Origin of the sequence: Enterobacter sp. ODB01, assembly GCF_001623605.1 — a bacterium.
Classification (GTDB): Bacteria; Pseudomonadota; Gammaproteobacteria; order Enterobacterales; family Enterobacteriaceae; genus Enterobacter; species Enterobacter kobei.
Genome location: NZ_CP015227.1, coordinates 4,479,219 through 4,534,036 on the forward strand (window position 1 = coordinate 4,479,219; position 54,818 = coordinate 4,534,036).

The following is a 54,818-nucleotide window of genomic DNA, read 5'->3' on the forward strand; positions in this document are numbered from 1 at the left end:
CTGGTGAACAGGCAGCGTACCGGAACGCATGCCGCGCTCGTGACCGCCGCCGTGCATCTGTGCTTCGATGCGGATACGTGGCTTACGACGAACGTACAGCGCGCCGATCCCTTTCGGGCCATAGATTTTGTGGCCGGAGAAGGACATCAGGTCCACTTTCAGCTGGCTCAGGTCGATAGGCAGTTTACCCACGCTCTGGGTCGCATCTACGTGGTAGATAATACCGCGCGCACGGCACATTTCGCCGATGGTGGCGATGTCCTGAACGACGCCGATTTCGTTGTTGACGTGCATGATGGAGACCAGAATGGTGTCATCACGCATCGCTGCTTCGAGCTCTTTCAGGTCGATGATCCCGTTGCTCTGCGGCGCCAGGTACGTCACTTCGTACCCTTCACGCTCCAGCTGACGGCAGGTGTCCAGCACGGCTTTGTGTTCGGTTTTGCTGGTGATAATGTGCTTGCCTTTTTTCTGATAAAAGTTGGCTGCACCTTTGATCGCCAGGTTGTCGGATTCGGTCGCACCGGAGGTGAAAACAATCTCACGCGGGTCGGCACCCACCAGGTCAGCAATCTGATTACGGGCGATATCAACCGCCTCTTCAGCATGCCAGCCAAAACGGTGTGAACGGGAAGCTGGGTTACCAAAGTTTCCGTCCAGGGTCAGACACTGCATCATTTTCTCGGCAACACGCGGGTCCACCGGCGTGGTTGCGGAGTAATCGAGATAAATCGGTAATTTCATTGCTCTATAAACTCCGTACATCGCTTCAATGCAAGGAATCAGGCAACCGGCTGGATGTACGACCGAGTACGCGGGGCGCGGTGCCCCGGCCTGATTCTGAAATACTTATCGTTTTATTACGCGCGCAGTTTGACGTCGATGGCGTCCTGCGCGCGGGTGCTGCGTTGGGAATCATGGCTGTGCTGACGGCCTGATACATCCAGAACTTCCTGGTTATTCACCAGCTCACCGAGGGTGATGTTGTTCAGGAAGCCGGTCAGACGGTCGCTCAGATCGCGCCACAGCGCGTGGGTCAGGCACTTATCGCCGCCCTGGCAGCCGCCTTTACCCTGGCAACGGGTCGCGTCGACGGATTCGTCAACTGCGCTAATCACTTCACCCACTGCAATACTGCCCGCGTCTTTACCCAGCAGATAACCGCCGCCCGGGCCACGAACGCTGGAAACCAGTCCATTTTTACGCAGTCTGGAGAACAGCTGTTCCAGATAGGAGAGGGAGATCCCTTGTCGTTCAGAAATATCAGCCAACGGAACCGGGCCCGCTTCGGAGTTGAGCGCAACGTCCAGCATCGCGGTCACGGCATAACGCCCTTTAGATGTCAGTCTCATGTCTTACTTAACCTCAAACTCGCCCCTGCCCGGGGTTTTTTATTGTAAAATGGGGGTATTGCATAGCAGGGCCAAGTCTGACATTCCTGACTAAAATGGTCAACTATTTACTTGACTGTTTTAGTCAGGTATTTAACCTTCTGTGCCGTTTTTTGTCGGGTGGCGCTGCGCTTACCCGACCTACAAAACCGTGTCGTATCACAAGGGTGCTGCCTGATGCCCTCACCCCAGCCCTCTCCCACGGGGAGAGGGAGAATGCGTGGTAGGTCGGGTAAGCAAAGCGCCACCCGGCAAACAGACGACACTACTCTTTATTCTTCTGCTCAATCGACGCCAGAATGCCGCGCAGGATGTTCAGCTCCTGGCTTTCCGGGCGCGCGCGGGTGAACAGACGACGCAGCTTGTTCATCACCTGGCCTGGATGGCCTTCACGAATAAAGCCGGTCGAAAGCAGCGTCTGCTCCAGGTGACCATAGAAACGCTCCAGGTCATCCACCAGCGGGTAGGCCGTCTCTTCTTTAGGCTCTACCTCTTTCTCCTGCGTCGCCAGCCACGCCATACGCACTTCGTAGGCGATCACCTGCACTGCCATCGCCAGGTTCAGCGAGCTGTATTCCGGGTTGGCGGCAATCGCCACATGGTAGTGGCATTTCTGCAGTTCGTCGTTGGTCAGGCCAACACGCTCACGGCCAAACACCAGCGCAACCGGCGCCTGTTCTGCCTCAGAGACACTCTTCAGACCGCATTCGCGCGGGTCCAGCATCGGCCACGGCAATGTGCGGGAGCGAGCACTGGTGCCGACTACCAGGCTGCAGCCTGCCAGCGCTTCGTCGAGGGTATCGACGATCTGCGCGTTGCCAATCACGTCGCTGGCTCCGGCGGCCAGGGCGATGGCCTGTGAGTCTGGCTTCACCAGCGGGTTAACCAGCCACAGGTTCGTTAAGCCCATGGTTTTCATAGCGCGGGCAACGGAGCCCATGTTGCCGGTGTGCGATGTTTCGACCAGCACGATTCGAATGTTTTGCAGCATAATTTTTAGTGTCTGAATTCAGCGTCTGAAGAATATTCGGGCATATTATCATAAACGAGAGACATAATCCGATCCCGCTGCTATACTCTGCGCCGATTTTCCTGTTCTTTAACATCCAGTGAGAGAGACCGATGCATCCGATGCTGACCATCGCCGTGCGCGCAGCGCGCAAGGCGGGTAATGTAATTGCCAAACACTACGAAACGCCAGACTCCGTAGAAACCAGCCAGAAAGGCAGCAATGATTTCGTGACGAATGTCGATAAAGCCGCAGAAGCGATTATTATCGAAACGATCCGCAAATCTTACCCGCAGCACACCATCATCACCGAAGAAAGCGGTGAACATGAAGGTACCGATCAGGATGTTCAATGGGTTATCGATCCACTGGATGGCACCACCAACTTCGTCAAACGCCTGCCACACTTCTCTGTGTCTATCGCCGTACGCATCAAAGGCCGTACTGAAGTCGCTGTTGTCTACGATCCAATGCGTAACGAACTGTTCACCGCTACCCGCGGTCAGGGCGCACAGCTGAACGGCTACCGTCTGCGCTGCAGCAACGCTCGCGATCTGGACGGCACCATCCTGGCGACCGGTTTCCCGTTCAAGGCGAAACAGCACGCAACCACCTACATGAATATCCTGGGCAAACTGTTCACCGAATGCGCGGACTTCCGTCGCACCGGTTCTGCTGCGCTGGATCTGGCTTACGTGGCGACCGGCCGCGTTGACGGATACTTCGAGCTGTCTCTGAAGCCATGGGATTTTGCCGCGGGCGAGCTGATCGCACGTGAAGCAGGTGCCATCGTGTGTGATTTCACCGGCGGCCATAACTATATGTCTACCGGCAACATCGTTGCCGGTAACCCACGCGTCGTTAAAGCCATGCTGGCAAACATGCGTGATGAACTGAGCGACGCGCTGAAGCGTTAATCCCGGTCATTCCCTCTCCCTGTGGGAGAGGGAATCCCAACTAAAACGGCCGCAATCCCCTTCCCACCGGTACCACACTGTTCCACATCGTCACCGCCGCCACCAGCAGAATCACCCCGCCCGCCAGCGCGAGCGTTGTCCATCCGACCTGTCGCCACAGCACCGGCGTTTTATTGCCGCTGAGTTTAACCGCCAGCTGACGGAAGCTGTGCACCAGCAACGCCAGCGAAGAAATCGTCAGTGACGTTCCAGCCGCCATCGCCAGCGCAGAAAGCATTCCCCAGCCAAACACGCCAATCACCTTGCTGAACAACAACACCATGATTGCCCCCGAGCACGGGCGCATCCCCATCGAGAGCACAATCATCAGCCGCGCACGCCAGTCATCACCGTTCTGTAGCTGTTCCTGCGTCGGCAGATGCTGATGTCCGCAGCCACAGTTTTCATCGTGAACGTGATGCGGCGTAAAAGTCCTGAATTGCGGTTTTTGCAACAGCGCGCGCAGTTTTTTCAGTGCTCGCCAGCAGAGGATCAGCCCCAGCACGCCCACCAGCGCATAGCTCCCCTTTTCCAGCCAGAAGCTACTCATGTGCAGCTGCCGGGCTGGAAGCTGAAGAAGTGAAAGCACCACGACAACCAGCCCAATCGCCACGCCCCCCTGAAGCAGCGAGGAGGCCAGCGTAAGACCCATGCTCGATTTCAGCTTCGACGGATGGGTCGCAAGCCAGGTGGTGATAACGATTTTGCCATGCCCAGGCCCCAGCGCATGCAGCACCCCGTAGATAAAGCTGAACGCCAGCAGGGAACCGCCCGCTTTCGTTGGGTTCTCCGCCACCGCTTTCAGTAAACCACTCATCTGCTGGTTCACCTCGCGTTGCCAGATGATGCTTTTCATCATCACCTGCGGCCAGGCCTGCCACAGCCAGAGCGAACCGCCAATAGCTAACAGTATAAAAAGCGCCAGCGGCCAAAGATGAAGCCAGCGGCGAGATTTGCGGGACGGAGAAGCGATCACTGACATTGTAACGTCACCTCCTGCGCGAACTGTTTACCCAACTCCATGTCCTCCGGTGGCGCATCTTCTTTATCAAGAGAGACGGCAAAGTTCAGCGTCTCTTCGCTGGGCTTCGGGGTGTGAACCGCCATTTTGCAGGTTTTCTGCAACGAGGCCGGCAGCTGTACATCGCTCTCGTCGGCGTAGTGCATGTCGACGTAGTAGGTGGGGTCAAAAGTGGAAAAAGTATATTTTTGCCCTGCCAGCGGCTGCGGGTGCGCCAGCGGAAGGACGAACGTCAGCACCGCCTGATGCCCGTCGCGTGACATACCATACTCCGTGGGTCGGTTAAGAAACTTCACCTTCTGGCCGTTATGCCAGAACTCGGTGAAGTAGTGCTGACCCAGCACGTTAGCCATCACTTCCGCCGCCAGCTTTTTCCAGATTTCATCGCCGGGCTTCGCATTTCCCGCATCATAAAGCAGGTCAGCCGAGGTGATTTCATCCATCGTCCAGCGCATCTTCAGGCCACTTAACTGCGTGCCGTCGGTGACCAGTTCGGTTTTCAGGCTGATAAAACTGTGAGGATGTGCGCAGGTGGTGAAGGAGATAACCGCCAAAAATAACGCCATCGCACTGTGTTTAACTGTCTGCATCAATTCCTCACGTCAAAAATTCTGTGATGTTCTCCAGCAATCCTGAGTGAAAGGCCTGCCGGTGCGCTTTTCAGCCCCCATCCTTTAGCTATTCTTATCAAACATTCACACTGGATACCCGACAGATGATGACGACGCTTGAAATTCCATCTGTGCTTTCCAGTTCGCAGCGCCGTTGCCAGGTGCTTTTAATGCTTTACCTGCCCGATGCTGCCGTCACCGCACAGAGCATAATCGCAGCCAACGGCGTGGACGACGTCCTGGCACGGCAAGATATAGCCGAGACGCGCGATGAAATCCAGCGCTATCACCGGCTGGATATCGTCACGCACCACGACGGCAGCTACCGGATTGAAGGCACTGCCCTGAACCAGCGTTTATGCCTGCTGCACTGGCTGCGCAGGGCGCTCCGCCTTTGCCCGCAGTTTGTCTCGCACCAGTTTACGCCAGCGTTAAAAACCGCGCTTAAACAACACGGCATCGCGCGGCCACTTTACGACGATGCTAACCTGCGGGCGTTAATCAACTTCTGCTCGCGCAAGCTGCAGCGGCAGTTTGAGTGTCGCGACATCCAGTTCTTACAGCTCTACTTACAGTACTGCCTTATCCAGCACCACCTGGGGAATACGCCACAATTTTCCCATGCCCAGCGCAGCTGGACGCAGTCGCGGGGAGAGTATTTTACGGCGCAGGAGATCGTCCGTCACTGGAAGCGGCGCGTTCCTCAGGGCGCGCATGTGGATGAGCAGTTGTTTCTGGCGCTGCTGTTTATGATGCTCCGCACGCCCGATCCGGTGCTGGATAAGCACCAGCAGGATGAGCGTTTGCGTCGCGCCATCGTGCGCATGGTGGCCCGTTTTCGCTCGCAGACCGGGATGAACTTCAGCGACGAGCAAGGGCTGACCGATCAGCTGTATATCCATCTGTCTCAGGCGCTGGACCGTTCCCTGTTTGAAATTGGCATCGACAACAGCCTGCCAGAGGAGATCCATCGTCTCTATCCCCGGCTGTTACGCACCACGAAAGAGGCGTTGTTTGAGCTGGAAGCGGAGTTTGGCCTGCGTTTTTCCGATGAAGAGATGAGCCTGGTCGCGGTGATTTTCGGCGCCTGGCTGATGCAGGAGTCCGATCTCCATGAAAAGCAGGTGGTGCTGTTGACCGGGGAAGATAAATCCTGTGAGGAGCTGATTGAACAGCAGCTGCGCGAGTTGACGCTGCTGCCGCTCAATATTCGCTATCTGACGTTGCAGGCTTTTCAGAAAGAGGGCGCGCCGCGCGAAGCCGCGCTGGTGGTCACCCCCTATCCTGTTGCCCTGCCGCTGTTCTCGCCGCCGTTGATCCACGCGGTTGAATCACTGAATGCGCAGCAGCAAGAGCATATTCGCGCGATGCTGGAGTCGTAGTTACGCGCGTGCGGCCACTTTTGGTCGAACAAACATCGCCGGTAGCGCCACCAGCGCCATTACCCAGAAGACGCCGTGCCCGAGGTGTTGATACAGGAAACCGGCAAAGACCGTCATCACCGCAATACTGCCGCCCATTGCTACCGCGGAATAGACCGACTGCAGACGAATCACATCCCCGCCCTCACGCGCAGCGATATAGCGCATCGCCGCCAGGTGACATACGGTGAAGGTGCCGCAGTGCAGAATTTGCGCCAAGATCAGCCATGGCAGATCCGTCGTCCAGCCCATAATACCCCAGCGTGCCACGCCGCAAATCGCCGAAAGCAGCAGCAGATCGCGCGCGCCAAAACGGCGGAACAGCTTTTTGCTCAGGGCGAAAATAATGACTTCGGCCACCACGCCCAGCGACCAGAGGTAACCGACCGCAGAGGCAGAGTAGCCCGCCCCCTGCCAGTAGATAGCGCTGAAGCCATAGTACGCCGCATGCGCCCCCTGAAGCAGACAGACGCACGCCAGAAAGCGCCAGCTCTGTGCGACCAGGCTCCGCCAGGCTGGCCAACCCGCGCTCTCCTGATGGCGACTTTCTCCCTGCGGCATCACGGATGGACGTAACAGCATTCCCAGCAGCATCGACGCTATCCCGATGCTCAGCAGAGCCAGAATCGCACGGTAGTCGTAGAGGCTGACCAGTTTCCCAACCAGCGCGGAACCGATAACAAAAGCAATAGAGCCCCACAGGCGCACGCGGCCATAGTCCATGGTGATCTGCTTTTGCCAGGTGTTCGCCAGCGCATCCGTCAGAGGAACCAGCGGAGAGAAGAACAGGTTAAAGCCGACCATCACCACCATCAGCCAGGCAAACTGATGGCTTACCCAGAAGCAGGCGACAAAGACCAGGGTGAGCAGCGCGAGAATGCGTACAGCCTTGATCAGCAGAGAGGGATCGCTGACGCGCGGGGCAATCAGCAGGCTGCCAAGAAAACGCGCCACCAGTCCGGCCCCCAGCAGAACGCCGATGGTCTCTGGAGTCAGGCCGATTCCCTTGAGCCAGACGCTCCAGAATGGCAGAAAAATACCGTAGCTAAAGAAATAGGTGAAATAGCTGAGCGCCAGCCAGCGCGTGGAATGCAAGACCATGAATCCCTCCCGAAATGGAGGCCATAGTCTGGCGAGAATAGAAAAATTAAGCAAGTAGATAGCCTGCTATAAATTAACGAAAAATTAACATATCGTGCAGTCGTCAGGCTTATGGCAGGGAATGAAAATGTGTATTACGTTTAAATTACTCCACTTGCAGAGGTTTTCTGCCATGAACTCACTACGTTATCTCGATTTTGGTCAGTCACGCCATCTGTTGTTGTTGATTGCCCGTATCGCGCTTGTCGTCCTGTTTATTATCTTTGGTTATCCGAAACTGACGGGGTTTAGCGGCACCGTACAATATATGACCTCGCTGGGGACACCGATGCCCATGCTGGCGGCCATTATTGCGGTGGTGATGGAAGTACCAGCCGCCATCCTGATCGTACTGGGCTTTTTCACCCGCCCTCTTGCCGTGCTGTTTGTGTTCTACACGCTGGGCACGGCGGTGATTGGTCACCATTACTGGAATATGACCGGTGACGCGGTCGTACCGAATATGATTAATTTCTACAAGAATGTCAGTATTGCGGGCGCATTTATATTGCTGGCGATTGTAGGTCCAGGCGCAATATCCCTTGACCGCCGTTAAGCCATAAAAAAAGGCCGCACGCGCGGCCTTTTAACGTTCTGCTGAGCAGAGGAATTATGCGTATACCGGGAAGCGTGCGCAGATATCCAGAACTTTACCTTTGACGCGCTCGATAACCGCTTCGTCATTGATGTTGTCCAGAACGTCACACATCCAGCCAGCCAGCTCTTTCACTTCCGCTTCTTTAAAGCCGCGACGCGTCACAGCCGGAGAACCGATACGGATACCGGACGTCACGAACGGGCTCTTCGGATCGTTTGGCACGCTGTTTTTGTTCACGGTGATGTTAGCGCGGCCCAGTGCAGCGTCAGCTTCTTTACCGGTCAGGTTCTTATCAACCAGATCCAGCAGGAACAGGTGGTTTTCAGTACCGCCAGAAACCACTTTGTAGCCACGGTTCAGGAACACTTCCACCATCGCTTTGGCGTTCTTAGCAACCTGCTGCTGATAAACCTTGAACTCTGGCTCCATCGCTTCTTTCAGCGCTACCGCTTTTGCCGCGATAACGTGCATCAGCGGGCCGCCCTGCGCGCTTGGGAACACGGCAGAGTTCAGTTTTTTGTACAGCTCTTCGTCACCGCCTTTCGCCAGGATCAGGCCACCGCGTGGACCCGCCAGGGTTTTATGGGTAGTGGTGGTCACAACGTGAGCGTGCGGAACCGGGTTCGGGTAAACGCCAGCGGCAATCAGACCCGCTACGTGCGCCATGTCGACGAACAGGTAAGCACCGATGCTGTCTGCGATTTCACGCATTTTTGCCCAGTCAACGATACCGGAGTAAGCAGAGAAGCCACCGATGATCATCTTCGGTTTATGCTCTTTAGCCTGCTTCGCCATGTCTTCGTAGTCAATTTTACCGGACTCATCGATACCGTAAGGGATGATGTTGTACAGTTTGCCGGAGAAGTTCACCGGGGAGCCGTGAGTCAGGTGGCCACCCTGCGCCAGGTTCATACCCAGCACCGTATCGCCCGGCTGCAGCAGCGCGGTGTAAACGGCGAAGTTAGCCTGAGAGCCGGAGTGCGGCTGCACGTTCGCGTAGTCAGCGCCAAAGAGTTCTTTCGCACGGTCGATTGCCAGCTGCTCAACGATATCAACGTACTCGCAACCGCCGTAGTAGCGCTTGCCTGGATAACCTTCAGCGTATTTGTTGGTCAGCTGAGAACCCTGTGCCTGCATGACGCGCGGGCTGGTGTAGTTTTCGGAGGCGATCAGTTCGATGTGCTCTTCCTGACGTACTTTTTCCTGCTCCATAGCCTGCCACAGTTCGGCATCATAATCGGCAATGTTCATTTCACGCTTTAACATCCGCATCTCCTGACTCAGCTAACAAGTAAATTTTGGCCTGAAAAGGCAGTCCTGTTGGACGACGGGCAACAGTATAACTGAATAGTTCTGTGATAACAGGTCTTGACAAACGATTTTACGCAAACGTTTTCCTTCACGCCACGCAAGGGTTTGAGGAATAAAGCGCTCCCCTGTTTCAACGGATTTCTTTTCAGGTTTGTGATGCATATTTTTCATCTTGCAAAGAACCATTTACAACGCAGGGGTATTTTTTATAAGATGCATTTAAAATACATCATTAAAGTCACATCAAAAGGACGCGCTCATGCTCGACGCTCAAACCATCGCTACCGTTAAAGCCACCATCCCCCTGCTGGTGGAAACCGGTCCTAAACTCACCGCTCATTTTTACGATCGCATGTTCACGCATAACCCAGAGTTGAAAGAGATTTTCAACATGAGTAACCAGCGTAATGGCGATCAGCGTGAAGCCCTGTTCAACGCCATCGCGGCCTACGCCAGCAACATTGAAAACCTGGCGGCATTACTGCCTGCGGTGGAAAAAATCGCGCAGAAGCACACCAGCTTCCAGATCAAACCCGAGCAGTACAATATTGTCGGCGGCCACCTGCTGGCAACGCTGGACGAAATGTTCAGCCCGGGCCAGGAGGTACTGGACGCCTGGGGTAAAGCCTACGGCGTGCTGGCAAACGTCTTCATCAACCGTGAAGCGCAGATCTACAGTGAAAACGCCAGCAAGAACGGCGGCTGGGAAGGCACTCGCGCCTTCCGCATCGTTGAGAAAACACCGCGCAGCGCATTGATCACCAGTTTTGAATTTGAACCGGTGGATGGTCAGCCGGTAGCGGATTATCAGCCAGGCCAATATCTCGGCGTGTGGCTGAAGCCTGAAGGTTTTCCGCATCAGGAGATCCGCCAGTATTCCCTGACCCGCAAACCCGACGGCAAAGGCTATCGCATTGCGGTGAAACGCGAGGACGGCGGCCAGGTTTCCAGCTGGCTGCATAACGAAGCCAGCGTGGGTGACGTCGTTCACCTGGCCGCACCGGCGGGTGACTTCTTCATGGCGGTAGACGCTACTACCCCGGTAACGCTGATCTCGGCTGGTGTCGGCCAAACGCCAATGCTGGCGATGCTGGATACGCTGGCGAAAGCAAACCACAGCGCACAGGTCAACTGGTTCCATGCCGCAGAGAACGGCGAGGTGCATGCCTTTGCGGACGAAGTGAAAACGCTGGGCGCGACGCTGCCCCGCTTCACCGCGCATACCTGGTATCGCTTGCCAACGGAAGCAGACCGCGCAGCCGCACGTTTTGACAGCGAAGGGTTGATGAATTTAAGCCAGCATGAAGGGGCGTTCAGCGCGCCGGATATGCAGTTCTACGTCTGCGGACCGGTGGCGTTTATGCAATATGCCGCGAAGCAGCTGGTGGCGCTGGGTGTGAATAAAGACAACATTCATTACGAATGTTTCGGCCCGCATAAAGTGCTGTAATGCAAAAAGCCCCTCGAACTAGGGGCTTTTTTTTCGCCGGGTGGCGGCTACGCCTTACCCGGCCTTCAAAACCGTTGGCATCGTTAAATCGCGGCGTCGTCTTCTTCGCCGGTACGGATACGGATTACGCGCGCCACGTCAAAGACGAAGATTTTACCGTCGCCAATTTTGCCCGTCTGCGCCGTGCGGATGATGGTATCCACGCAGGTATCGACGATGTCATCGCTGACCACGATTTCAATTTTCACTTTCGGCAGAAAGTCGACCATGTACTCTGCGCCACGGTAAAGCTCGGTGTGGCCTTTCTGACGACCAAAACCTTTCACTTCCGTCACGGTCATCCCGGTGATGCCGACTTCCGCCAGCGCTTCACGCACATCATCCAGTTTGAAAGGTTTAATAATCGCATCAATCTTTTTCATGGTGGGTCCTTAAACGCTTGCCTGTAAGCTGCCTCGTAATCGATTGCTCACAGTACCATACGGCATTACTCTTTAAAATCGTTTGCTTCCAGCTCGTGGCGTGAGAGCAGCTTGTAAAACTCGGTGCGGTTGCGTCCGGCCATTCGCGCTGCGTGGGTCACGTTGCCTTTGGTGATCTGCAGCAGCTTGCGCAGATAGTTCAGCTCGAACTGGTTACGCGCTTCGGCGAAAGTCGGCAAGGCCGTGTTTTCCCCTTCCAGCGCCTGCTCCACCAGCGCATCGCTGATAACGGGCGATGACGTCAACGCCACACACTGCTCAATCACGTTTACCAGCTGGCGAACGTTACCCGGCCAGCTGGCCGCCATCAGCCGTTTCATCGCATCGGTGGAAAACGCGCGGACAAATGGTTTATGGCGATCGGCCGCCTGACGCAACAGGTGATTCGCCAGCAGCGGAATATCTTCAGCACGCTCTGCCAGTGCCGGGATTTTGAGATTCACCACGTTCAGACGGTAGTAGAGGTCTTCACGAAACTCGTTGCGCGCCATCACTTTTGGTAAGTCGCGGTGGGTGGCGGAAATAATTCGTACGTTAATATCAATATCGCGGTTGCTGCCCAGCGGGCGCACTTTACGCTCCTGAAGCACGCGCAGCAGTTTGACCTGTAGCGGCGCAGGCATGTCACCAATCTCGTCGAGGAACAGCGTGCCGCCTTCCGCGGCCTGGAACAGCCCTTCCCGGCTGCTTACCGCGCCGGTGAAGGCGCCACGGGCATGACCAAACAGTTCGGACTCAAGCAATTGTTCCGGAAGCGCGCCGCAGTTAATGGCAATAAAGGCATTTTTGCTGCGCGGGCTGGCGTTGTGGATCGCCTGCGCCAGGATCTCTTTCCCGGTTCCGCTCTGGCCGTTAATCAGCACGCTGACGTCGGACTGGGCGACCATCCGCGCCTGCTCAAGCAGACGAAGCATGATCGGGCTGCGGGTCACAATGGATTCACGCCATGCGTCGTCGCCAGAGGGTGCCGCGTGCTCCAGCGCGCTGTCGATGGCTTTGTAGAGTGCGTCTTTATCTACCGGCTTGGTGAGGAAGCTGAATACGCCCTGCTGGGTTGCGGCGACGGCATCCGGAATTGACCCGTGTGCCGTCAGGATAATCACCGGCATGCCCGGCTGCTGCTTCTGGATCTCCGCGAACAGCTGCAGACCGTCCATTTCGTCCATCCGCAGATCGCTGATGACCAGATCAATTTTCTCGCGGCTAAGGACTTTCAGCCCTTCCTGTCCGCTTTCCGCAGTCACTACGCTGTAGCCTTCACTCACCAGACGCATCCCCAGCAGCTTTAACAGCCCGGGATCGTCATCCACCAGTAAGAGATGGGCAGGTTTACGGCTCGTCATGCTTCACATCCTCTTGTTTCTGCGTGTCGCTGTCCGGTGCTGCGGATGCGCTACCAGGCTGATATTTGCGCGACGAGAGCTGTCTTTCGATATCGGTCAGGTTTTCCAGCTTGCGCGTCGTGGTATCCAGCTGAGTGCGTAAATGCTGTTGCTGTTGACGCAGCGTATCAAGTTCGCTGTCGGTGGACTGCTGGAGCTTGCTGTAGCGAGAGCGCTCTTCAGACAGCTGAAGCTGTAAGGTCTGACCATCCCGCCAGAGCTGGTATACCGGTCGTACCTGTACCGGGAGCGCGATCGTAAAGGTATCCAGCCGGGTCACATTAGCCCGACGTTCGACGGGGGTGATTTTCGCATCGGCCAGTAGAATTCCACGCTTGAAAGCGTCCTGCCAGGTGTCGTCATCCAGCATCGCCGCTTTCGAACGGGCATCCACCGGCGCAAGACGCTGGGCACAATCTATTCCGCGCAGCCAGAACAGCGGATTATTTTCGACATCATGCCCTGACAAATTCCAGATATCGTCACAGCGGGTAGAGAGGAAATCCGCCAGCTGGTTATCCGGCCATTTATCTTCTTGTTTACCGCTTATCGCACTTTGTGGCGCATGGGAAACGCACCCTGCCAGAAATAAACAAGGTAAACCCAGGCGAAATGTGTTGCTGGAAAACACCGCGCGTACGGCGCGGAAAAAGACGTGTGACATACTCACCAGACTTAGATTCATTTTATTGGTTTTTCCGGCTCAGGGGCAGTTCAATACGGAAGCAAACATCCGCACGTTCGTCCGTGGCAATGTTTAGCTCACCCTGCATGCGTCGTATGCAGTCCCGGGCGATGCTTAAGCCCAGACCACTTCCTTTTACCGCACCCTTCCGCTGATGACTCCCCTGGAAAAAGGGTTCGAAGATCATGGTTTTTTCGTCATCAGGGATCGGGGTGCCGGTGTTAGCGACGTCAATAAACACCCGGGAACCCATCGTATAACTTCGGATATAAATGTTACCGGATTCAGTACCATAGTGCACCGCATTGGAGTAAAGATTATCCAGAACGCTCATTAAAAGCATCGGTTCAGCGAGACAGGCAGGCGCACTCAACTCCACCCCGGTATGCATCATTTTAGCTCTTGCTGGCAAGCTATGGGCGGAGATCACCATATCCACCAGCGGCGCAATCTCGACCTCTTCAAGAACGACCGCCCCGTCAGCCAGCTTGCGGTTGTAATCCAGCAGTTGTTCAATCAGCTTTTGCAGGTTGCGGCTGCTGGCATCCAGAATCTCAACAATTTCTTTCTGTTCTGGCGTTAGCGGCCCTGCCACCTCATCTGCCAGCAGCTCCGTTCCTTCACGCATGCTGGCGAGCGGCGTTTTCAATTCATGGGAAATATGGCGCAGGAACTGATGACGCTGGGATTCCAGCCATGCCAGACGCTCAGACAGCCAGATAATACGCTGACCCACGGAGCGCAGCTCGCGCGGGCCTTTAAAGGAAACCGAATCCCCGAGCGATTTCCCCTCTCCAAGACGGTTGATCATACGCTGAATGCCCTTCACCGGGCCGATGATCATACGGGTAAAGAGCAGAACCAGCCCGAGACTCACCAGGAAAAGCACCAGTGCCTGCCAGCCGAAGAACTGCCCGCGTTCGGCTATCTCCTGCTGCAGCTGCTGACCGCGAGAGAAAATGACCGTGCGGGTTGACTGCACCATCTCGGTGTTGGCGGCAGCAAACGCTTCAAGACGCGCGGCGGCGGCGGCATCCGGCCCGCTATTGTGGCATTGCAGCTGCGCAAGATCGTTCAGATCCTGACGCAATGCCTGATACAGCTTGTCGTCGGGCAACACGCCCGCATGCGCGTCCAGCATCTCGCTGTAGCGCTTGCGCTGACTCTGGTAAACCTTTTCCAGCGTCCGATCGTCAAGCACGCAGTACTGGCGATAGCTACGCTCCATCTCCAGCGCCGCGTTGGTCATCGCTTCACTGCGTCTGGCGTCGATAAGCGTGGTGCGGTTAGTCAGTGCGGCCTGAGCGCTCAGCGCGTTAAGGCTTTGCCACGCCTGCCAGGCGAGGATCAGCAATGGCAGCAGGATTAGCAGGAAGGCCATCATCACGAGCTGTCGCAGGGAGCGGGGAAAAACGGGCCAGCGTTTCAACGCATTACTCTCTTCATGGGGGTTTACGCAGAGCGTAACTGAGTCTGCCCTTCAGATACAACAAAGCCGGGTAAAAACCCGGCTTTGTTATGGAATAAGGCGGTGCCTAACTCGACGTTTCGCCCTGGCCTGATAAAGCATCGCTATGATCAGTAGTTGGACGGCAGGCACCTTTTTGTGCGTCATTCGAAGTTTATGTAGCACGTCCCGAAGGGGCTGACATAAGAAGGTGAATGAGCCACTGGTTAATATTATGCAACACCCGTGCCAGAATGCAAAACAAAACATTAACACATTGATATATAAACATTTTACCAACTTCACCTGTTCATTATCGTTTGAATGATTTCCAGGCTAAGTGTCGCTATTAAGCAACACCTTAACAGGAACCTGTTCTGCCATATATAAATCAATGAGTTAAATGTCTCCTTTTGGAGACAGTCGCAAACCGTCTTTGTCGCAATTTTGCGACACGCATAAAAAAGCCCGGTGCGCTACGCTTACCGGGCCTGGAAGGTACCTGCTTTATATCTTAACCCAACTGTTTACGCGCATTGCGGAAGATACGCATCCACGGGCTGTCCTCGCCCCAGTTTTCCGGGTGCCAGGAGTTGCTCACGGTACGGAACACGCGCTCCGGGTGCGGCATCATAATGGTTGCACGACCACTTTCGCTGGTGACTGCCGTAATACCGTTGACCGAGCCGTTCGGGTTAGCCGGATAGGTTTCGGTGACCTTGCCGAAGTTATCGACAAAGCGCAGCGCCACCAGACCTTTGCTTTCAAGCTGAGCCAGATGTGCTGCATCACGCACTTCTACCTGACCTTCACCGTGGGACACGGCGATTGGCATCTGTGATCCGACCATGCCCTGCAGCAGCAGAGATGGGCTTTGTGTCACTTCCACTAGGCTGAAGCGCGCTTCAAAGCGGTCAGACTGGTTACGCACAAAGCGCGGCCAGGCTTCGCTGCCCGGGATAAGCTCGCGCAGGTTGGACATCATCTGGCAACCGTTACACACGCCCAGCGCCAGCGTTTGCGGACGGTGGAAGAAGGTTTCGAACTCGTCGCGCACGCGGCTGTTAAACAGAATGGACTTCGCCCAGCCTTCACCGGCGCCCAGTACGTCACCGTAAGAGAAACCACCGCAGGCCACCAGCGCCTGGAAATCTTCCAGACCGGTACGCCCGGCCAGCAGATCGCTCATGTGAACGTCGATGGCGTCAAAGCCCGCACGGTGGAAGGCAGCCGCCATTTCGACGTGGGAGTTAACGCCCTGCTCGCGCAGCACGGCCACCTTCGGACGTGCACCCGTCGCAATGTACGGCGCGGCGATGTCTTCGTTGATGTCGAAGGAGAGCTTCACGTTCAGGCCTGGATCGCTGTCGTTAGCCTTCGCGTTATGCTCCTGATCGGCACATTCCGGGTTATCACGCAGGCGCTGCATCTGCCAGGTCGTTTCCGCCCACCACATACGCAGCGTGGTGCGGCTTTCGCTGAAGACGGCATGACCGTCAGCTTCAATGACAAAGCGGTCGCCCTGTACGGCTTTGCCCAGATAATGTACGCAGTCTGCCAGACCGTGCTGCGCAAGAATGGCTTCAACCGCATCGCGGTCTGCCGCACGCACCTGAATCACCGCGCCCAGCTCTTCGTTGAAAAGCGCTGCCAGGCGGTCTTCACCCAGAGAGGCAATATTCGCCTCCACACCACAGTGGCCGGTGAAGGCCATCTCTGCCAGCGTGACCAGCAGGCCGCCGTCGGAGCGGTCGTGGTAGGCCAGCAGCTTACGCTGCGCCACCAGCGCCTGAATTGCATCGTAGAAGCCTTTTAACTGGGCCACGTCACGCACATCGGCCGGTGTATCACCCAGTTGACGATAAACCTGCGCCAGCGCCGTGGCACCCAGCGCGTTGTGACCTTTACCCAGGTCAATCAGCAACAGGGCGTTGTCTTCGGTCGCAAGCTGCGGCGTCACGGTGTGACGTACGTCTTCCACGCGCGCAAAGGCGGAGATGATCAGCGACAGCGGAGAAGTGATCTCGCGCTGCTCGTTGCCTTCCTGCCAGCGGGTTTTCATCGACATGGAGTCTTTGCCCACCGGAATGGTCAGCCCAAGCGCAGGACACAGCTCTTCGCCCACCGCTTTCACGGCTTCATACAGGCCCGCATCCTCGCCAGGGTGACCGGCAGCGGCCATCCAGTTAGCGGAGAGCTTGATACGTTTGATATCGCCAATCTGCGTCGCGGCAATGTTGGTCAGCGCTTCACCCACAGCCAGGCGGGCGGACGCGCCGAAGTCCAGCAGCGCCACAGGCGTGCGTTCGCCCAGGGCCATCGCTTCACCGTAGTAGCTGTCGAGACTCGCGGTGGTTACGGCACAGTTCGCGACCGGGATCTGCCACGGGCCGACCATCTGATCGCGCGAGACCATACCGGTTACGGTACGGTCGCCAATGGTGACCAGGAAGGTTTTCTCTGCCACCGCCGGCAGGTGCAGCACGCGGTTGACCGCTTCTGCAACGGTGATGCCCTGGCGATCCAGCGCTTTGCCCGCTGCTTTACGCGTTTGCACGTCGCGGGTCATCTTCGGCGTTTTACCGAGCAGAACGTCCAGCGGCAGATCGATCGGCTGGTTGTCGAAATGGGTGTCGCTCAGGGTCAGGTGCTTCTCTTCGGTCGCTTCGCCGATGACGGCATACGGCGCGCGCTCGCGGCGGCACAGCTCGTCAAACAGCGGCAGTTGATCCGCTGCAACCGCCAGAACATAACGTTCCTGGGATTCGTTACACCAGATCTCCAGCGGGCTCATGCCTGGCTCATCGCTCAGGATATCGCGCAGGTTGAAGCGGCCACCGCGACCGCCATCGCTCACCAGCTCCGGCATGGCGTTAGACAGACCGCCCGCGCCCACGTCATGGATAAAGAGAATCGGGTTCGCGTCGCCCAGCTGCCAGCAGCGGTCGATGACTTCCTGGCAGCGACGCTCCATTTCCGGGTTGTCGCGCTGAACGGAAGCAAAGTCGAGATCCGCATCTGACTGACCGGAGGTCATGGAGGATGCCGCGCCGCCGCCCAGGCCGATGTTCATCGCCGGGCCGCCCAGCACGATCAGCTTCGCGCCAACCACGATCTCGCCTTTCTGGACGTGATCGGCACGGATATTGCCGATCCCACCCGCCAGCATGATCGGTTTGTGATAGCCACGCAGCTCTTCGCCGTTGTGACTGTCCACTTTCTCTTCATAGGTACGGAAGTAGCCGTTCAGTGCCGGACGGCCAAATTCGTTGTTGAATGCCGCACCGCCCAGTGGACCGTCGGTCATGATATCCAGCGCGGTCACAATGCGCTCTGGCTTGCCGAAATCCTCTTCCCATGGCTGCTCAAAGCCCGGGATGCGCAGGTTGGAGACGGAGAAACCAACCAGGCCCGCTTTTGGTTTCGCACCACGTCCCGTTGCACCTTCATCACGGATTTCACCGCCTGAACCGGTGGCCGCACCCGGCCACGGGGAAATTGCCGTCGGGTGGTTGTGGGTTTCCACTTTCATCAGGATATGCGCAGGCTCCTGATGGAAGTCGTAACGACCGGTAGCGTGGTCGGCAAAATAGCGCCCAACCTCGGATCCTTCCATCACCGCGGCATTGTCTTTATAGGCAGACAGCACGTGGTCGGGGGTTTGCTCCATGGTGTTTTTGATCATTTTGAACAGCGATTTAGGCTGCTGTTCGCCGTCAATAATCCAGTCGGCGTTGAAAATTTTATGGCGGCAGTGCTCGGAGTTGGCCTGCGCGAACATGTAGAGCTCGATGTCGTTCGGGTTGCGGTTCAGCTTAACAAACGCATCCTGCAGGTAGTCGATTTCGTCTTCTGCCAGCGCCAGGCCGAGACGCAGGTTAGCGTCAATCAGCGCCTGACGGCCCTGCCCCAGCAGGTCTACGCTTTGTACCGGCGCAGGCTGATGGTGGGAGAAGAGCTTCTGTGCGTCATCAAGAGAAGCAAACACGCTTTCCATCATGCGGTCATGCAGCTCGGCGGCAACCGCCTGCCACTGCGCGTCGCTCAGGGTCGAGGCGTCAACGTAGTAGGCCACGCCGCGCTCCAGACGGTTAATCTGGCTCAGGCCGCAGTTGTGGGCAATGTCGGTGGCTTTAGAAGACCAGGGGGAGATGGTGCCCGGACGCGGCGTCGCAAGGATCAGTTTGCCGGTTGGCGTATGGCTACTCAGATTTGGGCCATACTTGAGCAGGCGTTCCAGCTGTACGCGCTCCTCTGCATTCAGGGGGGCATTCAGGTCAGCAAAATGGACATACTCAGCGTAAATATTGCTTACCGGAAGGTCGGCCGCCTGAAAACGTGCCAGCAGTTTGTTAATACGGAAGGCAGACAGTGCAGGCGAACCACGCAGAATTTCCATCATAAGTCTCTCGTCTTCGAAGCGCCGGGGCGCTTTCAGTGTGCGCAAGGGGGGAAAACGGGCGTCATTATAGAGAATCCTGAGCGCCGACGAAACCGTTTGCGTGGAAATAAAATTGGCGGAGACATTTAGCAATAGATGTGACCTGTCTCTCTAATTGGTTGCCAAGTGGCGCAAGTTTACGCAAAATGCCGCTCATTCAATGGCAAACCTGATTATCAAACATGGCTACAGCATACTGAGGCAACCGGCGTCGCAGAGAATTAACTAATTGAAAAAATTAAAGATTAATTATCTGCTCATCGGCATTGTTACGTTGCTGCTGGCAGTGGCCCTCTGGCCTTCCATCCCCTGGTTCGGCAAAGCCGAAAACCGTATCGCCGCCATTCAGGAGCGGGGGAGCTGCGCGTCAGTACGCTCAACTCTCCGCTGATTTACAGCGACATTAACGGCAAAATTATTGGCCTTGATTATGAACTGGCGCAGCAGTTCGCCGATTATCTTGGCGTGAAGCTTAAAATTACCGTTCGCCAGAATATCAACCAGCTGTTCGACGACCTTGATAACAACGATGCCGACATACTGGCAGCCGGTCTGGTCTATAACAGTGAGCGTAGCAAAAACTATCAACCGGGCCCGACCTATTACTCCGTTTCGCAACAGCTGGTCTATCGCGTCGGGAGTCTGCGGCCACGCACGCTGGCCTCCATTAACGATCAACAGCTGACCATTGCGCCCGGCCATGTGGTGATTGAGGATCTGCGTGAGCTGAAAGAGAAGAAATACCCCGACCTGAGCTGGAAGGTTGATCCGAAACTGGGCACAACGGAGCTGTTGGAGCAGGTGAAAGATCAGAAACTGCCCTACACCATTGCCGATTCGGTTGCGATCAGTCTGTTCCAGCGCGTGCATCCTGAAATTGCCGTAGCGCTCGACGTTACCGACGAGCAGCCGGTGACCTGGTTTAGCCAGCTCGATGACGATCAGACTCTTTCTGCGGCCATGCTCGATTTCTATAACACCATCAATGAAGACGGCACGCTGGCACGCCTGGAGGAAAAATATCTCGGCCACGGTGATGATTTTGACTATGTTGACACCCGCAGCTTCCTGCGCGCGGTAGATAGCGTCCTGCCAGACCTGCAGCCATTATTCGAAAAATACGCCCAGGAGATTGACTGGAAACTGCTGGCGGCTATTTCGTATCAGGAGTCCCACTGGGACACCCAGGCCACCTCCCCGACCGGCGTGCGTGGCTTAATGATGTTAACCAAAAATACCGCGCTGAGCCTGGGCGTGAATGACCGTACCGATGCGGAACAGAGCATCAGCGGCGGGGCTCGCTATCTGCAGGATATGATGGCCAAAGTGCCGGAAACGGTGCCGGAAGAGGAACGGATCTGGTTTGCGCTGGCAGCCTACAATATGGGCTACGCGCATATGCTTGACGCGCGGGCGCTGACCGCGAAAACGAAAGGTAACCCGGACAGCTGGTCAGACGTAAAGCAACGTCTGCCGCTGCTAAGCCAGAAGCCGTGGTATAACAAGCTGACTTACGGCTACGCGCGCGGACATGAAGCCTACGCCTACGTGGAAAATATCCGTAAGTATCAGATTAGCCTGGTCGGCTATCTGCTCGAGAAAGAAAAAGAGGCGACAGAGGCAAGACAGCTGGCTGAGAGTTATCCGGTTGTGGCGCCGGACGAGCTTAATCGTCCGACAACTTCAATTCTGCCTTTTGTTGCTTTTTCTGCTGACGGCGCATTCGAAAGAAATCGCTTAATAGCGCCGAACACGCTGGTGCAAGTACCCCACCGATAGTTTTCACCTGGTGATTCATCCCTGGATGACCCAGCACGTCCAGCAGAGAACCGGCCGCACCGGTTTTTTCATCCCGCGCGCCAAAGACCAGCGTACCAATCCGGCTGTGCACCATCGCGCCGGAACACATCACGCACGGCTCAAGCGTCACATACAGCGTGGTATCAAGCAGACGATAGTTTTGCAGCACCATTCCGCCCTGACGAAGGGCCATGATTTCAGCGTGCGCAGTCGGATCGTGACGGCCAATCGGGCGGTTCCACCCTTCCCCTATCACCTGGTTATTGTGGACAAGCACGGCACCCACGGGCACTTCTCCCTCGTCCCAGGCGCGCTGGGCAAGCGTAAGCGCATGGCGCATCCAGTATTCATGATCGCATTCAGGGTTGCACAACGGTTGATACTCCAGTCTAAAAGCGGGCGGCATTATACACACCCGCTATAGATAAGACTATTCGAGTTGCTGAAGTTCGCCTGCGGGCGTGACGCGCCAGCGATGCTGGCAAAAATAGAGCAGCGGGTTGTCCTGTTTGCTGTCGCTGTAGCCGCTGTAGAGACGCAGCGGCGTGCCGATGCGTTTCTCCAGCTGCACCACTTTTTCATGCCCCAGGCAGCGCATACTCAGTACCCAGCCGCCGTAACCACGGGCAATTTGTGTGGCGATAAGATTCACACGCGGCAGCCAGGGCGTATCAAAATAAACCTGTTCAACCAGCGTCTGCGGGGAGCCCGTGATCAACCAGATGTCGGCATCGTTGGCGTCGAGGTAACTGGTGAGGCGCGCCTGTACAACCGGGAACGCGGCGACATGACCGCGAAACCAGTGCGCAAACTCCTTTTCTAGCTGTTTTAGCCGCGCTTCGCTGTGGCCAAACGTACATCCCCAGAGCAGCAGGCTCATCGGCCAGCGCGCCGCCCGGCCTTTCACCAGCAGCGCGATGCCGATCGCCGGTAACAGCGGTAAGACGAGCAGCGCATTCAGAGGCTGGCGCCGCAGCAGGTAGCGCATAAACGTACCAAACATATCCTGCTGATGCAGCGTTCCATCCAGATCGAAAAAGACAACGCGACGCTCGTGATTTGCCAAACCTTACTCCTCTGGGTCGTTGAATCCTAACAGCCAGGTAAACAGGAACCCGGCGATCACCGCTACAGAATAGCCTAACAGATAGAGCATCACTTTTCCGGTCACGATAGTTAACGCCAGCGGCAAACCGGAGAGACCAAACGTAATGACGGTAGCAACTTTCCAGTAGCTGATGAGCGCCCCGCCGACCGCGCCGCCCAGACAGGCAGCCAGGAACGGTTTACCCAGCGGCAACGTGACGCCAAAAATCAGCGGTTCGCCAATGCCGAGCAATCCAACCGGAAGCGCGCCTTTAATCACTTTTTTCAGGCGTGCGTTGCGGGTTTTCAGCAGTACGGCAATCGCCGCACCGACCTGCCCCACCCCCGCCATTGAGAGTATAGGCAACAGCGCGTTGTAACCGTGCGCCTGCACCAGTTCGACGTGGATCGGCACCAGTCCCTGATGCAGACCGGTCAGCACCAGCGGCAGGAAGGTGCCTGACAGCACTGCCCCCACTAATAAACCGCCGCGGTCAATGGCCAGAGACGCACCATGAGCGATGGCATCAGAGATCCATCCCCCTAATGGCTGAAGAACCACAATCGCCACACTACCGGTAATTAACGTGGTCAGCAGGGGGTTGAGGATGAGTTCAATCGAGCCGGGCAATACCGCGCGAAGTCTTTTCTCAATCCAGCACATCAGGATGACCACCAGCAGCACGGCAATCACCCCGCCGCGACCAGGCTGGAGCGCCTCGCCAAACAGCGTAATTTGCGCCAGCTGCGGGCTGGAGAGAATGCCCGCCATCACGCCCCCCATCGCCAGCGAACCGCCAAACACTTTGGCGGTATTCACCCCGACCAGAATGTTCATAATGGCAAACACCGCGCTGCCGAAGATCCCCAGAATACCCAACAGGTTCGGATACTGGGTGGCAAAGTCCCCGACGATATCCGGACGCTTGAGAATATTGATAATCCCGGTGATCAAGCCGGAAGCAATAAACGCCGGGATCAGCGGGATAAAGACATTTGCCAGCTGTCGTAGCGCGTCGCTCATGGGGGCTTTGTATTTCGCCTTCGCCTGCGCTTTGGTGCGCGCAGCATCGTCGAGCGTCACACTCGCGCCGCCGCCCATCAGCGCGCGCATGGCATCAACCACCTGCGCCGCTTTCCCCGGCCCGACGATCAGCTGGTGTTGCTGCCCCTGCTTCACGTAACCGCTGACGCCGGAAAGCTTCTTCAGGCCCGGCACATCCAGCTGGTCGTCGTTATGCACCTCGACGCGCACGCGCGTCATGCAGTTTTCCAGACGCTGAATATTCTCTTCTCCGCCGATCCCTAGCAGGATATCGCTGGCGAGCGCTGCTGTTTTGTCCATACACGCCTCTGTTAGTTTTCTAATGCCGCCCGTAAGAAGCCATTATGCGCATCGAGTCTGGCTCGCGCGGCCGCCGCATCCAGCCCACTTAAGATCATCAATATGGCGGGTTTAACATCGTGATCGGTCTGTTGGAGTACCGCTTGTGCCTCTTCACGGCTTGCGCCTGTCGCCTCCATCACCATACGGCAGGCTCTGTCCACCAGCTTGACGTTAGTGGCCTGCATATCCACCATCAGGTTCTGATACACCTTGCCGAACTTCACCATCGCACCGGTGGAGATCATATTGAGCACCAGCTTTTGCGCGGTACCGGATTTCAGGCGCGTGGAGCCGGTGAGCGCTTCTGGCCCGACAACCGGGGAGATGGCGATGGCGGCCACCTGAGCGATTGGAGAGCCGGGGTTACAGGAGATGGCGACCGTCGTGCAGCCGGTCTGGTTGGCGTATTCCAGACCGCCAATGACGTACGGCGTGCGCCCGGATGCCGCCAGCCCGACGACCAGATCGTTCGCCGTCAGAGTAAGTGCCTTCAGGTCATCCTCACCCAGCTGTTTGTTATCTTCCGCCCCTTCAACGGCTTTCAGCAGTGCACCAGGCCCCCCCGCAATCAACCCGACCACCAGCCCATGCGGCACGCCAAACGTTGGCGGACATTCGGAGGCGTCCAGCACGCCGAGACGGCCGCTGGTACCGGCGCCCATATAGATAATGCGGCCACCCGCTTTGAGGGCTTCCGCCGCCGCATCGACCGCTTTCGCTACCTCAGGTAATGTCTCTTTCACTGCCTGCGCGACCAGCGTATCCTGTTGATTAAAGCGGTTAACCAGCTCCAGAGTAGAGAGCGCATCCAGATCCATGGTTTGCGGGTTACGCGTTTCAGAAACAAGTGAGCCAAGATTCATTTTTTGTACCTCAAGAATTTTTAATTCATAATAATCACACTATAATGGAATATAAAATTCATTCAGGCGAGCAAAATTCGTATTTGCGTAGACAATCACATTTCCGCCGGGAGTACTTATGAACTGTTTAATTCGCATTCGCCAGCGCTACGCCGGCTTTGCTCAAAGCGACAAAAAACTGGCGGACTTTCTGCTTTCTCAGCCTGACCGCGCCCGTCATCTCAGCTCGCAACAGCTGGCAAGCGAAGCCGGGGTAAGTCAGTCAAGCGTTGTGAAATTTGCCCAGAAGATCGGTTTTAAAGGCTTCCCTGCCCTTAAGCTGGCAATTAGCGAAGCGCTGGTGAGTAATCCCAATCCGCAATCTATGCCGGTGCATAACCAGATCCGCGGGGATGATCCAATGCGTGTGGTCGGGGAAAAGCTGATTAAAGAGAACGTCGCGGCCATGCATGCCACCCTCGACGTGAATACCGAAGAGAAGTTACTGGAAAGCGTGGCGATGCTGCGAGCGGCGCGGCGTATTATTTTAACCGGTATTGGCGCATCCGGCCTGGTGGCGCGTAATTTTGGCTGGAAGCTGACCAAAATCGGTTTTAACGCGATTGTCGAGCAGGATATGCACGCCCTGCTGGCGACCGTGCAGGCGATGGATCCTGAAGATCTGCTGCTGGCCATCTCCTATTCCGGTGAGCGCCGCGAGATTAACATGGCAACGGACGAAGTGCTGCGCGTCGGCGGCAAAATCCTCGCCATCACCGGGTTCACCCCGAATGCCCTGCAACAGCGAGCCACGCGCTGTCTGTATACCATTGCCGAAGAGCAGGCCACGCGCAGCGCGGCGATCTCGTCAACCAGTGCGCAAATGATGCTGACGGACCTGCTGTTTATGGCGCTGGTGCAGCAGGATTTAGAGCGGGCGCCAGAGCGCATTCGCCATAGTGAAGAGCTGGTAAAAAAACTGGTCTGAGTAAGGAATGAGCGTATAATGCCCGCCCTGTTTGTGATGTTTCTGAGAATTTCCTGATGGCGCTGTTAATTACCAAAAAATGCATCAATTGCGATATGTGCGAACCGGAATGCCCGAACCAGGCGATTTCGATGGGCGACAGCATTTATGAGATTAACAGCGACCGCTGCACCGAATGCGTCGGCCACTATGAAACGCCGACCTGTCAGAAAGTGTGCCCGATCCCGAATACCATCCTGAAGGATCCGGCACACGTTGAGAGTGAAGAGCAGCTGTGGGATAGGTTTGTCCTGCTGCACCACGCGGACAAACTCTAGCTTTCAATAATCACCGTTGCGCAGGCGTAGTGACGTTCGTCCGCGAGCGTCACATGCATGTGATTCACGCCCAGTTTCTCCGCAAGCTTTTTCGCCTCGCCCCATAACCGCAGGCGCGGCTTTCCCAGTTCGTCGTTAAATACTTCAAACTGATTAAACGCCAGGCCGTTACGAATGCCCGTACCGAACGCTTTGGCTGCCGCCTCTTTTACCGCAAAACGTTTTGCCAGAAAGCGCACCGGCTGCTGATGCGCTTCCCAGATGGCCCATTCGTTATCGCTGAGCACGCGTCTTGCCAGGCGCTCGCCGCTACGGGCGATCACCGCTTCTATGCGGGCTATCTCAACGATATCAGTGCCTAAGCCCAGAATGGCCATTACTGACGCGCTTCCAGCATCAGGCGTTTCATTTCTGAGACCGCCTCTTTCAGGCCGCTCATCACCGCACGACCAATAATCGCATGACCGATATTCAGCTCATGCATCTCCGGCAGGGCAGCGATAGCCTTAACGTTATGGTAGGTCAGGCCGTGTCCAGCGTTAACCTTCAGCCCCAGGCTCGCCGCGTAGGTGGCCGCTTTGGCAATACGCTCCAGCTCTTTGGCTTGCTCAGCATCGTTTTTGGCATCGGCATAGCAGCCAGTGTGAATTTCGATATACGGCGCGCCAACGTCCGCTGCGGCTTTGATCTGCGCGAAGTCGGCATCGATAAACAGGGAAACCAGGATACCGGCATCCGCCAGACGTTTGCAGGCATCGCGCATTTTATCGATCTGCCCAGCCACATCCAGACCGCCTTCGGTGGTCACTTCCTGACGCTTTTCCGGCACCAGGCAGCAGAAATGGGGTTGAGTCTCGCAGGCAATGGCCAGCATCTCTTCCGTGACCGCCATCTCCAGATTCATGCGCGTATCCAGCGTCTGACGCAGAATACGCACGTCGCGGTCGGTGATGTGGCGGCGGTCTTCACGCAGGTGAACGGTAATGCCGTCGGCGCCAGCCTGTTCGGCGATAAATGCCGCCTGAACCGGATCGGGATAAGCCGTGCCGCGTGCGTTACGCAGCGTGGCAATGTGATCAATATTGACGCCTAACAGTAATTCAGCCATGACAATCCTCGGTATTTTGGTTCATTTCCCTTCCTTCTCCGGGAGAGGGCAACGTTAACGTTTCGGCATAAACTGCCTGAATAATTCGCGGCTCTTTAAGGGCTTGCCGCCAAGATACGGCTTGAGGGCGATCCGGGTAAAGCGTTTTGCTGCGCGCAGGGTGTCCTGATCGGGAAACTCGCGCGCATAAAGCGCCCGAAGCTGGCGCCCGGTAAAGGTACTGTTATCAATCACGATACTGGCGATAAACCCTTTTTCTTCCCGATAGCGGTAGGTCATCGCGTCTTCGACCTCGTCTCCGCTTCCCGCACAATGCAGAAAATCGACGCCGTATCCCAGATGCCCCAGCAGCGCCAGTTCAAAACGTCGCAAGGCAGGTTCAGGCGTGCCGGTTGCCCCAGCGAGGGCCTGGATACAGTGCAGATAATCAAAGAAAAGTTCAGAGAAGCGAGTCTCATGTTCAAGAACCCGCGAGATGAGTTCATTGACATACAGACCGCTGTACAGGGTGATACCAGAAAGAGGAAGCGCCAGGGAGACGGCTTCAGCGCTGCGCAGGGTTTTCACTTCCCCTCGCCCACCAAAGCGGACCAGCAGCGGCGTGAAAGGCTGTAGGGCACCTTTCAGATTAGAACGTTTGGAACGTGCGCCTTTCGCAACAAGGCGCACGCGACCGGACTCTTCCGTGAAGACGTCCAGCATCAGGCTGGTTTCGCTCCAGGGACGACTATGCAGGACGAAGGCGCGCTGCCATCCTTCCATCATACTCGTCGTCTTAGGTTACTGGTCTTCGCCGTAACCGAGGCTGCGCAGAGCACGCTCATCATCGGCCCAGCCAGATTTCACTTTCACCCACAGCTCCAGGTGAACCGGCGCCTCAAACATCTCCATCATGTCTTTACGGGCTTCAATACCGATGGTTTTGATCTTGGCACCTTTGTTGCCGATCACCATCTTCTTCTGCCCCTCACGCTCAACGAGGATCAGACCGTTAATGTCGTAGCCGCCGCGCTCGTTGGTCTGGAAACGCTCGATCTCCACCGTCACAGAGTACGGCAGTTCCGCGCCCAGGAAACGCATCAGCTTTTCACGGATGATTTCAGACGCCATAAAGCGCTGAGAACGATCGGTGATGTAGTCTTCCGGGAAGTGATGAATCGCTTCCGGAAGATGCTTACGCACGATGCCAGCGATGGTATCGACGTTTAGGCCAGTCTCTGCAGACAGCGGAACGATATCGAGGAAGTTCATCTGGCTGCCCAGCCACTGAAGATGCGGCAGCAGGTCAGCCTTTTCCTGCACGTTGTCAACTTTATTGACCGCGAGGATGACCGGCGTTTTGCCGTCACGTAGCTTGTTCAGCACCATTTCGTCGTCCGGTGTCCAGCGGGTGCCTTCCACAACGAAAATGACCAGTTCTACATCACCAATCGAGCTGCTCGCCGCTTTGTTCATCAGACGGTTAATGGCACGCTTCTCTTCCATGTGCAGGCCCGGAGTATCGACGTAGATCGCCTGATACGCGCCTTCAGTATGGATGCCGACAATGCGGTGACGCGTGGTCTGCGCCTTACGCGAGGTAATAGAAATCTTCTGCCCAAGCAGATTATTCAGCAGGGTGGATTTGCCGACGTTCGGACGTCCGACGATGGCAATAAATCCGCAATACGTTTTTTCTTCGCTCATTCCAGCTCCAGCATTTTTAACGCCTGTTCGGCGGCAGCCTGTTCAGCCTTACGACGGCTTGAACCTGTGCCCACCACCGGTTCACTCAGGCCACTGACCTGGCAATGGATGGTAAATTCCTGATCGTGCGCTTCGCCGCGTACCTGCACCACCAGATAAGATGGCAGCGGCAGATGACGGCCCTGCAAATATTCCTGCAGACGCGTTTTCGGATCTTTTTGTTTATCGCCCGGGCTGATTTCGTCCAGACGGCTCTGATACCAGTTGAGGATCAGCTTTTCTACGGTCTGGATATCGCTGTCCAGGAACACACCACCAATTAATGCTTCGACCGTATCGGCAAGAATAGATTCACGACGGAAGCCGCCGCTTTTCAGTTCACCCGGCCCAAGACGCAGACATTCGCCCAGTTCAAATTCGCGCGCGATTTCCGCAAGGGTATTCCCCCGAACCAGCGTGGCACGCATGCGGCTCATATCCCCCTCGTCAACACGCGGGAAACGATGATAAAGCGCATTCGCAATCACGAAACTTAAAATTGAGTCGCCTAAAAACTCAAGACGCTCATTATGCTTGCTGCTGGCACTGCGGTGGGTTAATGCCTGTTGCAACAACTCCTGATGATGAAAAGTGTAGCCCAGCTTCCGTTGAAGCCGATTAATTACGATGGGGTTCATGCGATACCAATAAATGAATGCGTCAAAAATGCAGCACACGAAACCGACCTGAGAAAACCAACGCGGTTTCGTGTGCCGTGGCACCCTTGCAGGGCCAACCTTAAACTTCGGGGGAATATTCTATACACAACGACAGGGGATGTCGTTAGTTCAAAGAGATTTATCGAGGAAATAATTCACGTAGCCGCTAATTAAAGCGGCTACGCGTTCATTTATTGAGAATTAATGGATTCCGCCAATGCGATTCAGGCGTACACCGGTAGGCCATTCGCCTTCCTGTTTCTCAAAACTCATCCAGATTGCGGTGGCTTTACCGACCAAATTCGCCTCAGGCACAAATCCCCAGTAACGGCTGTCCGCAGAATTATCGCGGTTATCCCCCATCATGAAGTAATGTCCCGGCGGTACAATCCAGCTCGCCAGCTGTTGACCCGGCTGCTGATAATACATACCCACCTGATCCTGCGCGATTGGCACCGTGAGGATACGGTGAGTCACATCACCCAACGTCTCTTTGCGCTCGACCAGACGAATACCGTTCTCTTTGGTTTCGCCTTTTGGCACCTGGAAGAACCCGCTGGTCGCTTCACCGCCGTTACGACGGGCAAAGGTCTGCACAAAATCACTCGGCTCAACGTTTGAGTAGGTGATGGGCAGTGCGTTTTCACACGCGGTGCCAGAACTGCAGCCAGGCTGAACGGTAACTTCCTTGGCGACCGGATCGTAGGTCACTTTATCACCCGGCAGGCCAACCGCACGCTTGATGTAGTCCAGACGCGGATCTTCCGGGTATTTGAACACCACGATGTCGCCACGCTTCGGATGACCGGTTTCGATCAGCGTTTTCTGGTAGATAGGATCTTTAATGCCGTAGGCAAACTTCTCTACCAGAATAAAATCACCAATCAGCAGCGTTGGCATCATTGAACCGGATGGGATCTGGAACGGCTCGTAAATAAACGATCGCACCACCAGCACAATGGCCAGCACCGGGAATACCGAGGCGCCCGTTTCCAGCCAGCCCGGTTTCGGGCCGACTTTTTTCAGGGTTTTCGCATCCAGCTGGTCGCCAGTGGCTGCCTGTGCGGCAGCCTGACGCTCACGGCGTTTTGGGGCGAAGATAAACTTATCCAGACACCACAGCAGACCTGTCACCAGGGTAGCAATGACCAGGATCAGGGCAAACATGTTCGCCATGCCAACTCCTTAAAGGTTATTTGCCGTCTTTACCAACATGAAGAATGGCAAGGAATGCTTCCTGTGGCAGCTCAACGTTACCGACCTGCTTCATACGCTTCTTACCTTCTTTCTGCTTCTGCAGCAGCTTTTTCTTACGACTGACGTCACCGCCGTAGCACTTCGCCAGAACGTTTTTACGCAGCTGTTTCACCGTAGAACGCGCGATAATGTGGTTACCAATGGCCGCCTGAATCGCGATGTCGAACTGCTGACGCGGGATCAGATCTTTCATTTTCTCAACCAGCTCGCGACCACGGTACGGCGCATTGTCGTTGTGGGTGATCAGGGCCAACGCATCCACACGCTCACCGTTGATCAGCACGTCCACACGCACCATGTTGGAGGCCTGGAAACGCTTGAAGTTGTAATCCAGGGACGCATAGCCACGGGAGGTAGACTTCAGGCGATCGAAGAAGTCGAGTACCACTTCCGCCATCGGGATTTCATAGGTCAGCGCCACCTGGTTACCGTGGTAGACCATGTTGGTCTGCACGCCACGCTTCTCAATACACAGTGTAATGACGTTGCCCAGGAACTCCTGTGGCAGCAGCATGTGACACTCTGCAATCGGCTCACGCAGTTCGTGGATATTGTTCAGCGGCGGCAGCTTGGACGGGCTATCGACGTAGATCACTTCTTTCGAGGTGGTTTCTACCTCATACACAACGGTCGGTGCGGTGGTGATCAGATCCAGATCGTATTCACGTTCCAGACGCTCCTGAATGATCTCCATGTGCAGCAGGCCGAGGAAGCCACAGCGGAAACCGAAGCCCAGCGCCGTTGAGCTTTCTGGCTCGTAGAACAGGGAAGCATCGTTCAGGCTCAATTTACCGAGCGCATCACGGAAGTTTTCATAGTCATCTGAGCTGACCGGGAACAGACCCGCGTAAACCTGCGGTTTCACCTTTTTAAAGCCTGGCAGCGCTTTATCTGCCGGGTTACGCGCACCGGTCAGGGTATCGCCCACTGGCGCGCCGAGGATGTCTTTAATGGCACAAACCAGCCAGCCTACCTCGCCGCATTTCAGCTCGGTACGGTCAACCTGTTTTGGCGTAAAGATACCCAGACGGTCGGCGTTGTAGACCTGTCCGGTACTCATCACCTTGATTTTGTCGCCTTTACGCATGGTGCCGTTTTTAATACGCACCAGAGAGACAACACCAAGGTAGTTATCGAACCAGGAGTCGATGATCAGCGCCTGTAGTGGGCCATCCGGGTCACCTTCCGGAGCAGGGATGTCACGCACCAGGCGTTCCAGCACATCGGTCACGCCCACACCGGTTTTCGCGGAGCAGCGCACGGCATCCGTCGCGTCAATGCCGACAATATCTTCAATCTCTTCCGCGACGCGTTCAGGATCGGCAGCTGGCAGGTCGATTTTATTCAGAACCGGCACAACCTCGAGATCCATTTCCATCGCGGTATAGCAGTTTGCCAGGGTCTGGGCTTCAACACCCTGCCCGGCATCGACGACCAGCAGCGCACCTTCACAGGCCGCCAGCGAGCGTGATACTTCATAGGAGAAGTCAACGTGGCCTGGGGTGTCGATAAAGTTCAGTTGATAGGTTTCACCATCAGCCGCTTTGTAATCCAGCGTAACGCTTTGCGCCTTAATGGTGATACCGCGTTCGCGTTCCAGGTCCATGGAGTCCAGAACCTGGGCTTCCATTTCACGATCAGACAGGCCACCGCAAATCTGGATAATACGGTCAGACAGCGTCGACTTACCGTGGTCAATGTGAGCAATGATCGAAAAGTTACGTATGTTCTTCATATAGTTAAATAATTATGCCTTACGAATTCCTGGAGGCCGCTGTTCTTAGCCTGACGTTTTTCAGTGCGAAAACGCAGCATTCTACACTACATCCTCGCTACCTGGAAATGCACTTAGAGACAGGTATAGCGTGAAGAAAGGGCGTTTTCTGTATTAGGGCGTAAAAATTGATAAAGCCCGATGGATCATCGGGCCTCAGAAGAGAGCGTCTCGACACGAAGCTGGTCTGGTGCCAACCCAACGCTGAGAATGACAGGCTGCCACTCTTCGCGCGCGGCAAGCTTCGGTGAGAGACCTTTAGCAAGCCAGAATCCCCCGATGCCCCCCAACGCGGCACCGCACATGGCGGCCACATCAGTACCAAACAGCGTCTGGAAAAGGCCGCCCATGATAAATAACCCGACCAACGGAGAGAGATAGACCAGCATAGCGGAACCGAGCAGACTGCCTTCCGCAATCCCCAGTTCAACCTTCTGCCCCGCCACCAGCGGCTGTTCACTTGGCACAGAGATAGTATGCGACGTTTGCGGCCCGAGCTTATTCAGCACGCGGCTGCCGCACCCGGCACGGGATGCGCAGCTATTGCATGAGGCTTTGACATCGCAACTGACGCGCGCAACGCCATTTTGCCACGAGACGACGGTTGCCCACTCTTTAATCATTGCGCGGCCCTGAATTTAATGCTGTCTGAAATGCGCTTCGCCGTCTGCGGAGGTAATTCACCCACAATCGTGATCTCTGCGTTATCACGTACCGTGGTGCTCACCGTGCGACGTCCGGTACGAAGCATTTGCTCAGAGCTGTTTGCCGTTGCGCGGTTGATATTCACCGAGAAACTGAACAAACCGTCGGAATAGAGGCGAGACTCAACGGGCGTGTCAATAGTTGGCAACTGACGACGGCTGCTGGACACTTCGCTAAAGCCTTGCGGGATCCAGGAAGGAACCCAGTTGAAGTTAACGGAATCCCCTGCCGGAACAGAAAGCAGCGGCGGCAGGCTGGCTTTGGCCAGATTCTGCATGCTGTTGCCAACCTGATTGTTCACGCTGAAGGAGATCACGCGGAACTGTTCAAGCGTTTCACCGTCGCGGTCAAGCAGGTCCACACGCATCGGCAGCTTGGTTTCCGCATCAATCCAGACGATATAGCTGTAGCGCGTGCCATCGCGAGCAACCACGCGGATCACTTCACACAGTCTGTCTGCGATGCGCGTACGCCCTACCGAAATAAAATCGTAGTAAGGGGCCAGCCGCTTGAAGTCGGTATAGATGAGTGACGGCAGAGAATCAACGATATAGTCGCCATTGAGCGTGAAAGGCTCCAGGCCGGGCTCGAAATAGCTGATTTCGTTGCCTCGCTGGACAACTTCCCGACGCGGACCATCCATCTGTAAAAGCTGGGCGAGTGGCTGATTATCAAGACGGGCATGACGATAGCGTAACGACTCGACGCCCTGCTTATTGATGCTGATAAATGCCAACTCATAATTGAGTGACTGGCTGGCCAGATTCATTTGCTGCAACAACGCCCCGGATGAAACATCAGCCGAGGCGTTGGCAGAGAAGAACAGGCTACCCGCCATCAGAGACATGGCGAACCAAAGTTGCTTCATTACTGCGATTGCGTTCCTAAAGTTTGGTTTCCGGGCACCTGCACAGCAGCTTGCTGGGTTTGGGCCTGCTCAAACTGAAGCTGTTCAGAGTGCAGACGACGCTGCAACTCGTAATCCTGCAACATCGCATTAATGCGACGGCGCTGCTCCTGCACCTGCTGTTGCTGACCGCCGCTGGCGGAAGCATCAGCCGGTACGCCCAGGCTAACCGGGCTCGCTTTGCCCATCATCGGCAGTGTGTTAAACACTGGCGCTTCTGGCTGCTGATTAGTTTCAGACTGAGTATTATAGTGCTGGACGCCAACGATAACTGCAAGCGATACGCATGCAGCAACCCCCATTTGGGTGAGCTGGCTGGCCCACGGACGCACCTTTTGCCAGAACGGCATTTTCTGCCACTGGTGAGGTGCAGGTTGAGCTTCAGGAATCAGCGGAGTGGTCTGATGAACAGGCTCATTCTCAATGGCCGCCATCACGCGGGCAGAGATATCGAAATGGAGAACCTCGCCGGTATCGCCGCGCAGCGTGTCACGGATGAGATGGTAACTCTCCCAGGTCTCTTGCATTTCGGGAGAATGAGACAGCTCGTTGAGCAGCTCACTATCCAGCGTCTCACCATCCATTAAAGCGGAAAGTTTTTCTTTCTGCATGCCTAATACCTTTTCCAGTATCCCGCTATCGTCAACGCCTGATAAGCGGTTGAACTTTATTATCAATAGCTTCTCGCGCACGGAAGATTCGTGAACGCACCGTGCCGACCGGACAATCCATGATAGCGGCTATCTCTTCATAGCTCAGACCATCAAGCTCCCGTAACGTAATTGCCATGCGTAAATCTTCCGGGAGCGACTCGATCGTGCGAAAAACAATTTGTCTCAGTTCTTCTGACAACATTAAGTTCTCAGGGTTCGAAATTTCTTTCAGCGCACCGCCACTTTCGAAGTTTTCGGCGTCGATAGCGTCTACATCACTGGACGGCGGACGACGCCCCTGAGCAACCAGATAATTCTTTGCCGTATTAACAGCAATACGGTACAGCCAGGTATAAAAAGCACTATCTCCCCGGAAAGAATCCAGCGCGCGATAGGCCTTAATAAAAGACTCTTGCACCACATCAGGCACATCACCTGACGGTACATAGCGGGAAACCAGACTCGCCACCTTATGCTGGTAGCGCACCACCAGTAAGTTAAAGGCTTTCTGATCTCCCTTCTGGACCCGTTCAACCAGGACCTGGTCCGTTAACTGCTCGCTCATCCGAGGTAATGTCTCCCCAAACCTAAATTCCACGCGTTATCGAAACGCCACTCTAAAAACACCGCACTTTGAGCAAGCACCGAGTTAGAGTGTCCGATCGTCAATAAGTTCCGTAACGCCTTTGTTTTTGTTCATCGCGCCGCAGACTGTTCATTTTCTCTCATTATAAGTCTGTTCACGATACGCACCACTTTCTGACTAGAAACATCTTTTTTCCCGCGAGAAGAGTAACGCAACCCAGTCTTTATTTCACCACAAAATCTGACGCTAACGATCTGCTTCGCAAAATAATTTCATTCCTTTACCCGCTATTTACTCCGTCTTACGAGTTTAGCCATTGCAACAACCTTTAAAAAAAACGTGCGATAAATCGCACTCAGGTGCTATTCTGACCCAACACTGTTTAGTAAATTAAACAACAATCATGAACACAACATCTGAACTCCATTGTGATGTCCTGATCATCGGTAGCGGCGCTGCCGGTCTCTCTCTGGCGCTGCGCCTGGCCGAGCATCAAAACGTTATCGTTCTGAGCAAAGGACCGATTAGTGAAGGTTCCACATTTTATGCCCAGGGCGGCATTGCCGCCGTGTTTGACGAGACCGACAGCATAGCGTCGCACGTAGAAGATACGTTGATTGCCGGCGCCGGGATCGTGGATGCGCACGCCGCAGAGTTCGTTGCCAGCAATGCCCGCCATTGCGTTCAGTGGCTCATCGATCAGGGCGTGTTATTTGATACCCAGATTCAGCCTAACGGTGAAGAGAGCTACCACCTCACGCGCGAAGGCGGCCATAGCCACCGCCGCATCCTGCACGCAGCGGATGCCACCGGTAAAGAGGTGGAGACCACGCTGGTGGGTAAAGCGCTTAACCATCCTAATATTCGGGTTCTTGAGCGCAGTAATGCCGTTGACCTGATTATTTCCGACAAGATTGGCCTGCCTGGTCCGCGTCGCGTGGTGGGTGCATGGGTCTGGAACCGTAATAAAGAGAAGGTTGAAACCTGTCAGGCGAAGGCCGTTGTACTGGCGACGGGCGGCGCCTCAAAGGTGTATCAGTACACCACTAACCCGGACATCGCTTCCGGAGACGGTATCGCCATGGCCTGGCGCGCAGGCTGCCGCGTGGCGAATCTCGAATTTAATCAGTTTCACCCCACCGCCCTGTTCCACCCTCAGGCGCGCAACTTCCTGCTGACGGAAGCCCTGCGCGGTGAAGGCGCTTATCTGAAACGCCCTGACGGTACCCGCTTTATGCCGGACTTTGACGCGCGTGGCGAGCTCGCCCCTCGCGATATCGTTGCCCGCGCCATCGACCATGAAATGAAACGTCTGGGCGTGGACTGCATGTATCTCGATATCAGCCATAAGCCAGCCGCATTCATTCGCCAGCATTTCCCGATGATTTACGAAAAGCTGCTGAACCTGGGGATTGATTTGACCCGCGATCCGGTGCCCATTGTGCCTGCGGCCCACTATACCTGCGGGGGCGTGATGGTTGACGATCACGGGCGCACCGACGTAGAAGGTCTGTATGCTATCGGCGAGGTGAGTTATACCGGCCTTCACGGCGCGAACCGTATGGCGTCGAACTCGCTGCTTGAGTGTCTGGTGTACGGCTGGTCAGCGGCCGAAGACATCACGAAACGCATGCCTTACGCCTGCGAGACTGAGCACTTACCTGCCTGGGATGAAAGCCGCGTGGATAACCCGGACGAGCTGGTCGTGATCCAGCACAACTGGCATGAACTACGGCTGTTTATGTGGGACTACGTAGGGATTGTGCGCACCACAAAACGTCTGGAACGTGCGTTGCGCCGCATTACTATGCTGCAGCAGGAAATTGATGAATATTATGCCAATTTCCGCGTATCCAATAATCTGCTGGAGCTGCGCAATCTGGTGCAGGTTGCCGAGCTGATTGTTCGCTGTGCCATGATGCGTAAAGAGAGCCGCGGCTTGCACTACACCCTGGACTACCCGGATCAGCTTGCTGAATCCGGCCCGTCGATACTGGCTCCGCAGGTTCACATAAACAGATAAAATGCCTGGGTCAGAGCAGTGTAATCTTCGGAATAACGCTGGTCTGGCCCTCGAATCACCATACGGTCATTAAAGCATTCACCTTCTTTTGGCGAGAGCGCCAGCAGCACGCGGTGCGGCAGTCGTCCTTCCGTATCAGAAATGTCAGTTCGCAAACGTAATGTCCAGCCAATCTCCTGCGCCAGACCAATAAATGTATTACCCGTGCTTTCTGGCAACACTACGCAAAAAAAGCCCTCTTCAGAGATGAGTTCAGCCGCGCTGGTAAGCAGTGCTTTATGATCGAGTGAACCGGTATAACGCGCCTGTTCACGTTCAGGAGTACCACACTCGACACCGGGCGCGTAGTAAGGAGGGTTGCTGACGATAAGATCGTAACGCGCAGTTTGTTCAGGCGCCCAGACCAGCACATCCGCACATTGAACGCGAATCCGGGCTGCCCAGGGGGATTCGGCCGCATTTTCACTCGCCTGCCCTGCAGCCTGCGCATCGAGCTCAACGGCATCAATCGTGACATGCTCTTCCGTACGCTGGGCCAGCATCAACGCCACCAGCCCGCTGCCGGTACCGATATCAAGAATACGTTTAACACCTGCGACAGGGGCCCATGCTCCCAGTAAAATACCGTCGGTGCCGACTTTCATGGCACAGCGATCGTGGGCGACAAAAAACTGTTTAAACGTAAAACCATCGCGGCGCAACTGCGCTTTGAGTTGAGACATGTCAGGGCAACCTTCTAAGTGAAACTGGAGTAGCATAGGGGAAAGCGAAGGCACCGCAAAGCGATATCCATACAAACAGATGAAGATTACAGCCGTAACGTCTATAATCAGCGCCCCACACAGAGGTAGAACATGACTGTAACGACTTTTTCCGAACTTGAACTCGATGAAAGCCTGCTCAATGCACTTGAGAGCAAAGGCTTTACACGCCCGACCGCCATTCAGGCAGCGGCCATTCCGCCTGCGCTTGAGGGCCGCGATGTGCTCGGTTCTGCGCCAACCGGCACGGGGAAGACAGCAGCCTATTTGCTGCCTGTGTTGCAGCACCTGCTCGACTTTCCACGAAAAAAATCAGGCCCACCGCGTATTTTGATCCTGACGCCTACGCGCGAGCTGGCCATGCAGGTTGCCGATCACGCGCGTGAGCTGGCGGCTAACACCCATCTGGATATCGCCACTATTACCGGCGGCGTGGCGTATATGAACCACGCCGAGGTGTTCAGCGAAAACCAGGATATCGTTGTTGCGACGACGGGCCGTTTGCTGCAGTACATTAAAGAAGAGAACTTCGACTGCCGCGCGGTAGAAACGCTGATTCTGGATGAAGCCGACCGCATGCTGGACATGGGCTTCGCACAGGATATCGAACATATTGCGGGCGAGACGCGCTGGCGTAACCAGACGATGCTGTTCTCTGCCACCCTTGAAGGGGACGCGATTAAAGATTTCGCCGAGCGTCTGCTGGAAGATCCGGTTGAAGTCTCTGCGACGCCCTCTACGCGTGAGCGCAAGAAGATCCATCAGTGGTATTACCGTGCGGACAACCTTGAGCACAAGGTCGAATTACTGAAGCACCTGCTGAAGCAGGAAGATGCTCTGCGTACCATCGTCTTTGTGCGTAAACGCGAGCGCGTGCACGAGCTGGCAGAAATGCTGCGTAATGCGGGCATTAATAACTGCTACCTCGAAGGTGAGATGGCGCAGGTTAAGCGTACCGAAGGCATCAAACGCCTGACCGATGGCCGCGTGAACGTGCTGGTGGCGACAGACGTTGCCGCGCGTGGGATCGACATTCCGGACGTGAGCCACGTGATCAACTTCGATATGCCGCGCAGTGGTGATACCTATCTGCACCGCATTGGCCGTACCGGTCGCGCCGGACGTAAAGGTACTGCGATTTCACTGGTTGAAGCGCACGATCACCTGCTGCTGCAAAAAATTGGTCGCTATGTTGATGAGCCGCTGAAATCTCGCGTCATTGACGGCCTGCGCCCAACTACCCGCGCGCCGAGTGAAAAAATGACGGGCAAACCGTCCAAGAAAGCACTCGCAAAACGCGCTGAGAGAAAAGAGAAAGAAAAAGAGAAGCCGCGCGTTAAGCAACGCCACCGCGATACCAAAAACATTGGTAAGCGTCGTAAGCCAAGCGCAGCCGCGCAGGATACGAAAACTGAAGAGTAAGAAAAAGCCGGGGATTTCCCCGGCTTTTTTATTCACCCCCGAAACTGGAACCTTACAGGCTTTCAGTAAAGGTACGCGCGATAACGTCGCGCTGCTGCTCTGGGGTCAGTGAGTTAAAACGAACCGCATAGCCAGACACGCGAATAGTCAGCTGTGGGTACTTTTCAGGGTGCTCAACGGCATCCATCAGCGTTTCGCGACGCAGAACGTTAACGTTCAGGTGCTGACCGCCTTCCACGCGCACTTCCGGCTTCACTTCCATTGGGATTTCACGATATTCGATTTCGCCCAGTTTGCTCACTGGCACGATCTCATCTTCAGTAAAACCGGCTTTTGCCACCACGCAGCGTGCTTCGTTTTTCTCGCTGTCCAGCAGCCAGAAAGAATTGAGCAGATCGTCATTTGCAGCTTTAGTAATCTGGATACCTGTAATCATGTGTTGCCTCCCTTAGGCTACATTAACTGATGTCGGCCTCACACGGCCAATTGGTAAAACCATTGTTTCTTGTGTGTATATATATCACTCGCACCCCGGCGATTTATTGATTTAAATCAACAAAAACACCAACCACATAAAGAGTGTGGTTTGAATTTATTGTTTTAGATCAATTTCAGCACCTTACCAATTCAACTGGCTGTGTATCTTTTCAAAATAAATTTAGTTACTTAGCGCACGTTTCAGCGCGTCATTTTGCTCACTGGCGTTTAACAGGTAAGCTAGACACAGAATGAGATTCGCAGGAGAGCGAGATGACCACACCGTTGACATGGCACGATGTGCTGGCAGAAGAAAAACAACAACCCTATTTTATCAATACACTCAGCACCGTTGCAGCTGAACGTCAGTCCGGGCAGACGATTTATCCGCCGCAGAAAGATGTGTTCAACGCCTTTCGTTACACTGAGCTGAGCGATGTGAAGGTGGTCATTCTTGGCCAGGATCCGTATCACGGCCCGGGTCAGGCACACGGGCTGGCGTTCTCCGTCCGTCCGGGCGTGGCTATCCCCCCTTCTCTGCTCAATATGTATAAAGAGCTTGAGGGAACCGTTCCTGGCTTTACCCGCCCCACCCACGGTTACCTGGAAAGCTGGGCGCATCAGGGTGTGCTGCTGTTAAATACGGTACTCACTGTACGGGCGGGTCAGGCACATTCTCACGCCAGCCTGGGCTGGGAAACCTTTACCGATAAGGTTATTAGCCTGATCAACGAACATCGTGAAGGCGTGGTGTTTTTACTGTGGGGTTCTCACGCGCAGAAGAAAGGGGCGATTATCGACCGTCAGCGCCATCACGTTTTAAAAGCGCCGCACCCGTCTCCGCTGTCGGCACATCGCGGTTTCTTCGGCAGTAATCACTTTGTTCTGGCGAATGAATGGCTGGAAAAACGTGGCGAAACGCCAATTGACTGGATGCCAGTGTTACCGGCAGAGAGCGAGTAGGGTTTGAATGTGCCGGGCCAGACCCGGCACATTGAGAGGCTTATGCCTTATTCTGACGCCACCATTCCGCCAGCAGTACGCCGGTCGCAACGGATACGTTCAGACTTTCTACATTACCTGTCCCGTCGATAGAGACGCTAAGATCCGCACTGGAGAGCGCCGCGTCAGACAGACCGTCACGTTCCTGACCTAATACCAGCACCATTTTACGCGGCAGCGTCGCTTTAAACAGCGGCGTACCAGCATGGCTCGACGTGGTCACGATGGAATAACCCGCTTTACGGAACTGCTCAAGGGCGTCCAGCACGCTGTCGCCGGTGATCGGCTGCACATGCTCCGCTCCGCCTTCTGCAGTGCGGATAGCGGCACCGGATTCCAGCAGTGCGGCATCCTGTAACAGCACACCCTTCACGCCAAAGTGCGCGCAGCTGCGCATCATCGCGCCCAGGTTGTGCGGGTTGCCTACATCTTCCAGCGCCAGCACGCAGTCATCGGCATCCGCCTGGCTGACCCACTGCTGCACGGTGGTGCCGTTACGTTTTTTAATCAGGAAGCAGACGCCGCCGTGGTGCTCGGTACCGGACGCTTTGGTCAGCTCGGCATCATCCACCACGTGGTAGGCTTTACGGTTCGCGGCCATCCAGCGCAGTGCTTCTTTAAAGCGCGGGGTCACGCTCTGGATAAACCAGGCGCGGACGATACACTCAGGACGGCTCTGGAACAGCGCCTGGCAGGCGTTCTCGCCATACACGCGGGTCTCTTCCGCGCGCTGACGGCGCAGCACTTCCGGGTCGATAAAGCTTTTACCGCTGATACCGCCGTGATCGGCTTTCTCTGGCGTCTCATCGCCCGGGGCGCGAGAAACGGTGCGCCACGGGGAGGCGTTGTCACGCGAGAAGTCATCACGCGGACGATCGTCGCGTGGACGGTCACTACGTGGGCGGTCGGAACGCGGACGGTCATCGCGTTTGCGATCGTCACGTTTGCGGTCATCACCGCGGGTGTTTCTGTCATCGCGGGCGGGGCGACGGCCACCGTCTGCACGAGAAGACGCCGGACGCCCGCCACCTTTTCCGGTACGCGGATTTTGGGTGCGTTTATCAGAGTCATCATCACTGCGGACATACATCACTTTGACCTTGCCGCTTTTATTTTTCATTTCGTCGTTCATGCTTTTCTCCACCAGCGCTGCGCGAAGCGCGCAGATTACCCGATGTGCCAGCGCATAGCCATAATTTCGTACAAAAGCCTGTGACTATTGTTCTCATTGAATAAAACGCATTGTTGTTTCAAACAGGCTCATTGATAATATGTAACATATTAGAAACATTATCGGCGTTCTGCCGCTGTCCCACGGCTCTATCAGAGGTTAGTTATGAATACCGTATGTGCCAACTGTCAGGCTCTTAATCGCATTCCGGACGATCGGATTGACGATGGTGCGAAATGCGGACGTTGTGGCCACGAACTGTTTGATGGCGATGTCATTAACGCGACGGGTGCTACGCTGGACAAACTCCTCAAGGACGATCTCCCGGTGGTGGTCGATTTCTGGGCACCGTGGTGCGGTCCATGCCGAAGCTTCGCGCCAATCTTTGAAGACGTGGCCGAAGAGCGCAGCGGTAAGATGCGTTTTGTTAAGGTGAATACCGAGGCGGAACGCGAGCTTAGCGCACGTTTCCGCATTCGCAGCATCCCGACCATTATGATCTTTAAAAACGGTGAAGTCGTCGACATGCTCAATGGCGCAGTACCGAAAGCGCCGTTTGACAGCTGGTTAAACGAATCACTGTAACTTTCACGGGGCACATCTTGTGCCCCGCTCCCGCCTCTGCGAAAATGGCGTTTTTCCTTCACTTCGCCCATGACCGATAACGCTGTCCTCCAGTTACGCGCCGAACGCCTTGCGCGCGCCACTCGTCCTTTTCTTGCCCGTGGCAATCGCATTCGTCGCTGCCAGCGCTGCCTGCTTCCGCTTAAAGTTTGCCTGTGCGAAACGCTGGCACCCAGTACGGCTAAAAGCCGTTTTTGTCTGGTCATGTTTGATACCGAGCCGATGAAACCCAGTAATACAGGGCGGCTGATTGCCGATATTCTGCCGGATACTGCCGCGTTTCAATGGTCCCGCACCGAGCCGCCACAGGCCCTGCTCGATCTGGTGACAAACCCGGACTATCAGCCGATGGTCGTTTTCCCGGCCTCTTACGCAGGCGACAATCGTCAGGTGCTTTCGGCGCCACCATCCGGTAAGCCACCGCTGTTTATTATGCTGGACGGCACATGGACCGAAGCGCGGAAAATGTTTCGCAAAAGCCCTTACCTTGACGCGCTGCCGGTCATTTCTGTCGATCTTTCCCGCGTCTCGGCTTATCGCCTGCGTGAAGCGCATGCTGACGGACAATATTGCACCGCCGAGGTGGCCATCGCGCTGCTGGATTTAGCCGGGGATACCGCAGCAGCAGGCGCCCTGGGCAACCATTTCTCTTGTTTCCGGGAACGCTATCTGGCGGGAAAAACCATTCATAAGGGCAGCATCACAGCAACAGCGTCAGAAAGCGTTTAAAATCATCAGGTCGCTTGCAATCACGGGAGACTTGCATGAGCCAGCGAGGGTTAGAAGCGCTATTACGTCCTAAATCCATTGCCGTTATCGGCGCATCCATGAAACCGGATCGGGCAGGCTATCTGATGATGCGCAACCTGCTCGCGGGAGGATTTAATGGCCCCGTCATGCCCGTCACGCCGGCTTATAAGGCCGTTCAGGGGGTGCTGGCATGGCCAGATGTGCAGAGCCTGCCTTTTGTTCCGGACCTCGCCGTGCTGTGTACGAATGCGAAACGCAATCTGGAACTGCTGGAAGCACTTGGCAAGAAAGGGTGTAAAACCTGCATTATTCTCTCGTCTCCACCTGAACAGCAACCCGAACTGCTCGCCTACGCCAGCCGCTACCAGATGCGTATCCTTGGCCCGAATAGCCTGGGCCTGCTCGCCCCCTGGCAGGGGTTGAATGCCAGTTTCTCCCCGGTACCGATCCGCAAAGGCAAACTGGCGTTTATCTCGCAGTCGGCTGCAGTATCGAACACTATCCTCGACTGGGCGCAACAGCGCGAAATGGGTTTCTCCTACTTCATTGCCCTGGGCGACAGCCTGGATATCGACGTTGATGAGCTTCTGGATTTCCTGGCTCGTGACAGCAAAACCAGCGCGATCCTCCTTTATCTTGAGCATCTGAGCGACGCCCGTCGTTTTGTATCGGCTTCACGAAGTGCTTCGCGCAATAAGCCGATCCTGGTTATCAAAAGCGGTCGCAGTCCTGCTGCCCAGCGTCTCCTGCAGTCTCATTCCGGCATGGATCCCGCCTGGGATGCCGCCATCCAGCGCGCGGGGTTACTGCGGGTGCAGGATACGCACGAGCTTTTTTCCGCCGTTGAGACACTCAGCCACATGCGCCCACTGCGTGGCGAGAAGTTAATGATTGTCAGCAATGGTGCGGCCCCTGCTGCGCTTGCGCTGGATGAACTGTGGCTGCGCAACGGAAAGCTGGCAACGCTGGGTGAAGAGACGCTTCAACGCCTCAGAGAGGCGCTTCCGACAAGCGTGATGCCCGGCAATCCGCTTGATTTGCGCGATGACGCCAGCAGCGATCGCTATATTCGGGCTATCTCAATTTTGCTGGATAGTCAGGACTTCGATGCATTGATGATTATCCACTCCCCCAGCGCAGTCGCGCCGGGCAGTGAAAGTGCGCGCGCGTTAATTGAAGCTGTACGCAACCATCCGCGCGGCAAATATGTCACTCTGCTGACAAACTGGTGCGGTGAGTTTTCATCTCAGGAGGCACGACGTCTGTTCAGCGAAGCCGGTCTGCCAACCTACCGTACGCCGGAAGGGACCATCACCGCATTTATGCATATGGTGGAATATCGCCGCAATCAGAAGCAGCTGCGCGAAACCCCGGCGCTACCTGGTAACCTGACGGCGAATACCGTCGACGTTCATCGACTCTTGCAGCAGGCTATTGAAGAGGGCGCGACATCGCTTGATACGCATGAAGTGCAGCCCATTCTGGGCAGCTACGGGATGCAAACCCTGCCAACCTGGATCGCCAGCGACAGCGCCGAGGCAGTACATATTGCGGAGCAGATTGGCTATCCGGTCGCTCTTAAGCTGCGCTCTCCCGATATACCGCATAAATCAGATGTTCAGGGTGTCATGTTATATCTGCGTACGGCAACGGAGGTACAGCAGGCAGCTGATGCCATTTTTGATCGCGTTAAGATGGCCTGGCCACAGGCCCGGATCCACGGACTGCTGGTACAAAGCATGGCTAACCGCGCAGGCGCTCAGGAACTACGAGTCGTGGTAGAGCACGATCCCGTCTTCGGCCCGCTTATTATGCTGGGAGAAGGTGGCGTGGAGTGGCACCCGGAGGAACAGGCTGTCGTTGCTTTACCGCCGCTGAACATGAACCTCGCGCGCTATCTGATCATTCAGGCGATTAAAAGCAAAAAGATCCGTGGCCGCAGTGCCTTGCGTCCGCTCGATATTGCCGGGTTAAGTCAATTCCTGGTGCAGGTGTCTAATCTGATCGTGGATTGTGCCGAGATCCAGCGGCTGGATATCCATCCGCTACTCGCTTCCGGCAATGAGTTTACGGCGCTGGACGTGACGCTGGATATCGCGCCCTTCGAAGGGGACAGAGAGAGCCGCCTGGCAATCCGTCCTTATCCTCTGCATCTGGAGGAGTGGGTAGAGATGAAAAACGGGGAACGCGTCCTGTTCCGCCCAATTCTGCCGGAAGATGAACCCCAGCTGCGGGCCTTTATCTCTCAGGTTACAAAAGAAGATCTCTACTACCGCTATTTTAGCGAAATCAACGAATTTACCCACGATGATTTAGCCAATATGACCCAGATCGACTACGATCGAGAAATGGCGTTTGTTGCAGTGCGTCGTGCAGGTCATGATGATGAGATCCTCGGCGTCACGCGAGCCATTTCTGACCCGGATAATGTCGATGCGGAGTTTGCCGTGCTGGTGCGCTCCGATCTTAAAGGCCTGGGGCTGGGTAGACGACTGCTGGAAAAACTCATCAGTTATACGCGAGATCACGGATTGTTGCGCCTGAATGGCATTACTATGCCAAACAATCGCGGTATGGTGACCCTGGCGCGAAAACTCGGATTTGACGTTGATATTCAGCTGGAGGAAGGTATTGTTGCCTTGTCCCTCATCCTGACATCAGCAGACAAACACGAGTAACCTACTGGAAATGTTACCCACTTTGGACGGGACTGGTGGTATCATTGTCCGCTTATGTTGTTTGCATGGTACAGACAACCCTTCAATGAACAGAGAAGAAACGCACTGTGATGTTGTCAAAATTTAAGCGTAATAAACATCAACAACACCTTGCTCAACTACCGAAGATTTCTCAGTCAGTTGATGATGTAGAGTTCTTTTATGCTCCCGCTCATTTTCGGGAAACGCTTCTGGAAAAGATTGCCAGCGCCACGCGACGCATTTGCATTGTGGCCCTGTATCTTGAACAAGATGAAGGCGGTCGTGCGATCCTCAACGCACTCTATGAAGCTAAACGTCAGCGTCCGGAACTGGATGTTCGCGTACTGGTTGACTGGCATCGCGCTCAGCGTGGCCGTATCGGCGCAGCTGCTTCCAATACTAATGCAGACTGGTATTGCCGCACGGCGCAGGAAAATCCTGGCGTCGATGTCCCTGTTTATGGCGTACCCGTTAATACCCGTGAAGCACTCGGTGTCCTTCATTTTAAAGGGTTCATCATTGATGACAGCGTCCTGTACAGCGGCGCAAGCCTGAATGATGTCTACCTTCATCAGCTCGATAAATATCGCTACGACCGCTACCACCTGATTCGTAATCCACAGATGGCCGATATCATGTTCAACTGGGTTGATAAAAACCTGGTACACGGTCGTGGTGTTAATCGCCTTGACGATCCTGAGCGTCCTAAAAGCCCGGAGATCAAAAATGATGTTCGCGCTTTCCGCCAGGAGTTGCGCGATGCTGTCTACCATTTCCAGGGCGATGCGAACAACGAAGAGTTATCTGTTACCCCGCTGGTAGGGCTCGGCAAATCAAGCCTGCTGAACAAAACGATCTTCCATTTGATGCCATGCGCAGAGCAGAAACTCACCATCTGTACGCCATACTTCAACCTTCCTGCCGTGCTGGTGCGAAATATCATTCAGCTACTGCGCGACGGTAAAAAAGTGGAAATTATCGTCGGCGATAAAACAGCAAACGACTTTTTCATCCCTGAAGACCAGCCGTTCAAAATCATCGGTGCGCTGCCTTATCTTTATGAGATTAACCTGCGTCGTTTCCTGAGCCGTTTACAGTACTACGTCAACACTGACCAGCTGGTTGTGCGTCTGTGGAAAGATGAAGACAACAGTTACCACCTGAAAGGAATGTGGGTCGACGATGAGTGGATGCTGCTGACCGGTAACAACCTTAACCCACGCGCCTGGAGACTGGATCTGGAAAACGCCATTCTCATCCATGACCCGCAGCATGAGTTAGCCGCCCAGCGTGAACGTGAGCTGGAGTTGATTCGCACGCATACTACGGTGGTTAACCATTACCGCGAACTACAGAGCATTGCCGATTATCCGGTGAAAGTCCGTAAGTTGATCCGCCGTTTACGTCGTATCCGTATCGACCGACTTATCAGCCGTATTCTGTAATGTCAGAGCCCTGTCACCCGCAGGGCTTTTTTATGGAGCCCGTTGATGCGTACTTCTCTGCTACTGAGCGTCCTCTTTCTGAGTGGCTGCAGCCATATGGCCAACGATAGCTGGTCCGGACAGGATAAGGCTCAGCACTTCCTCGCCTCCGCAATGCTGTCTGCAGCCGGTAACGAATATGCACAGCATCAGGGATACAGCCGGGACCGGAGCGCAGCGATAGGATTGATGTTCTCAGTAAGCCTTGGAGCATCAAAAGAACTGTGGGATAGCCGCCCCGCGGGGAGCGGCTGGAGCTGGAAAGATTTCGCCTGGGACGTCGCCGGTGCAACCACCGGCTATGCCGTCTGGCAGATGGCGCATTATTAAAGACGAATGCCCTTCCCTTTGCGATGCAGCATCAGGGAGACAATAAAGGCCAGCGCCCCCATTACCGTCACGTACCAGAAGAATGTCGTTTCACTTCCCCATGATTTAAGCGACAACGCTACATACTCCGCCGATCCGCCAAACAGCGCATTGGCTACCGCATAAGAGAGCCCTACCCCTAGCGCTCGTACCTGTGCCGGGAACATTTCGGCTTTCAGTATTCCGCTGATCGAGGTGTAGAAACTGACAATCACCATCGCCAGCATCACCAGTGCAAATGCGGCATATGGCGAGGAGACATGCTGAAGGGCTGTCAAAATAGGGACAGTACACAGCGCCGACAGCCCACCAAAGATCAGCATTGACGTACGGCGACCAATCTTATCGGAAAGCGCACCGATAATCGGTTGTATGAGCATAAAGACAAAAAGTGCCACTGTCATAACAACGCTGGCGACGTTTGCGTGCATTCCGGTGGTGTTCACCAGATACTTTTGCATATAGGTAGTGAAAGTGTAAAAACTGAGAGAGCCGCCCGCAGTGAAGCCCAGCACCATCAGGAAAGCTTTGCGGTTTCGCCATAAACCTTTGAATGTTCCCGCCTCCTTTAGCGTCCTGACCTCTTTCTGCGAGGTTTCATCTAACTGACGGCGTAACCAAAGTGCGACAATCGCCAGTGCTGCGCCCAGTGCGAAAGGAATTCGCCATCCCCATGTGTGAAGTTGTTCGTCTGTCAGGATCTGCTGCAAGATCACCACCACAAGAATCGCCAGCAATTGACCACCAATGAGCGTGACGTACTGGAATGAGGCGTAAAAACCTTTGCGGCCTTCCAGGGCAACTTCACTCATATAGGTCGCACTGGTACCGTATTCACCGCCCACCGATAGTCCCTGGAATAAGCGAGCCAGCAAAAGCAGCGCAGGCGCCCATGTCCCGATCGATTCATACCCTGGTAAGCAGGCGATCACCAGAGATCCAAAGCACATCATACAAACCGAGATCAGCATGGAGGCCTTGCGCCCGCGACGATCCGCAATACGCCCAAACAGCCAGCCCCCAATGGGTCGCATTAAGAATCCGGCGGCAAATACCCCTGCCGTTTGTAGTAGCTGTGTTGTGGTGTTTCCGGACGGGAAGAAGATATGTGCGAAGTAGAGTGAACAGAATGAGTAGACGTAGAAGTCAAACCATTCAACCAGATTCCCGGAAGAGGCGCTGACGATTGCCCATACCCTTCTTCGGGTATCACTGTTAGCCAGCGTCCCGTTTGATGTAATACTTTCTGTCATTGTGATTATGCTCCTGCCATAAACAGCGGTGTATTGAGCCAGGAGACTCAATTACCTCGTAAATGAAATGTTATAATTTTGTTATAAATAACATTGAGACAGGGATCACACATTCCATTAGCAGGGTAAGAGATTAAGAGAAAGGCCAGGGGAGAAAAACCAAAAGCAAAAAACCCCGCACCTTACGGTACGGGGTTCTTCTTAATTGATGCCTGGCAGTTCCCTACTCTCACATGGGGAGACCCCACACTACCATCGGCGCTACGGCGTTTCACTTCTGAGTTCGGCATGGGTTCAGGTGGGACCACCGCGCTAAAGCCGCCAGGCAAATTCTGTTATCTGTATCAGGCTGAAAATCGTCTCTCACGCCAAAACAGCTTCGGCGTTGTAAGGTTAAGCCTCACGGTTCATTAGTATCGGTTAGCTCAACGCATCGCTGCGCTTACACACCCGACCTATCAACGTCGTCGTCTTCAACGTTCCTTCAGGAGACTTAAAGTCTCAGGGAGAACTCATCTCGGGGCAAGTTTCGTGCTTAGATGCTTTCAGCACTTATCTCTTCCGCATTTAGCTACCGGGCAGTGCCATTGGCATGACAACCCGAACACCAGTGATGCGTCCACTCCGGTCCTCTCGTACTAGGAGCAGCCCCCCTCAATTCTCCAGCGCCCACGGCAGATAGGGACCGAACTGTCTCACGACGTTCTAAACCCAGCTCGCGTACCACTTTAAATGGCGAACAGCCATACCCTTGGGACCTACTTCAGCCCCAGGATGTGATGAGCCGACATCGAGGTGCCAAACACCGCCGTCGATATGAACTCTTGGGCGGTATCAGCCTGTTATCCCCGGAGTACCTTTTATCCGTTGAGCGATGGCCCTTCCATTCAGAACCACCGGATCACTATGACCTGCTTTCGCACCTGCTCGAGCCGTCACTCTCGCAGTCAAGCTAGCTTATGCCATTGCACTAACCTCCTGATGTCCGACCAGGATTAGCTAACCTTCGTGCTCCTCCGTTACTCTTTGGGAGGAGACCGCCCCAGTCAAACTACCCACCAGACACTGTCCGCAACCCGGATCACGGGTCTACGTTAGAACACCAGCCATTAAAGGGTGGTATTTCAAGGTCGGCTCCACGCAGACTGGCGTCCACGCTTCAAAGCCTCCCACCTATCCTACACATCAAGGACCAGTGTTCAGTGTCAAGCTATAGTAAAGGTTCACGGGGTCTTTCCGTCTTGCCGCGGGTACACTGCATCTTCACAGCGAGTTCAATTTCACTGAGTCTCGGGTGGAGACAGCCTGGCCATCATTACGCCATTCGTGCAGGTCGGAACTTACCCGACAAGGAATTTCGCTACCTTAGGACCGTTATAGTTACGGCCGCCGTTTACCGGGGCTTCGATCAAGAGCTTCGCGTTACCGCTAACCCCATCAATTAACCTTCCGGCACCGGGCAGGCGTCACACCGTATACGTCCACTTTCGTGTTTGCACAGTGCTGTGTTTTTAATAAACAGTTGCAGCCAGCTGGTATCTTCGACTGATTTCAGCTCCACCCGCAGGGGCTTCACCTACATATCAGCGTGCCTTCTCCCGAAGTTACGGCACCATTTTGCCTAGTTCCTTCACCCGAGTTCTCTCAAGCGCCTTGGTATTCTCTACCTGACCACCTGTGTCGGTTTGGGGTACGATTTCGTGTTACCTGATGCTTAGAGGCTTTTCCTGGAAGCAGGGCATTTGTTACTTCAGCACCGTAGTGCCTCGTCATCACACCTCAGCGTTAAAAAGGTACCGGATTTACCTGGAACCTCCGCCTACATGCTTAAACCGGGACAACCGTCGCCCGGCTAACATAGCCTTCTCCGTCCCCCCTTCGCAGTAACACCAAGTACAGGAATATTAACCTGTTTCCCATCGACTACGCCTTTCGGCCTCGCCTTAGGGGTCGACTCACCCTGCCCCGATTAACGTTGGACAGGAACCCTTGGTCTTCCGGCGAGCGGGCTTTTCACCCGCTTTATCGTTACTTATGTCAGCATTCGCACTTCTGATACCTCCAGCAACCCTCACAGGCCACCTTCAACGGCTTACAGAACGCTCCCCTACCCAACAACGCATAAGCGTCGCTGCCGCAGCTTCGGTGCATGGTTTAGCCCCGTTACATCTTCCGCGCAGGCCGACTCGACCAGTGAGCTATTACGCTTTCTTTAAATGATGGCTGCTTCTAAGCCAACATCCTGGCTGTCTGTGCCTTCCCACATCGTTTCCCACTTAACCATGACTTTGGGACCTTAGCTGGCGGTCTGGGTTGTTTCCCTCTTCACGACGGACGTTAGCACCCGCCGTGTGTCTCCCGTGATAACATTCTTCGGTATTCGTAGTTTGCATCGGGTTGGTAAGCCGGGATGGCCCCCTAGCCGAAACAGTGCTCTACCCCCGAAGATGAATTCACGAGGCGCTACCTAAATAGCTTTCGGGGAGAACCAGCTATCTCCCGGTTTGATTGGCCTTTCACCCCCAGCCACAGGTCATCCGCTAATTTTTCAACATTAGTCGGTTCGGTCCTCCAGTTAGTGTTACCCAACCTTCAACCTGCCCATGGCTAGATCACCGGGTTTCGGGTCTATACCCTGCAACTTAACGCCCAGTTAAGACTCGGTTTCCCTTCGGCTCCCCTATACGGTTAACCTTGCTACAGAATATAAGTCGCTGACCCATTATACAAAAGGTACGCAGTCACCCCATAAAGAGGCTCCCACTGCTTGTACGTACACGGTTTCAGGTTCTTTTTCACTCCCCTCGCCGGGGTTCTTTTCGCCTTTCCCTCACGGTACTGGTTCACTATCGGTCAGTCAGGAGTATTTAGCCTTGGAGGATGGTCCCCCCATATTCAGACAGGATACCACGTGTCCCGCCCTACTCTTCGAGTTCACAACCTGTGCATTTTCGTGTACGGGACTATCACCCTGTACCGTCGGACTTTCCAGACCGTTCCACTAACACACAAGCTGATTCAGACTCCGGGCTGCTCCCCGTTCGCTCGCCGCTACTGGGGGAATCTCGGTTGATTTCTTTTCCTCGGGGTACTTAGATGTTTCAGTTCCCCCGGTTCGCCTCGTTAACCTATGTATTCAGTTAACGATAGTGTGACGAATCACACTGGGTTTCCCCATTCGGACATCGCCGGGTCAAAGGTTCATATCACCTCGCCGGCGCTTTTCGCAGATTAGCACGTCCTTCATCGCCTCTGACTGCCAGGGCATCCACCGTGTACGCTTAGTCGCTTAACCTCACAACCCGAAGATGTTTCTTTCGATTCATCATCGGTTTGCGAAAATTTGAGAGACTCGAACACACATAACATGTGTGTCGTTTCAATTTTCAGCTTGATCCAGATTTTTAAAGAGCAAATATCTCAAACATGACTCGCAAGTCAGTTTTGAGATATGACGGCAGGTGACTTTCACTCACGAACCAGCAAGTGGCGTCCCCTAGGGGATTCGAACCCCTGTTACCGCCGTGAAAGGGCGGTGTCCTGGGCCTCTAGACGAAGGGGACACTGAAGTCTCAATCGCAAGACGCCTTGCTATTTACTTTTCATCAGACAATCTGTGTGAGCACTACAAAGGCAGGTTCTTTAAGGTAAGGAGGTGATCCAACCGCAGGTTCCCCTACGGTTACCTTGTTACGACTTCACCCCAGTCATGAATCACAAAGTGGTAAGCGCCCTCCCGAAGGTTAAGCTACCTACTTCTTTTGCAACCCACTCCCATGGTGTGACGGGCGGTGTGTACAAGGCCCGGGAACGTATTCACCGTAGCATTCTGATCTACGATTACTAGCGATTCCGACTTCATGGAGTCGAGTTGCAGACTCCAATCCGGACTACGACGCACTTTATGAGGTCCGCTTGCTCTCGCGAGGTCGCTTCTCTTTGTATGCGCCATTGTAGCACGTGTGTAGCCCTACTCGTAAGGGCCATGATGACTTGACGTCATCCCCACCTTCCTCCAGTTTATCACTGGCAGTCTCCTTTGAGTTCCCGGCCTAACCGCTGGCAACAAAGGATAAGGGTTGCGCTCGTTGCGGGACTTAACCCAACATTTCACAACACGAGCTGACGACAGCCATGCAGCACCTGTCTCAGAGTTCCCGAAGGCACCAATCCATCTCTGGAAAGTTCTCTGGATGTCAAGAGTAGGTAAGGTTCTTCGCGTTGCATCGAATTAAACCACATGCTCCACCGCTTGTGCGGGCCCCCGTCAATTCATTTGAGTTTTAACCTTGCGGCCGTACTCCCCAGGCGGTCGACTTAACGCGTTAGCTCCGGAAGCCACGCCTCAAGGGCACAACCTCCAAGTCGACATCGTTTACGGCGTGGACTACCAGGGTATCTAATCCTGTTTGCTCCCCACGCTTTCGCACCTGAGCGTCAGTCTTTGTCCAGGGGGCCGCCTTCGCCACCGGTATTCCTCCAGATCTCTACGCATTTCACCGCTACACCTGGAATTCTACCCCCCTCTACAAGACTCTAGCCTGCCAGTTTCGAATGCAGTTCCCAGGTTGAGCCCGGGGATTTCACATCCGACTTGACAGACCGCCTGCGTGCGCTTTACGCCCAGTAATTCCGATTAACGCTTGCACCCTCCGTATTACCGCGGCTGCTGGCACGGAGTTAGCCGGTGCTTCTTCTGCGGGTAACGTCAATTGCTGTGGTTATTAACCACAACACCTTCCTCCCCGCTGAAAGTACTTTACAACCCGAAGGCCTTCTTCATACACGCGGCATGGCTGCATCAGGCTTGCGCCCATTGTGCAATATTCCCCACTGCTGCCTCCCGTAGGAGTCTGGACCGTGTCTCAGTTCCAGTGTGGCTGGTCATCCTCTCAGACCAGCTAGGGATCGTCGCCTAGGTGAGCCATTACCCCACCTACTAGCTAATCCCATCTGGGCACATCTGATGGCAAGAGGCCCGAAGGTCCCCCTCTTTGGTCTTGCGACGTTATGCGGTATTAGCTACCGTTTCCAGTAGTTATCCCCCTCCATCAGGCAGTTTCCCAGACATTACTCACCCGTCCGCCACTCGTCACCCGAGAGCAAGCTCTCTGTGCTACCGTTCGACTTGCATGTGTTAGGCCTGCCGCCAGCGTTCAATCTGAGCCATGATCAAACTCTTCAATTTAAGTTTGATGCTCGTGAATTAAACTTCGTAATGAATTACGTATGTTCACTCAGAGACTTGGTATTCATTTTCGTCCGAGGACGTTAAGAATCCATGTCACTTGAGTGCCCACACAGATTGTCTGATAAATTGTTAAAGAGCAGTTGCAACGCGGCTTTCGCTCACCGTTGCGAGGTGGCGTATATTACGCTTTCCTCTTTCAGAGTCAACCCGTTATTTCAGGATTTTTTCTCTTCAACCGACCGGGTTGTCTGTGAAGTGATTCACATCTGCCGTGTCGATGGAGGCGCATTATAGGGAGTTCTCCGCAGGCCGCAACCGCTAAATGACAGAAAAATGACTGACTGCTGCATTCCACAGCAAAACCCCGTCTTATACCCTTTTACACACAGACTTATCCACAATGATACGAAAAAGTAAAAATGTGCGAGCGTTGCGCAAACGTTTTCGTTAAAA

Annotated in this window: 46 protein-coding genes, 1 tRNA gene, 3 rRNA genes and 1 pseudogene (1 of these 51 only partly in view); 15 read left to right on the forward strand and 36 right to left on the reverse strand. The window is 55.0% G+C overall.

The window, feature by feature from the left end:
- From iscS to trmJ, 3 genes are all read right to left on the reverse strand, one after another.
- Positions 1–744, reverse strand: the 5' portion of a protein-coding gene (iscS, locus tag A4308_RS21245) for a cysteine desulfurase (RefSeq protein WP_008502157.1). Its footprint begins 471 nt before the window's first position; the window shows 744 of its 1,215 coding nt (coding positions 1–744); it begins with the start codon at positions 742–744; its stop codon lies beyond the left edge, outside the window.
- A 116-nt stretch (positions 745–860) separates the two neighbouring features.
- On the reverse strand, positions 861–1,352 hold the full coding sequence (iscR, locus tag A4308_RS21250; RefSeq protein ID WP_008502158.1) for a Fe-S cluster assembly transcriptional regulator IscR: 492 nt from the start codon (positions 1,350–1,352) through the stop codon (positions 861–863).
- A gap of 304 nt (positions 1,353–1,656) precedes the next feature.
- The gene (gene trmJ, locus A4308_RS21255; protein WP_008502159.1) at positions 1,657–2,382 is read right to left on the reverse strand and encodes a tRNA (cytosine(32)/uridine(32)-2'-O)-methyltransferase TrmJ; all 726 of its coding nucleotides are present in this window, start codon (positions 2,380–2,382) and stop codon (positions 1,657–1,659) included.
- A 131-nt stretch (positions 2,383–2,513) separates the two neighbouring features.
- Between trmJ and suhB the strand changes: the two genes are divergently transcribed.
- Positions 2,514–3,317 carry an inositol-1-monophosphatase gene (suhB, locus tag A4308_RS21260; RefSeq protein ID WP_003860668.1) on the forward strand — a complete coding sequence of 268 codons (804 nt, stop codon included), beginning with the start codon at positions 2,514–2,516 and terminating at the stop codon, positions 3,315–3,317.
- A 40-nt stretch (positions 3,318–3,357) separates the two neighbouring features.
- Here the strand turns inward: suhB and A4308_RS21265 are convergent, their stop codons facing one another.
- Together A4308_RS21265 and A4308_RS21270 are read right to left on the reverse strand one after the other, a co-directional pair.
- Positions 3,358–4,338, reverse strand: a complete 981-nt coding sequence (locus tag A4308_RS21265) for a nickel/cobalt transporter (RefSeq protein WP_045135180.1) — start codon at positions 4,336–4,338, stop codon at positions 3,358–3,360.
- Positions 4,329–4,967 (reverse strand): DUF1007 family protein, encoded by a 639-nt coding sequence (locus A4308_RS21270; RefSeq protein WP_014884828.1) that lies wholly within the window; start codon positions 4,965–4,967, stop codon positions 4,329–4,331. The genes A4308_RS21265 and A4308_RS21270 overlap by 10 nt, the downstream gene beginning before the upstream one ends.
- 125 nt (positions 4,968–5,092) lie before the next feature.
- On the opposite strand from A4308_RS21270, the gene csiE reads away from it, so the two are divergent.
- Entirely contained in the window at positions 5,093–6,370 is a 1,278-nt protein-coding gene (csiE, locus tag A4308_RS21275; protein ID WP_023337632.1) for a stationary phase inducible protein CsiE, read from the forward strand.
- Here the strand turns inward: csiE and A4308_RS21280 are convergent, their stop codons facing one another.
- Positions 6,371–7,510: a 3-phenylpropionate MFS transporter gene (locus tag A4308_RS21280; protein WP_014884829.1), complete on the reverse strand. Its 1,140-nt coding sequence runs from the start codon at positions 7,508–7,510 to the stop codon at positions 6,371–6,373.
- 172 nt (positions 7,511–7,682) lie between these two features.
- Between A4308_RS21280 and A4308_RS21285 the strand changes: the two genes are divergently transcribed.
- A complete protein-coding gene (locus A4308_RS21285; protein ID WP_014884830.1) occupies positions 7,683–8,105 on the forward strand; it encodes a DoxX family protein in 423 nt (140 codons plus the stop codon).
- A 54-nt stretch (positions 8,106–8,159) separates the two neighbouring features.
- Here the strand turns inward: A4308_RS21285 and glyA are convergent, their stop codons facing one another.
- The gene (glyA, locus tag A4308_RS21290; RefSeq protein WP_008502165.1) at positions 8,160–9,413 is read right to left on the reverse strand and encodes a serine hydroxymethyltransferase; all 1,254 of its coding nucleotides are present in this window, start codon (positions 9,411–9,413) and stop codon (positions 8,160–8,162) included.
- Positions 9,414–9,717: 304 nt separating this feature from the next.
- Between glyA and hmpA the strand changes: the two genes are divergently transcribed.
- Positions 9,718–10,908, forward strand: a complete 1,191-nt coding sequence (gene hmpA, locus A4308_RS21295; RefSeq protein WP_014884831.1) for an NO-inducible flavohemoprotein — start codon at positions 9,718–9,720, stop codon at positions 10,906–10,908.
- Between the two features lie 83 nt (positions 10,909–10,991).
- Here the strand turns inward: hmpA and glnB are convergent, their stop codons facing one another.
- From glnB to purL, 5 genes are all read right to left on the reverse strand, one after another.
- Positions 10,992–11,330 carry a nitrogen regulatory protein P-II gene (gene glnB, locus A4308_RS21300; protein ID WP_003860685.1) on the reverse strand — a complete coding sequence of 113 codons (339 nt, stop codon included), beginning with the start codon at positions 11,328–11,330 and terminating at the stop codon, positions 10,992–10,994.
- Between the two features lie 65 nt (positions 11,331–11,395).
- Complete coding sequence (glrR, locus tag A4308_RS21305) at positions 11,396–12,733, reverse strand: two-component system response regulator GlrR (RefSeq protein WP_014884832.1); 1,338 nt, start codon at positions 12,731–12,733, stop codon at positions 11,396–11,398.
- Positions 12,720–13,457, reverse strand: coding sequence for a two-component system QseEF-associated lipoprotein QseG (gene qseG / locus A4308_RS21310; RefSeq protein WP_023337635.1), 738 nt, complete (start codon positions 13,455–13,457; stop codon positions 12,720–12,722). The genes glrR and qseG overlap by 14 nt, the downstream gene beginning before the upstream one ends.
- Before the next feature lies 1 nt (position 13,458).
- Entirely contained in the window at positions 13,459–14,886 is a 1,428-nt protein-coding gene (gene qseE / locus A4308_RS21315; protein WP_014884834.1) for a two component system sensor histidine kinase QseE/GlrK, read from the reverse strand.
- 532 nt (positions 14,887–15,418) lie between these two features.
- The gene (gene purL / locus A4308_RS21320; RefSeq protein ID WP_041163065.1) at positions 15,419–19,306 is read right to left on the reverse strand and encodes a phosphoribosylformylglycinamidine synthase; all 3,888 of its coding nucleotides are present in this window, start codon (positions 19,304–19,306) and stop codon (positions 15,419–15,421) included.
- Between the two features lie 268 nt (positions 19,307–19,574).
- Between purL and mltF the strand changes: the two are divergent.
- A pseudogene (gene mltF, locus A4308_RS21325) lies at positions 19,575–21,124 on the forward strand (membrane-bound lytic murein transglycosylase MltF).
- Here the strand turns inward: mltF and tadA are convergent.
- Genes tadA through murQ form a run of 4 tightly spaced genes read right to left on the reverse strand, consistent with a single transcriptional unit; the run spans position 21,012 to position 24,481 of the window.
- Positions 21,012–21,551: a tRNA adenosine(34) deaminase TadA gene (gene tadA, locus A4308_RS21330; protein ID WP_049011368.1), complete on the reverse strand. Its 540-nt coding sequence runs from the start codon at positions 21,549–21,551 to the stop codon at positions 21,012–21,014. The pseudogene mltF and the gene tadA overlap by 113 nt on opposite strands.
- Before the next feature lie 24 nt (positions 21,552–21,575).
- The gene (gene yfhb, locus A4308_RS21335) at positions 21,576–22,211 is read right to left on the reverse strand and encodes a phosphatidylglycerophosphatase C (RefSeq protein ID WP_023331092.1); all 636 of its coding nucleotides are present in this window, start codon (positions 22,209–22,211) and stop codon (positions 21,576–21,578) included.
- Between the two features lie 3 nt (positions 22,212–22,214).
- The gene (locus tag A4308_RS21340) at positions 22,215–23,576 is read right to left on the reverse strand and encodes a PTS transporter subunit EIIC (RefSeq protein ID WP_045281163.1); all 1,362 of its coding nucleotides are present in this window, start codon (positions 23,574–23,576) and stop codon (positions 22,215–22,217) included.
- 11 nt (positions 23,577–23,587) lie between these two features.
- Complete coding sequence (murQ, locus tag A4308_RS21345) at positions 23,588–24,481, reverse strand: N-acetylmuramic acid 6-phosphate etherase (protein ID WP_045281164.1); 894 nt, start codon at positions 24,479–24,481, stop codon at positions 23,588–23,590.
- Between the two features lie 118 nt (positions 24,482–24,599).
- On the opposite strand from murQ, the gene A4308_RS21350 reads away from it, so the two are divergent.
- Both A4308_RS21350 and A4308_RS21355 read left to right on the forward strand, forming a co-directional pair.
- Positions 24,600–25,448, forward strand: a complete 849-nt coding sequence (locus tag A4308_RS21350) for a MurR/RpiR family transcriptional regulator (protein WP_014884841.1) — start codon at positions 24,600–24,602, stop codon at positions 25,446–25,448.
- 56 nt (positions 25,449–25,504) lie between these two features.
- Positions 25,505–25,765 (forward strand): YfhL family 4Fe-4S dicluster ferredoxin, encoded by a 261-nt coding sequence (locus tag A4308_RS21355; RefSeq protein ID WP_045135183.1) that lies wholly within the window; start codon positions 25,505–25,507, stop codon positions 25,763–25,765.
- On the opposite strand, the gene acpS is transcribed toward A4308_RS21355, so the two are convergent.
- From acpS to rseD, 12 genes are all read right to left on the reverse strand, one after another.
- Positions 25,762–26,142: a holo-ACP synthase gene (acpS, locus tag A4308_RS21360; RefSeq protein WP_045135184.1), complete on the reverse strand. Its 381-nt coding sequence runs from the start codon at positions 26,140–26,142 to the stop codon at positions 25,762–25,764. The genes A4308_RS21355 and acpS overlap by 4 nt on opposite strands.
- The gene (pdxJ, locus tag A4308_RS21365; RefSeq protein ID WP_023331095.1) at positions 26,142–26,873 is read right to left on the reverse strand and encodes a pyridoxine 5'-phosphate synthase; all 732 of its coding nucleotides are present in this window, start codon (positions 26,871–26,873) and stop codon (positions 26,142–26,144) included. Before pdxJ ends, acpS begins: the two co-directional genes overlap by 1 nt.
- Positions 26,874–26,927: 54 nt before the next feature.
- On the reverse strand, positions 26,928–27,635 hold the full coding sequence (recO, locus tag A4308_RS21370) for a DNA repair protein RecO (protein ID WP_023331096.1): 708 nt from the start codon (positions 27,633–27,635) through the stop codon (positions 26,928–26,930).
- An 18-nt stretch (positions 27,636–27,653) separates the two neighbouring features.
- Positions 27,654–28,559, reverse strand: a complete 906-nt coding sequence (gene era / locus A4308_RS21375) for a GTPase Era (protein WP_006176722.1) — start codon at positions 28,557–28,559, stop codon at positions 27,654–27,656.
- Positions 28,556–29,236, reverse strand: a complete 681-nt coding sequence (gene rnc, locus A4308_RS21380) for a ribonuclease III (RefSeq protein WP_010434072.1) — start codon at positions 29,234–29,236, stop codon at positions 28,556–28,558. The genes era and rnc overlap by 4 nt, the downstream gene beginning before the upstream one ends.
- A gap of 222 nt (positions 29,237–29,458) precedes the next feature.
- Positions 29,459–30,433, reverse strand: coding sequence for a signal peptidase I (gene lepB, locus A4308_RS21385; RefSeq protein ID WP_014884846.1), 975 nt, complete (start codon positions 30,431–30,433; stop codon positions 29,459–29,461).
- A 16-nt stretch (positions 30,434–30,449) separates the two neighbouring features.
- Entirely contained in the window at positions 30,450–32,249 is a 1,800-nt protein-coding gene (gene lepA / locus A4308_RS21390; protein ID WP_014884847.1) for a translation elongation factor 4, read from the reverse strand.
- A gap of 185 nt (positions 32,250–32,434) precedes the next feature.
- Positions 32,435–32,911, reverse strand: a complete 477-nt coding sequence (gene rseC / locus A4308_RS21395) for a SoxR-reducing system protein RseC (protein WP_014884848.1) — start codon at positions 32,909–32,911, stop codon at positions 32,435–32,437.
- Positions 32,908–33,861, reverse strand: a complete 954-nt coding sequence (rseB, locus tag A4308_RS21400; RefSeq protein ID WP_023331097.1) for a sigma-E factor regulatory protein RseB — start codon at positions 33,859–33,861, stop codon at positions 32,908–32,910. Before rseB ends, rseC begins: the two co-directional genes overlap by 4 nt.
- Positions 33,861–34,511, reverse strand: a complete 651-nt coding sequence (gene rseA / locus A4308_RS21405) for an anti-sigma-E factor RseA (protein ID WP_014832926.1) — start codon at positions 34,509–34,511, stop codon at positions 33,861–33,863. The genes rseB and rseA overlap by 1 nt, the downstream gene beginning before the upstream one ends.
- Positions 34,512–34,542: 31 nt before the next feature.
- Complete coding sequence (gene rpoE, locus A4308_RS21410) at positions 34,543–35,118, reverse strand: RNA polymerase sigma factor RpoE (RefSeq protein WP_006176728.1); 576 nt, start codon at positions 35,116–35,118, stop codon at positions 34,543–34,545.
- Positions 35,115–35,198 carry a rpoE leader peptide RseD gene (gene rseD, locus A4308_RS23040; protein WP_223605340.1) on the reverse strand — a complete coding sequence of 28 codons (84 nt, stop codon included), beginning with the start codon at positions 35,196–35,198 and terminating at the stop codon, positions 35,115–35,117. Before rseD ends, rpoE begins: the two co-directional genes overlap by 4 nt.
- Positions 35,199–35,542: 344 nt before the next feature.
- On the opposite strand from rseD, the gene nadB reads away from it, so the two are divergent.
- The gene (gene nadB, locus A4308_RS21415; protein WP_023337641.1) at positions 35,543–37,162 is read left to right on the forward strand and encodes an L-aspartate oxidase; all 1,620 of its coding nucleotides are present in this window, start codon (positions 35,543–35,545) and stop codon (positions 37,160–37,162) included.
- On the opposite strand, the gene trmN is transcribed toward nadB, so the two are convergent.
- Complete coding sequence (gene trmN, locus A4308_RS21420; RefSeq protein ID WP_032635805.1) at positions 37,147–37,884, reverse strand: tRNA(1)(Val) (adenine(37)-N(6))-methyltransferase TrmN; 738 nt, start codon at positions 37,882–37,884, stop codon at positions 37,147–37,149. The two genes, nadB and trmN, sit on opposite strands and share 16 nt — an antisense overlap.
- Positions 37,885–38,016: 132 nt before the next feature.
- Between trmN and srmB the strand changes: the two genes are divergently transcribed.
- Positions 38,017–39,345: an ATP-dependent RNA helicase SrmB gene (srmB, locus tag A4308_RS21425; protein WP_014884852.1), complete on the forward strand. Its 1,329-nt coding sequence runs from the start codon at positions 38,017–38,019 to the stop codon at positions 39,343–39,345.
- Positions 39,346–39,397: 52 nt separating this feature from the next.
- Here the strand turns inward: srmB and grcA are convergent, their stop codons facing one another.
- Positions 39,398–39,781, reverse strand: a complete 384-nt coding sequence (gene grcA, locus A4308_RS21430) for an autonomous glycyl radical cofactor GrcA (RefSeq protein ID WP_014884853.1) — start codon at positions 39,779–39,781, stop codon at positions 39,398–39,400.
- Positions 39,782–40,095: 314 nt separating this feature from the next.
- Here grcA and ung point away from each other — a divergent pair, with 314 nt between their 5' ends.
- Positions 40,096–40,785 (forward strand): uracil-DNA glycosylase, encoded by a 690-nt coding sequence (gene ung / locus A4308_RS21435; protein ID WP_014884854.1) that lies wholly within the window; start codon positions 40,096–40,098, stop codon positions 40,783–40,785.
- Between the two features lie 40 nt (positions 40,786–40,825).
- Here the strand turns inward: ung and A4308_RS21440 are convergent, their stop codons facing one another.
- The gene (locus A4308_RS21440) at positions 40,826–41,956 is read right to left on the reverse strand and encodes a tRNA/rRNA methyltransferase (protein ID WP_014884855.1); all 1,131 of its coding nucleotides are present in this window, start codon (positions 41,954–41,956) and stop codon (positions 40,826–40,828) included.
- 204 nt (positions 41,957–42,160) lie between these two features.
- Between A4308_RS21440 and trxC the strand changes: the two genes are divergently transcribed.
- The 5 genes from trxC to A4308_RS21465 all read left to right on the forward strand — a co-directional run bounded on the left by trxC (position 42,161) and on the right by A4308_RS21465 (position 47,882).
- Complete coding sequence (gene trxC, locus A4308_RS21445; protein ID WP_014884856.1) at positions 42,161–42,580, forward strand: thioredoxin TrxC; 420 nt, start codon at positions 42,161–42,163, stop codon at positions 42,578–42,580.
- A 69-nt stretch (positions 42,581–42,649) separates the two neighbouring features.
- The gene (gene tapT / locus A4308_RS21450; protein WP_045281166.1) at positions 42,650–43,348 is read left to right on the forward strand and encodes a tRNA-uridine aminocarboxypropyltransferase; all 699 of its coding nucleotides are present in this window, start codon (positions 42,650–42,652) and stop codon (positions 43,346–43,348) included.
- A 35-nt stretch (positions 43,349–43,383) separates the two neighbouring features.
- Positions 43,384–46,047, forward strand: coding sequence for a bifunctional acetate--CoA ligase family protein/GNAT family N-acetyltransferase (locus A4308_RS21455; protein WP_045281167.1), 2,664 nt, complete (start codon positions 43,384–43,386; stop codon positions 46,045–46,047).
- Between the two features lie 110 nt (positions 46,048–46,157).
- Positions 46,158–47,513 (forward strand): CDP-diacylglycerol--serine O-phosphatidyltransferase, encoded by a 1,356-nt coding sequence (gene pssA / locus A4308_RS21460; protein ID WP_023331103.1) that lies wholly within the window; start codon positions 46,158–46,160, stop codon positions 47,511–47,513.
- Positions 47,514–47,558: 45 nt separating this feature from the next.
- Positions 47,559–47,882: a YfiM family lipoprotein gene (locus tag A4308_RS21465; protein WP_014884860.1), complete on the forward strand. Its 324-nt coding sequence runs from the start codon at positions 47,559–47,561 to the stop codon at positions 47,880–47,882.
- Here A4308_RS21465 and A4308_RS21470 read toward each other — a convergent pair.
- The 5 genes from A4308_RS21470 to A4308_RS21490 all read right to left on the reverse strand — a co-directional run bounded on the left by A4308_RS21470 (position 47,879) and on the right by A4308_RS21490 (position 54,362).
- Positions 47,879–49,174, reverse strand: a complete 1,296-nt coding sequence (locus A4308_RS21470; RefSeq protein WP_023331104.1) for an MFS transporter — start codon at positions 49,172–49,174, stop codon at positions 47,879–47,881. The genes A4308_RS21465 and A4308_RS21470 overlap by 4 nt on opposite strands.
- 210 nt (positions 49,175–49,384) lie before the next feature.
- Positions 49,385–49,500 (reverse strand): 5S ribosomal RNA (gene rrf / locus A4308_RS21475).
- 63 nt (positions 49,501–49,563) lie between these two features.
- Positions 49,564–52,469, reverse strand: a 23S ribosomal RNA gene (locus tag A4308_RS21480).
- A 192-nt stretch (positions 52,470–52,661) separates the two neighbouring features.
- Positions 52,662–52,737: transfer RNA gene (locus tag A4308_RS21485), tRNA-Glu, on the reverse strand.
- Positions 52,738–52,822: 85 nt separating this feature from the next.
- A 16S ribosomal RNA gene (locus A4308_RS21490) occupies positions 52,823–54,362 on the reverse strand.
- Together the 16S, 23S and 5S rRNA genes with 1 tRNA gene alongside form the textbook arrangement of a ribosomal RNA operon.
- Positions 54,363–54,818 lie beyond the last annotated feature (456 nt).

Excerpts from the sequence above, each read along its gene's own strand:
- lepA (WP_014884847.1), bottom strand. The coding sequence starts at position 32,249 with ATGAAGAACATACGTAACTTTTCGATCATTGCTCACATTGACCACGGT.
- pssA (WP_023331103.1), top strand. The coding sequence starts at position 46,158 with ATGTTGTCAAAATTTAAGCGTAATAAACATCAACAACACCTTGCTCAA.
- tadA (WP_049011368.1), bottom strand. The coding sequence starts at position 21,551 with ATGCCGCCCGCTTTTAGACTGGAGTATCAACCGTTGTGCAACCCTGAA.
- csiE (WP_023337632.1), top strand. The coding sequence starts at position 5,093 with ATGATGACGACGCTTGAAATTCCATCTGTGCTTTCCAGTTCGCAGCGC.
- rpoE (WP_006176728.1), bottom strand. The coding sequence starts at position 35,118 with ATGAGCGAGCAGTTAACGGACCAGGTCCTGGTTGAACGGGTCCAGAAG.
- glnB (WP_003860685.1), bottom strand. The coding sequence starts at position 11,330 with ATGAAAAAGATTGATGCGATTATTAAACCTTTCAAACTGGATGATGTG.
- ung (WP_014884854.1), top strand. The coding sequence starts at position 40,096 with ATGACCACACCGTTGACATGGCACGATGTGCTGGCAGAAGAAAAACAA.
- A4308_RS21285 (WP_014884830.1), top strand. The coding sequence starts at position 7,683 with ATGAACTCACTACGTTATCTCGATTTTGGTCAGTCACGCCATCTGTTG.
- trmN (WP_032635805.1), bottom strand. The coding sequence starts at position 37,884 with ATGTCTCAACTCAAAGCGCAGTTGCGCCGCGATGGTTTTACGTTTAAA.
- A4308_RS21350 (WP_014884841.1), top strand. The coding sequence starts at position 24,600 with ATGAACTGTTTAATTCGCATTCGCCAGCGCTACGCCGGCTTTGCTCAA.
- A4308_RS21455 (WP_045281167.1), top strand. The coding sequence starts at position 43,384 with ATGAGCCAGCGAGGGTTAGAAGCGCTATTACGTCCTAAATCCATTGCC.
- trmJ (WP_008502159.1), bottom strand. The coding sequence starts at position 2,382 with ATGCTGCAAAACATTCGAATCGTGCTGGTCGAAACATCGCACACCGGC.
- hmpA (WP_014884831.1), top strand. The coding sequence starts at position 9,718 with ATGCTCGACGCTCAAACCATCGCTACCGTTAAAGCCACCATCCCCCTG.
- A4308_RS21265 (WP_045135180.1), bottom strand. The coding sequence starts at position 4,338 with ATGTCAGTGATCGCTTCTCCGTCCCGCAAATCTCGCCGCTGGCTTCAT.
- trxC (WP_014884856.1), top strand. The coding sequence starts at position 42,161 with ATGAATACCGTATGTGCCAACTGTCAGGCTCTTAATCGCATTCCGGAC.
- acpS (WP_045135184.1), bottom strand. The coding sequence starts at position 26,142 with ATGGCCATTCTGGGCTTAGGCACTGATATCGTTGAGATAGCCCGCATA.
- A4308_RS21270 (WP_014884828.1), bottom strand. The coding sequence starts at position 4,967 with ATGCAGACAGTTAAACACAGTGCGATGGCGTTATTTTTGGCGGTTATC.
- A4308_RS21280 (WP_014884829.1), bottom strand. The coding sequence starts at position 7,510 with ATGGTCTTGCATTCCACGCGCTGGCTGGCGCTCAGCTATTTCACCTAT.
- murQ (WP_045281164.1), bottom strand. The coding sequence starts at position 24,481 with ATGAATCTTGGCTCACTTGTTTCTGAAACGCGTAACCCGCAAACCATG.
- grcA (WP_014884853.1), bottom strand. The coding sequence starts at position 39,781 with ATGATTACAGGTATCCAGATTACTAAAGCTGCAAATGACGATCTGCTC.
- nadB (WP_023337641.1), top strand. The coding sequence starts at position 35,543 with ATGAACACAACATCTGAACTCCATTGTGATGTCCTGATCATCGGTAGC.
- era (WP_006176722.1), bottom strand. The coding sequence starts at position 28,559 with ATGAGCGAAGAAAAAACGTATTGCGGATTTATTGCCATCGTCGGACGT.
- recO (WP_023331096.1), bottom strand. The coding sequence starts at position 27,635 with ATGGAAGGATGGCAGCGCGCCTTCGTCCTGCATAGTCGTCCCTGGAGC.
- purL (WP_041163065.1), bottom strand. The coding sequence starts at position 19,306 with ATGATGGAAATTCTGCGTGGTTCGCCTGCACTGTCTGCCTTCCGTATT.
- A4308_RS21440 (WP_014884855.1), bottom strand. The coding sequence starts at position 41,956 with ATGAACGACGAAATGAAAAATAAAAGCGGCAAGGTCAAAGTGATGTAT.
- glrR (WP_014884832.1), bottom strand. The coding sequence starts at position 12,733 with ATGACGAGCCGTAAACCTGCCCATCTCTTACTGGTGGATGACGATCCC.
- suhB (WP_003860668.1), top strand. The coding sequence starts at position 2,514 with ATGCATCCGATGCTGACCATCGCCGTGCGCGCAGCGCGCAAGGCGGGT.
- rseC (WP_014884848.1), bottom strand. The coding sequence starts at position 32,911 with ATGATTAAAGAGTGGGCAACCGTCGTCTCGTGGCAAAATGGCGTTGCG.
- A4308_RS21355 (WP_045135183.1), top strand. The coding sequence starts at position 25,505 with ATGGCGCTGTTAATTACCAAAAAATGCATCAATTGCGATATGTGCGAA.
- A4308_RS21465 (WP_014884860.1), top strand. The coding sequence starts at position 47,559 with ATGCGTACTTCTCTGCTACTGAGCGTCCTCTTTCTGAGTGGCTGCAGC.
- rnc (WP_010434072.1), bottom strand. The coding sequence starts at position 29,236 with ATGAACCCCATCGTAATTAATCGGCTTCAACGGAAGCTGGGCTACACT.
- rseB (WP_023331097.1), bottom strand. The coding sequence starts at position 33,861 with ATGAAGCAACTTTGGTTCGCCATGTCTCTGATGGCGGGTAGCCTGTTC.
- A4308_RS21340 (WP_045281163.1), bottom strand. The coding sequence starts at position 23,576 with ATGGACAAAACAGCAGCGCTCGCCAGCGATATCCTGCTAGGGATCGGC.
- A4308_RS21470 (WP_023331104.1), bottom strand. The coding sequence starts at position 49,174 with ATGACAGAAAGTATTACATCAAACGGGACGCTGGCTAACAGTGATACC.
- glyA (WP_008502165.1), bottom strand. The coding sequence starts at position 9,413 with ATGTTAAAGCGTGAAATGAACATTGCCGATTATGATGCCGAACTGTGG.
- srmB (WP_014884852.1), top strand. The coding sequence starts at position 38,017 with ATGACTGTAACGACTTTTTCCGAACTTGAACTCGATGAAAGCCTGCTC.
- tapT (WP_045281166.1), top strand. The coding sequence starts at position 42,650 with ATGACCGATAACGCTGTCCTCCAGTTACGCGCCGAACGCCTTGCGCGC.
- qseG (WP_023337635.1), bottom strand. The coding sequence starts at position 13,457 with ATGAATCTAAGTCTGGTGAGTATGTCACACGTCTTTTTCCGCGCCGTA.
- pdxJ (WP_023331095.1), bottom strand. The coding sequence starts at position 26,873 with ATGGCTGAATTACTGTTAGGCGTCAATATTGATCACATTGCCACGCTG.
- iscR (WP_008502158.1), bottom strand. The coding sequence starts at position 1,352 with ATGAGACTGACATCTAAAGGGCGTTATGCCGTGACCGCGATGCTGGAC.
- rseA (WP_014832926.1), bottom strand. The coding sequence starts at position 34,511 with ATGCAGAAAGAAAAACTTTCCGCTTTAATGGATGGTGAGACGCTGGAT.
- lepB (WP_014884846.1), bottom strand. The coding sequence starts at position 30,433 with ATGGCGAACATGTTTGCCCTGATCCTGGTCATTGCTACCCTGGTGACA.